Here is a 57671-nt window from a genome sequence, read left to right on the forward strand (position 1 = left end):
GCGCTGCTCCCGGTGCTCCGCACCGGGAGACGGGGCGGGTCGCTTCGCTCCCCACCAGGGAGCCGCTGCGCGGCTCGCAGTGGGTCCATTCCCGTTGCCGTCGATCGAGTCGCTTCGCTCCTCTGGGTTTCCGAGATTAGATTTCTCACCTTCGCTTTTACTCGTCCCGTTCGATCCGGTCCCCCACGCCCCAACGAAGCTAAGGAAGCGGGCAAGTGCGCCCAACCCGCCGCCCACTCGCCTTCCCGCGCCGCTCCATGTCATACCCACAGCGTACCACCCCACCCTCAACGCAACCCAAAACCAGTCGAAAAACCCGAAACACCCAAAACTGTTGATTAATAACAGATTACGAACCTTACAAGCTATTATTTGTGCATACCGCGCCTAAAGACTTATTCACCAAATGATTACCCAAACACATTGCTATTCAACAACTTTCAAAAAGGCTCAAAATCGGGCGAAACAGACACCCGCTCTCCCGCCGTCACCCCGACGCCGGCACTCCCCCGAACAAGTCGCCGGCACCCCCAACATCACAAACCGGGGACATGTCATCACACCAGGTCACAGCACCGTTACGGTCCCACACAGCACACGGCCCGCACCCCGGAAGTCGGGTGCGGGCCGCCGTCAAACCAAACAGATTCAGCGCTTCGCCGGCGGTTCAGTCGGGGGTGAAAAACAACTCCATCGACATGAAGAACCACGCCGCCATCGGCACGAACACACCCACCAACAGCAGAGCGAACTGCCGGGCAGGCCGCCACGGAACCGTCATCAACCCGCACACCACCACCACAACCACTGGTCCCGCCCAACTCACCCAATACGAAGCCGGCGGCGGATCCGACCCGAACGAAGTGAATGAGCCATGCGGATACACCCTCGGCTGCGGAACATCCCCGTAGTGCTGCCACAGCAGCACCGCCGGCAGATAACAGAAGAACCCCAGCAGCAGACCCGCGCACACCCCCAGCGAAATCCGCCAACCCCGCCCCGACCCCGCCGGGGTCGTCGCCTCATCGACGCCACCGGGACCATCAGAGGTCAGGTCAAATCCTCAGTGGGAGCGGATGCGGCATTGTCCTTGATCGACGCAATCCCGTTCTGAGCCACCGCCTTCGAGGAGTAACCCTGACTCGCCGCGATGATCTCCCCGTTAGCCGCCTTCAGATGGAACCGGAACTTGCCCGCCGCGTCCTTGAACAGCTCGAACTTCGCAGTCATCGCCCCTCCTCCACACGGTATCCACGACGGTCGCGAACCCCCATGCGATCACGGTAAGCCGACCACACGCCCACCGGCAGCCGAACAACCCCTTTTCGGCGGCACCTCCGACCCTCAGTCCGGGACGTGTCATCTCCCCAGGTCAAAGAGCTCTCCGAGGCCGCGGTTCTACCCCGTCCATCCACGCGAAGATCGGGTATAGCCGAGGACATTTGCGGGCAATCAACTTCGTCGCTTTCGTATCGCCGATCCCCGGTAGCGCCCAGAGGGCGGTTTCCCAGGTCCCAGGCGGGCCACCCCGGGGCGAGCGGGTCCGGTTTCGTCCCCCAAAGCTCCCGATCCGGTCCTATCACCGTCAGAAGGGCGTTCAGCGCCTCCGCCTCTGTGTCCACGATCGCCCGCGCCGCCGTCGGCGGGACCTGCACCGACAAGAACGTCACCGCATTCGAACCGTGCGGCGACGACGAGCGGTCGTCCGTCCTGCAGGATCTGGTCCCAAGCTACCCGAGCAGGGGCCATCCGTGAGCCGCGCTGCCATCCTGGCTCGCTGGTCCCCGCCGGCGGTCTCCGGACCGGGGACCGGCGGCCGTTGGTCCGCCAAGCGACGCGCTGAGTCAAATACCCCGGTTGCGACAGCACTTTCGTTCGTCAACTTCGCTCGTTTGGGCGGGGATGCTCGGTGTTCGGTGCTGGGACGATTGTCCCAGCACGCGGGCCGAAACCAGCCGCCAGTCACCCCGATGCGGTCGCGGCGATCACCGCCCGCCGACGACGGTCCGCGATCCCCGCGTCATCCCAACACCGAAAGCCCATCCGAGGTGTGACCCTCAAGGAACATGCTCGCAAGCTTCGCTGGATTCGCTCCTCCACGTGAGCACTGGTCGTTCGTGCACGATGTCTGGCCCGGAGGTTGGTTTACGGTCCGACAACTCAAACACATCCACCCCGGGTTTGGCCGGTTGACCACCTCATCAAGTAGCTCTATCAAGTCCGACGGCTTCGCGGCGTTGATGTGTTTGATCGCTGCCTCTTGGACGTGACCGTCAGGGTCGTTCAGCAGCGCTCTGAGCTGGTCACTGACAGCGTCTCCGCTTATCGGCCGGATAGTTAGTGCCGCCACGGCCCGTAGCACCGGGTCATCGCTCTGCACCCAGCAGTCAGGTTCGGGCCCTGATTCAAGCGACGCCAACGTCGCCGCAGCCATATGCAGATGTCTGGGACTGCGTGCAAGCACAGTCAGCGAAGACCTCAACACCGGCGCCGCCTCCTGCGCGATGGGAGCCTCCCACAGGGTTCTCGCCGCGTAACGCGACTGGCCAGGGCCGAGTGCAAACAAGCGTACGAGCAACCATGCGGCCGCCTCGCGATCACTCACTGTTGACCAATCAGGACCTGAACGTTCCTGTGCGTTGTCGAACAATGCGAAGTAGGGGTCATTGCTTGTCCAGTGCTCCATCCGCGCCAGTACGATCTCCGCTTGAGCACTAAGAACTGTTTGATCGAATTTGTACAGGGATGCTGTCAACGCAATGAGATCCCTGAGAAAGTCGTCCGACTTCTCGTGGAGGCGAACCACCCCACCATCATTCATTTCTAAAGTTGCGAGAAAGTCTGCCAGGTCATCGACACGGATTGCCTGGGTGATCGATAGCTCGGTCGTTGGGTGGTCGGCGACGAGTCGGAGAAAGTGAGCGTAGACGGAGTCGTCGTAGTCGGGCCTCCACGACGGAAGCTTGTTCTCAAGCGTCTGTGCGACCGAATCGCGGATCGTCTGTGCCTCATCGTCGAATCCCCGTTCGGCAAGGAGCTGGATCAGAGATTTTTGAAGCCCGCTCGGAGCTTCCAGAGCGCATGCAACAACCAGGGGCGCAGTTTGCGGAACCTCGTCCAGCAGCAGTTCTGCGGCCTTCTTCTGCGTCGTCGTCAACGTACTGTCCGTGATCCAGGATCGTAGATCGAGTATGGCGCTTACACCCCACGACGATTCGTGCGGCAACGACTGCAGAGCAAGCACTTCGGTCAGCACCTCGGGATTCTCAACGCCGTGGCCTCCTGCGTGGAATAGGAGCTCCATCGACGCATGAGCAACGATGCTGCGCTCGCGACCATAATGCGCTGCGGCCGCCTCAGCAGATGCACGAAGCTCGGCCGGAATAGGGAGAGCTAGGAGAGCCTCCCAGCTCTGCCACCCCTCGGACGTGCCCTCGGCTATGTGAGCGATCAAGCATTCGCAGACCTGCCGAATCATTTCATCGTCGAGTTCGGCTCCGTCCCTGAACGCCTGAACCAGTACCGTTGCCAGCCTATCGCTATATGGGTTCTCCTGAAGGCAGTTAAATACGGCCGACACCACCGCTGTGTCGAGTATGCAAGCAAGAACCAGGGGTTCAAACTGCTGGCCTGAAATCCGTGCGTCCACCCATTCCGGGATTTCGTCCGGGCGCGAGGCAATTCGCATCGCATCTCCGATCTCCGCGAACAACGCGATCCGGGGAGCAACGGACTCGTCGGCCCCGGACAGGACAAAAATTCCGGTCTCGTCGAATAGGCGCACGGCTTCCCGCGCCGCGACCGTCGCCTGAGCCGACGTCAAACCCCAGGGATCACGAAGGGCACCAGCAACGGCGTCGACGACCATCGCTGCGACGACGTGCCCCTGACCATTCAGGATCGCCGTAGCCTCCGCAGCGAATGCCTGCATACTCGCCGTGCTCAGTGCATAGCCCGGCAGCGGCCCCAGGGCCCGACCATCTCCGCGCTCTATCTCACGTCCAGCTACGACATCCGTGACGACGGCTTCAAGAATCCGTGCGCGTTGCATCGGAAGCGACTCGGTCGACCGCCGCGCTGCAAGAAGCGCCAACAACACAGGAATGAGCGGGGTTTCGCGTAACAGTTCGTCTTGCTCTAGCGCAGACTGAACCCATGTCTCGCGCTCGGAAACCCAACCGGGTCTCTCAATTGCCTCGATCTCGGTCCGCAGTGCTGCGGCCTCCAGAACAGCGGAGACCGTACTCTCAGCAGTGGACGGTGGGAGAAGACGCAACGTCGACCATCCAAGAGTGGTGGCTTGTCCGTAAGCAACATCTCGTGTGGCCAACAGAATGCACACGCTCTCCGGCAGACCAGCAACCAGCTCAGATATTTCCCTGACCACCCTCGCACGCTGGGCGTAGGTCTCGTCGAGCGAGTCGAGTAGCAGCGCGATGCCCGCTCCACGATCCAGCCGGTCATTGATCTCGACAGTGAGAATCTCTCGATCTGCTGGACTATCGTCGCGGACCGCGACCGCAATTAGCCGATCTCGGAAGCTAGTGCCCCCATCCGCACTATTGACCAGGCGAAGCGAGGCACGCACTGGAAAGGGAAGGTCGCGATTCGAAGCCAGCTGACCTGCTAGCGATTTCAACGCCATAGATTTCCCACCACCTGGAAGCCCGGTCAATATGACGCGGCCACGGCGAAGGAAAGCCCAAATCAACCGACCATCGTGCCGATCGTCCTTGCCCGACCTGACACGAACGTCCGCGTCCGCCTCCTCAAGAGGCAGGCTCGGCAACTCTGCTCCCAGCGTACGTAAGTCGAGCTCAGTCCCCTCTCGGGTTAGGCGTGCACGATATCGCTCTACTGCCAGCCGCCGGCGTTCAAGCACAGCTGCCGGCGTTCCTCCCGCGCCTTTGATCGTGATGCCTTCACCATGTAGTGCACCTAGCCAACCCGCGAGCTCGTGCCCTCCGCGCAACCGTGCAGCACGTCCTGAGAGTCTAAGCAGAGCGTCCCATGCCTGGCGCGCAGAATCGTACGCGCTGTCGGCAACAACGTGACGCAAGTGGCTTACGGCCTGCTGTGAGTCGGGCTCGTCCACCTCTTCCACCCGTAACTCCCAGATCACCGCGCACTGCAGGGCTAAATCCCGCTCGGTCTCGTCCAAATCCCCGAGGAGACCGCGAACGTCGGACAAAACCTTCGCCTCTTTGTTCGTGGGAGAACCTGGATGGTCGGTCCGCCCGCGATTCAGAACGCGCTGCAGGTCTTTCATCGGGCCGCTGAGGGTTCCCGCCACGATCACCAGGCGATCCTTCCCAGGGTCCAACCCCGCCTTTACGGCCTGAGTCCACTGGGCAACCGCCTCGCGGAGCGGTTTCCCAGCGTTCAAGCTTCGCTTGGCCTGCACGAATGCCTGCCAACCTGACTCGAAATCGATCCTGACATCGTCGACCGGATCGTCTGTCTCTAACGACACCGACGCCACTAGCCCGTAAGCGGGTGGAATTTCGACCCCGGGGAGCGGAACTCCGGATAAACCACATGCCACCGCGTAGGCCGCAACCCCCCGCCGATACTCAGTTCCCGCGTCGCCAGAAGCCCCTGCAACGCTCCCACGTCTTGCCCCCGAGCTACCGATCACACACAAAGTTTAGAGGCGGTCCGGACGGCCTTGAATCGTCCCAGCGCCGTTGTGAGCGCCCCCGACGCCCGCAACCTGCCTGGGCCGCAAAAGCCAATGTCTCCGAGGCCGCCAGGCTCGCCGACCTGGGCGCAGACCCCGGCCTCGAACGAAGCTCTGACCGCCGGGTTCACCTTCCACGACGGATTCTTATTGACCGGTACGGCCAGACTCGCAGCGAGCTCGATGACAATCAACGAGCTGCGGGCATTTCCGGAGGTGTTCGGGCATGTCGCCTCCAGTCCGGCGGCCTCCGGTCTGATCCGCATACTCGCCGCGGACTCTGCGATGGCGCTGGGCCATCGATCGACGCATGCGGTCGCCCCCTCAGCGGTGATCACCGCTCATTCCGAGAAGGAGCAGCAACTCCGATCCAGCTGAGCTATCGCTTTCATCTGTGTGCGCCATCGTTGACCACCCCAGCACGGCACCAGAGAGCCGGTGGCAATACTGCTGGACCTGGAAAGGCCGGATCAAACACCGCCGCGGACCAATCGCTGTACTGCAGGACGCCCTCGCGCAGCTGCTGGTCGATCCCGGCCAAAGGAGGGGAAGGTGATTCCTCACAACCGCGATTTCGTGAGATAGGGAGGAACACTGCCGGTCGTTGACCGATGACCCCCGCAAGCTCGCTCCCAAACGAGATGCCGGTTCACCGAACGAACAACCAGCCCGAACGCACGCCGAGCCCGAAACCGGTAGGGGGCTAGAGCTTAGTCGCACCAGCCACTATCGCCTTCTGCGCCAAGAACTGCAGCAAAATTACATCTGGACCAAGCAGTCCAGTTTCGCGAGACCCCGGAAGGAGCAGCTCCGTTGATCCGTCATCGCCGTCTGACTTTGTGTGAACTATTCGGCACCGAATTGAGTAGATTCGGGACGATATTTGCTCGACGATCGAATTATTCTCATTTTTAAGATTGATCGAAGAAGCGCTTTTAATCCGCTTTTTGTCGCCCAAGCACTCCAGCATTCCCGGCACGTCCATAATGAATTCTCTGATCGCAGCATCATCCGTAATGCTAGCGACGGTAACCTTGAGCTGGTCGCTTTCCTTTCCGTACGTACCACCCCGGCTTTCACTTAACTTCAAGATCCGTGTCAAATCAGCTTCATCGGTTGCATCAAAGCGAGGATCCAGTAGCTCTTGCCTAACACGTTTTAGCGCATCCTTCTTTGAATAGTGAGGAAAGAAGAACTCCAATACCTGATAGTAGGCTAAAAACTGCAGCAATGGCAAAGAATTAGCGGTCCGTGCGTAGCTGTACAGACTCAGGGCCTCCCTCGGATACCGAACTCGAGGCAGAGCCACAGATGCTCCATATGATCGCGGCCCACGGAACCCTCTTCCGAGTCGATACGGGTCCGCCTTCGGCATCTCCAGAAGAACGTTGTGGCGCAGATCAATCTCGTACAACAACGCACCGACGTGGTCCTCTAGCATCCGAGTAGCAGCGTCATGAGTGACAGACGATAGCCCTCGGAGCTTCACGGTCACCGGGCTTCTGACGCCAAAGGGGCGTATACGAGCCCCCCGGCCATCAACCAGTGCCAGAAAATGCGCCGAGGCGGGTGATACTTCCGCGCTCCACTGACACCTCCCATCCTCAATAACCAGGCGCCAGTCGTCTGTGGGGCCGATTCGGCGACCGGGGACGATATCCTCCGCAGCATCGTCGGTAAGGATATCTGCGTCGTCATCCGCATCGGCCAAGCTTTCGGTCCCCGAATCGCCGGGTGCCATCACCTCAATCCCTGGAAGGGCGAGGATTTCACGGCTTCCAAATCGCGCCCCTCGAACAAGTACCTCCATGTAGGCATTTTTGTGATCATTGATCGCAATGTAGTCGCCCAGGAATCGATAATTCTCAAACGCGAAACCCAGAAGACCAAGCGCCCTTTCTTCATCCAATCGGACTGGACGCTTCTCCTTTCCATTCGGGATAAATAACGTGGTTGGAGTCTTACGAACACCAACCCCCTCTGCATTTACCACTGAACCGGACTCCACATCCCAGTTTGCGGCACGGGCTCGACTCTCAACTACATCGACGGCGTCGGGGCTAATTTCTGAATTCGGTTCGGTCATTGCGCTCGTGGGGTTCCTCTCTTTATGTGCCGCATTCCATGCTCAACGAATGGGCTGATCCAAGTAGGCGAAGCCAGTTCGACATGTCTCAAACGACTTCTTGAATTGCCTAGTCCCCAGTTATCGAGGGAGTTCGTGATGCTGCTCGGTGCAACGACGGGTTGCCTTGCTCTCTCACCATCGGTAAGAGTTTCGATTCGCGGCGCCGGTGAGGTCGCCGCGGCCCAGACTCGAGGCGCGCCGCGAAATTTCGCCGCCCGCCATCCCAGCCGTGATGGTGGGGCATGTGCTTCTCGGCGATCCGCCATCATCCTTGAGATGCTTCGGGCAACAAGGTTCCGAATAGGGACGAGGTGCCGACACGGACCGCACCCTAGCCATATTGGCCTTGTCCGGGGTGATCGCCCCGGACTACGAAGCTCCGGGCCGGCGCAACGGGACGGTTGACACCGCGGCTGACACTTGTCATTTCGGGCCTCGCCTACTCGGGCGGCTCCGCGATTGCTGAGGACCGGATCGCGGGGTCCCACCCGAAGAAGTCTCGATAGAACTGTTCCTGTGGACTCTGAGGGACCTGCACGTCCGGGGCGGCCGGGGCGGCGCCCAACAAGACGTGCGCCTTCGACGTCGCAGCGGCAGGCGGTGTGCACAGGATGAGGCGGGAGAACGCGTCTATGTACTCCAGGCCGGCCATCAGCAATCCGATAGCGGTGGTCGCCATGTCGCTCACCGGACGAGCTGGTGCGTGCAAAGCGTCTGGCGGTGTCGACATCCACACACCAAGACGGTCCACGTGATCCTGGTCGAGTTCGAGTTTCTCGATTTCGGACAAGTCGATCGCGACGGTGCTCGCGCCGCCGTAGCTGCGTGTGAGGTACGCGCCGGTCGGGAGAACCGATTCATGGATTCGGTTGCGCAGGGTGGCGCAGGTGAAGGCGTAGGGCTGCAGCGCTCGCACCGCGACGAGTGCACGATCGTCGGGGTAGTTCGGTTCGAGGTACTCCTCGATGAATTTACTCGAGTGCAACGATCGGGGGCCATTGCGGACGTTGTCACTCGGGTTGAGAAGTCGTCGGAACAGGCGGCCGTAGGTGTCGAATGCGGCGGTGAGGTAGAGCAACTCCCGGTCGAACGCCTCACTGACGTGCTCGACGGTGTCCACGGTAGGTGCGCCTTGTCCGTTGGTCCGGGACAGAGCGGCCAGCAATTCGTCAACTGCTCGTGCTGCACGGCGCAGGCGTGTGAACATCGAATCGACCTCGGACGCCACGCCAGGGTCACCCTTCAAAGACGCCGTCAACTTAACCAGGCCGAGGCAGGGCAGGTGGCTGTCGATGCCCTGGTGGTAGAGGTCGGCCACCGATGGCGCCTTCTCCGTCTTCGTGTGCCTACCCTTCCGGATTTGCTTCACCACCAGGTTTCCGGTCATGCGTAGGTAGTGTCCAAAGATCGGTGGCAGCTCCTCGGGACGGATCATGGCCACGAGGTCATTATCGGCGACGTCCGAGCGCCCGACCGTACGTGCGGTCGAGACGAGGGTGTCGATGCCGAGCTGCAAGGCGGTCGATGCCAAGGCAGCCGCGCGCCACCGCTCATCTTGAGTGAGCCCGCCGACGGTGGACTCGTTCTCGTCCAGAAGCGCATATGCGTCGAAGAAACCGCACCGGCGGCTGGCGACGTCCTCGCCGGCCTGCGTCGTCGTTACCCAGAACTCGAGAGAATCGGCCATCCGTCCCGCGGTCGCCCGATCGGTGTAACCGATGGTATGCAGTTCGTCGATTTCCAGGGCGGTCATCCATCGCGACGCGAGGCCGGCGTCGTCATCTCGATGGACCAACAGTAGCGGGGTGACTTCAGGTCGCCGGAGAATGTCCACGACCGTGGGGAACCCATCGGGGTCGGCGCCGAGCGTTCGCAGATCCAGGCCCACTTGCATCGGTCTCGTGGCCGGGGTGATCGGGAAGAGCGGGTCGTGGTCCTTCCCGGTGGTCCGGACGTAGCGGATGAACTTCGAGCGCGGAGCACCTGCGGGGATATCCAGGGCTGCGACCTCACGGGAAGCGGTCATTGTCAAATTCTGACACCGGGCAGTGACATCCTTGGATTCGGCCCACTCTGAGACATGTCGTGTATATCACGCGAATGACACTAGACCGCAAACTATTTCGGCAATAGGAACCTGCGATGAGGCGTTCAGCATCACCGCTGTCGCGTAGCCACAACGGGCGCACCCGGCCACCCGATCCGCAGGCGCGATGGCATCCAGGGCGCCCTCGCGGCGGTATAGGCGGCCCACGCGACGTCCCGCTTCGCCGCGGTCAGCCCCGGTAACGTAACGGTGTCGCTGCGGCGTGGCCGGTGTCGTGGGAGTACTGCTCACCGATCTCACCGACCTCCCGGGCCAACCAGATCAGCTTCCCCGACCCGTTCTCCCCGACGGTCATCAGATACGCCCACTCGCACTGCGGGCCCCCGGACACACACCAACGCCAACTCGTTCTCGGACAACGCCTGCCACAGCTGCTCCACCGCGAACGACCCCATACCGCCCATTCAACCGCAGAATATCGACCCCCGGGGACGGGCCACACGGACCATGGGCGCCGCATCCGCCAAGGTCGCAGCACCGCTGCCGACGATCGGCGCGCCCAGGCCATAATCCCCATATGGCCGAATGACTTGCCGTCAGGTGAAAGCGTGGAGGTGGGCGCCGTAGCCTGATCGCTGTGGCGATACCGGCCCCCGGCCTGAACCTCGCGACGTTGCGCGGGCTCCGAACACCGTTGGCGAAGGCCGGACCGGCAGCCGTCGCGGACATCACGGCCCGGATCGAAGCGCACCTCGCGGCGGCAAGGACTCACTCGTCGTCCTCGACCTCACCCGCCGGGTCGAACCCGATGTGCCGGTGGTGTACTTCGACTCCGGACTCGACTACCCGAAACCGACGACTACCTCACCGAACTCGCCCAGGCATGGCGGCTGGACCTGCACCGCGTCCCCACCGACCCGCCACTACTCGACCCGCTCGCCGTCTCCGGACTGTGGGACCACACCACCCCACCGACACCGCGGCCGCGGGGGGTGGGGGTGGATCTGCACCGGGTGCTATTTACCGAACCCGCCCGGCACGCCCATTCGTTGCTCGGGCCTGGTGCGTCACGGGGTGTGCGTGCCGACGAATCCGCGGCCCGCCGGCATTTCTACACCCGCGGTGGCCGGCTCGACGGGATCGTCACCCGCGAGGAGGGACGGCCGCGTACGGGCCGATCTGGAACTGGACCACCGACGACGTCTGGGCACGCATAGCCCGCCACCAGATGCCGGTCAACCCGGTCTACGCCCGGCTCCGGCAGCAGGGCGTGCTCGAGCACAAGCAAGGGATCCCCACCTGATCGACGGCAACCACCTCGACGGGGGCCGCCTGACCTTGCTGCGCCGCGGATCGCCCGCCCTCTTCGACACCTCGCCGACGCTCTGCCCGGATACGGCAACTCACCTTGCCCGACCGATGCACCGGCACAGTCCTTCCAGGTGTGACCTGGGGAGACGACACGTCTCCGACGTGTGTCAGGTGTCAACCAGAGCCTGGGCAGTCCCGGCCGATGGCCTGCGGACTCGGCGCTCCACTCCCACGACGTGTCATCGCGGAGGTGTTCTCCTGCCTGGTGTCGGTGAACTCATGTCGGCCACTGAAGGCTGCGGTGAAGCTCTCCGCCGCGACACGCTGGCGCGGGGGACGATCCTCCAGCCGACCATGGAGACCACGTGAGATCTTTTCTTGGTGAACCCGCACCCACGTGACCGCAACCTTGACAATGACCTGTCCGAGCAACTGCAGTTTCTCACTAGCTCGGGCTCTGCCTTCGACCTAGGGAATCTGTCGGAGGCGAAACGCATCGCGCTTGTCATCAGGGTGTTGGTTCACGACACTTCCAACAGCCATAGCCTTCTCGCGCAGCTCAAAGTGAAAGACAAACTCGATTGGGCCGACAGCGCGCCAGTGATCGACAGGGATCCGAACATCGTCGGCCGGAGCCCCGGCCTCACGAGCATGGGCTTGGGTCGGGATGGAGTCACTTTCCTCGCCAGAAGCGCAGACGGGATCGAGCAGTCTTCCACGACGCGCTATGTGAGTTTCGATGATTGGTGGGAGCGGCCCGTGCTGATTGACAGCAAAGGCGCTGAGTTCAGTCGCCGGGGTCTGGTTCTCGCGCTGGCAAACAAGGACGGCGGTGCGCACATTGACCGCCTAAATGAAGATACCTTCGCTCTCGTTCACTCCAACAGCGCGGGGTGGGTGCGTGCCGGTGGCGGTGACGGTGCGGCGGAACCGATGCCGACGCCAATCTACGCTTCGGTCAAGACCATCGCGGAGGAGTTGCTTCTGACTCTGCGACGCAATGGGTACGACGTACCGAATACGACGACAGCTCCGGCGCTCGGAGGCATCGAGTCATTCGTGGCTTCCGACTACACGGGTAATCCGATTGTATTGGAGGAGTGCCGAGAAGACGTTTCGCGAGCGACCTTCGAGTTCGAAACGCTTCCGCACGTGACTTTCGAGGTGACACGGATCCAGCAGGCTCAATCTGACTCCGCCTTCGACGGAACAATTCCTGCGGGTTGGTTGAACATTGTCGGGCGTATCGATTCCAACGGCAATGTTGTGCATCAGTCCGGTTTCGCCGGCCCGAGCGACGAATCGCTTCCTCTCGACCATCCTGCCGAACAACCAGTGCCACCGAAATCGGTATCGTTCGTTTTCGACAACTTCCCTCAGGCGACATTCGACGCCTATCGGTCAGCCGAGAAGCAGGTGGAACACGACCACTACGGGAACCACCATGTGCGCGAGGCAGGGTGGATCGATCTATTCGTCACCCTGAACGGCCAGACATGGCACATCGGTGGCTTCTCCGGACCCGGTGCCGCCTGACTGCCCAGTCACTAGCGGTTGCGAGTCGTGAGGTTGTCAACGCCCGGTCGTAGCACGGGGTGAGCGAAAGTCGGGTCTTCCGATGGCAGGATGAGATGTACCACCAACGCGTCCGCCGACGGGAAGAACCGACCGTGACCGACGGCACCGCTCCGCTGTCCGTCATGCGGTAGACACCCCGCCCGGGCGTCTACCGCATGACCTGGGCTCCGCGATCTATACGACCTGGCTGGTCCCTGGGCGACAACGCCCCGCACCGCAGCCGCAGTGTCCCCCATCGCCGCCGGTGCCATCCCGGCCGTCGTCCACCACATCGGCGACTTCCTTCCCGACAGCGTCAACTTCCTCGTGCCCGCACGCAAAGTCACCCGCCTGCCCGGCGTGCACCTGAGGATCGGGCCCCTGACCCGCACCAAGGTGATCCCCACCAACGGACTCCCGATACCGACCGTCGAACGGACTATCGCCGACCTGACCGAACCCGAAACCGGCCTGTCCCTGGTCGCCGGCGCCGTCCGCGATGCGATCCGCACCGTCGCCCTCGTCGCACCCGACCGTCTCGTCGCCTGCCTCACGGCGCAACGAACGGAGCACCGGTAGGGGAGGCGATGGCATCACCGGGCAAACGAGTCACCAGAACCCATCACGTACCGGTACGGCTGACCGCAAGCGACCTTGGCGATCACCGGATCGAGGACGTCACCCTTTCGTGAACCGAACTTCTCAGCACCAGACCTCACGCGCCGGCCTCGACCCGGGTCCCATGGGTTGCTGAGTACGCGGAGCGGTGCTCGCCCGACAGAGCCTGAAAAGACTCCGCCTGCGAAGCCACGGTCTAGTGGCCAATCACATTACACGCGAGCGTAGGTCATCCATCGAGGGATCTCGCCACCGGCGACGATCTCCGAGATCTGTTCTTCAACGTCATTCTGTCGCGTTTTCCAGTCATTTTCCCACACGACGACTAGACGAACTCCGAGGGTCTCGCAGATCGCCTGTTTACGGTCGTGCCTGTCTTTGATCCGAGGGTCCCGCGACTCGTCGTGCCAGTACTCACCATTGAACTCGACACCTAACCTCACATCTTCCACATAGATATCCAGCTCAAACTGGCCCAGTTGCTTTGCCCGGTAATTTTCGTGAACTTCCAACTCCGGAAAAGTTGCGACGATATATGCGTAGACCTGTTTTTCCGCCTTGGACCACGGCAGTGAACCGGAACAGATAGGACAACCAGTTTCGTACTGACTTCTATCCGAAACCGAGACCTCCCATTCGTGCTTCTTTTCGCATATCCACCAGACCCGCTTATTTGACTTAACTTTGACGTCATGTGCGGTGAGATCTCCGTTCTTAATGGGATGCCACTGTGCCGCTAGTTCCGGATTCAGTGTCTGAAGATCATTCTCACCGGGAATCACAAAGTACCCGCTGCAATAGGGGCACCCGATACCTTGCGTGCGGGTCGCAGGCGAAGTTTGCCATCGATGTTTCTCTTCGCAAACCCACCAAATGGATTTGTTGGAACCGGCACTTACTTTAGCGGGGTTCAGATCTCCATTTAGTGCAGGATCCCATTGTTCAGAAATTTCAGGAAAGGTCGTGTTCAGATCATTAAATCCCGGCAGAACTCTTTTCCCAATGCAGTAAGGGCAATTAAGACTCGTCCCCGACCGGAAGGCAACCGCAGATTTCCAACTATGCCCACACTCGCTGCCGATCCACCAAACTTTCTTCCCTGAATACGGATTGATATTCTCGGGCTTTAAGTCACAGTTTTTCTCGTAGTCCCACTCCGCAGCTACATCGGGCCTCATGGTTAGTAGGTCAGTTTCTCCGGGTACGGTTAGCTTCCCGTCACACGCTGGGCAACCAGCTCCCCCGCTTCGGCTAGCGATTACAGACTGCCACTCATGGCCGAACTCACAAATCCACCATGCTTTACTGCCAACGGATACGGTCACATCCGCCGGAGCCCGATCCCCGTTTCTCGTCGGATGCCAGGTGGAAGCCACCTCGGGCTTCAATGTAGCGAGATCATTGAACCCCTTCAGCACTCTGTGCCCGGAGCAGTAGGGACACCCATACCGACGGGCCCTGTGGGCCGGGGTAGTTTGCCACCGGTGACCGCAAAGGACACCCTTCCACCAGTAGCTTTGGTTTGAGTGCAAGCGCACCTCGTACGGTTTTAACTCACCGTTTCTCTCATAGTCCCAATCAGCAGCTGTGTCAGGAGCCAGCGTTTCGAGGTCATTGACCCCTTGCAGAACCTTTTTTCCGAAACAGAAGGGACAGCCGCTGCCATGCGATCTGCGATCTACCGAGGCCTCCCAGCTGTGACCGCATTCTCGACCAATCCACCAGACAACCTTTCGGGAGCTTCTAGCGAGCCGAGTGGGATCAAGACCCCCGTTACGCCCGTAATCCCATTCAAAGACAAGTTCGGGCTCTAGGGTCGCAACGTCGTTGTAACCAGCCAAAACCGTTTTTCCAGCGCAATAAGGACACGATGCGCCCTTGTTCCGGTTCGAAATGATCGCCTGCCACTCGTGACCGCACTCCTTCCCCAGCCACCACACTTTCTTTCCCGACATGACTGGAACCCGCTCGGAAGTTAGCTCCCCGTTCTTGGTGGGATGCCATTCAGAAGCTACTTCCGGGTTCTGGCTGGCTAGATCGTTAACTCCAACGGTTAACGGCTTCCGCACTGCCCTGTTGCAGGAGGGGCATCTCGAACCTTTAGTCCGGCTGTGAACGGAGGCTTGCCATTCATGGCCGCAGTCCTCGCTCCTCCACCACACTTTTTCCGAGGACGTCTTTGCTACGTCGTTCGGTGTCAGTGCGCCGTTCTTCGTGGGGTGCCACTCCGCGGCCACCTCCGGCGCGGCTTCAGCTAGTGTTTTTCGGGCCACAACCCAAGGTTTACCAGACCTCATTTCTGGTAGAATACGGTCGTGCTGCTGAGCCGGCTCCGGAACCAATCCACCGGAGAGGTCCGGGAGCCTCGAAAAGTCCAAGACGGCGCCCAGCAAGAACCTTGGCCGTGGTGGCCTCAAGTCACCCCGCCGAGCGCTACGTGACCCCGATCCCATTGTTGCGCAGTTTGATAAAGCCTCCAGTACCCTCACAGGTCAGCCGACCGGGCCTCTCAGCGGTCCCTGGACCGCGACGGCGCCCCTGGGCACCTATCCCTACGTGACCGCGTCCTCTGGAGCATCTAGGAAGGTTTCGTCTAACGGGCCGAACGTTTGGGGTTGCCGGATATAGGCCACTCGCACCAGCGCGTTCAACCGTTCCGTGCACCAGCACCGTCCGTCCGCTGTTCATCCACTGGTGCACTTCGCCCAGCCAAGCACCTGGTCCGCCTGCGGCAGAGCTCATAGGGGTAGCGGTGAACCCGAAAAATGACCCCTTTCCGGCAGGCGGGTTCAAGGGCAGGCTCCGGCTCCTTCCACACCGCCGCTGACCCCGTGGGATGACGCCGCTCCGCGGATCGCGACGGGACCGTCCGTCGCGTGTATATCGGGTGAATGACACTGCCGCACCGAGCATTCGCTCTCAGAGTCATTCGCTGAGACTTTCAGAGACGCAGACCCCCACGCGTAAGGGCGAACCAGAATTTGAAATCAGCTCGATGTACGAAAATCCGCTCTGCAGTCGCTCTACCCGAGCCGTCCTGTCTCCCTGCCCGTGTCCGAGGTGAACTCCTCTACGTGAGGCCGCGGGGAGTGCACTAGCCGGTCGTGCCGGTGACATCGACGATGTTCGCCGTGAACCGGGGGACGGTCATGCTGCCACCGAGCGTCGTGTCATATCGGTATGCACCCGCCACCTCAACGTAGAGCGTGACAAGGTCATCCTTGACGACGTTGGCCACCACCGGTGGGCTCGACCCTGCGATCACCACGTTGATGTCGTAGTCGTACCAAGCGTCCTGCTGAGCACCAGCGACACTCGCCCGAAACTGGGTGACGCCCGTGCCCGAGTCAAACTGCGTCACAACACCATGAATGACCAGCTTGCGCCCCTTCGCGGCATCAGGCGACCTGGCGAGCAGAGCAAGGTCCCGATCCGAGATCACCTCGTAGGTAGACCTGCCGAACTACGCGGCGTTGATCGCGTCGACACGGGCGCGCTCGGCGTCCACGGCCTGTCGGCTGCGCTCGCCTTGCGCGGGCGACAGCACCACCCGGCTCGTGGTGGTCACCAACCCCAGAGACTCGTCATCGTCGTTCACGGTAGCGACAACCACGACGCTGCTTACGACCAGCACGCCTATGACAATGCCGCCCAGCGCCCATGGCCACACGCGGTCGGCCGTCGTGGGCCGCTCCGGTGGCGGCGGAGCACTCCTCCCCGGGCCGTCAGGGCGAGGCTCATCCCTGCGCGGCTGTTTGGGGTAGAACGGGTTCGTCATGGCCCCTCCGCGCAGACTCAGATCTTTGCGTGATTTATACCCCACACCCTCGCACCCGGTCTGCCTTGTCGAACAAGTCGCTGTGACACAGTGGGTCAGTGTCATTCGTTCGAATTACACCGACGCGCGGGCGCAGCCTGCGGCGGGCCGCGAGGGCACATCGGCGCACATTATCGCGCGGGTGACTGCCGGGTACATCGCGGTCGGGCCGTCCACGGACCGCTCAACGTGCCGACCGTCCACGCATAGGTTCACCGACGCGCGCCCACATGATCCGCGTGCCGTGATGCGGAGACGAGGCTTCGTCGACTCGGCGCCCGAAGTGATGCGAATGGTGTTCGGCGGCAATAATCCGAATAGAGTCGAGCCCTCGATCAGCCGCGTCTCCCTACCGATTACCGACAATCCGGGCGACCACCCAGGACGAGGCGCTCAGCGCTGCACCCGCGAGGATGACCACCCACAGTCCCCAGCCGATCCCAGTCGAGACCATCGTGTTCATGAACTCGACCTCGCTACCACTGACTTCTACCGCATCGATGATCCCGATGCCGAGAACCAGGACGCCGGCCACCGGCGCAAGCCAACGATCCCCGAACTTCGTGAAACCACCCCGAGCGTGCATCGCGAACAACGCGGCGGCGGCCACCGCAGCCAGCACCAGCGAGATCACCCCGTCGCCTTCGGTACCCGCCACCCCAAAACTGAGAGATGCCGCCCAAGGACCGAGACTGCCGACGACGATCACCAGACACGCAACCAACCCGGCGAGGATGTTCGGTCTGTAGTTCATTGGAAGCGGCGCCGGTGGCCTTAGCGGCGGCACACCGACGAAGCTTCCCGGTATGGTCAAGTCCACCAAGGGGACGAAGGGCTCCGGCTCGTGTGACTCGATGGGTTTGCTGTTGGCCAACCACCGCTCGACCGGACTGAGGTCAGCGTCGCCGCCACGCTCGCTCGCTTGATCCGCCATTCGCTGGACCAACCCTTCTCTCACGACAACACGAAGAACGACTAACCCCGGCGTGATGAGAGTGTAAAGAACGTCCGAGATAGACAAATACGGAACAGGGAACCAACTACCACCTACCGCCACTTGGCCGAGTTGGCGACGCGCGGCTCTGTCGGTTGTTCGATCGACATCGCGTTGCAGCGCTGGTGGTTTGATATTAATCACGTACGCATTGACGCGTCAGCCGACGCCGCAACGCCACCAAATTTCGATGCGGGGGCTGCAGCGATCGACGCACTGTTCACCCGAAGGGGGCCCAGGTATGGCCAGGCGACGTGGATTCTTCGCGGAGATGCAACACCAGGCGCGACTCGCCGAGCAACGGCAACGCCAGCAACAACGGGCCACCGCCCAGGCACACGCCCGCGCGGTCCGCGAAGCGCAGCGCGCCCAGCGGGAATGGGAGCGCGCGCAGGCCGCCAGCGCCCGGGTGGCCGCGGCCGACGCCGCCCATGCGGCGAAAGAACGCGTCTGGCTGCACGAACAAGCACGACTGGCCGAGGTCGAACGGCTCAACGCCGAGCTGGCGGAGCAGTCCGAGGCCATCGACAGCCTCCTGTCGGCGACGTTGGCGGTCGACGACTATGTCGACCTGGCGACGTTGCGGCAGCAGATCGCGCACCCCCCGTTCGACCGCCCCGATCTGACCACCCCGACCCGGCGCCCCGATCCGTTGCCCTACCCGCCGGAGCCCGTTTACACCGAACCCCCGGCGCCGACCGGGCTTGGGGCGGCGCTCGGCGGCAAGAAGAAGCATGCGGCCGCGATCTCCGACGCCCAGGCGCTGTTCTGGCAGCAGCATCATCATTGGCAGCAGCTGCTCGCCGACCGCAGCCGGGTCGAGGCGGAGAACGAGCACACGTATCAGCGGCTCGAGTCCGAGCGTGCGCAGAAACTGCAGGCTGCGCAGGAGCAATACGAGCGCGACTGCCGCGAGCGCCGGGAATCGGTGCTATCGGCGAATGTGAAACTCGAGCGGCTGATGGTGGCATTGCAAGAGCGTGAGCCGTGGGCGCTCGAGGAATACGTGTCCATCGTCCTCGGTAACTCGGTGTACCCGGAGTGCTTTCCCGTCGAGCATGACTTCGCGTTCGACGCCGCCGACCGGGAACTGCGGTTGACGGTCACCGTCCCGGACCCGGCTGCCCTCCCAGCGGAGAAGGCGTTCAAGTACGTCAAGGCAAGTGACTCGATCACCAGCACCCCGCTGACGGCGAAGGCCCGCAAGGACCGCTACGCGAAAGCGATCTCCGAAGTGGCCATCCGGACCGTCCACGAGATCTTCGAGGCCGACCGAGACGGCATCATCGCGACGATCTCGATGGAACTCGGCACCCGGGCGATCGACCCCGGCACCGGGCACGACGCCACCATCACCCTGGTGCAGTTGGCCACCGACCGCGACACCTTCACCCACCTCGACCTGACTCGGGTCGAAGCCCGCGCCACCCTGGACCACCTGCGTGCCGGGGTTTCCAAGAATCCGCACGACCTGGTTCCGGTCGCCAACACGCGCGGCGTCCGCGGCTAACGGACGGAAAGGGATTTTCCGATGACGACTCCCGACCCTAGTATCACGATCAAGGCGCTCCGCGAGATGCTCGTAGTCAAAGAACGCGAGGCGAATACCCTGCTCGACCGGATCGCCGGCCTCGAACGCGACCTCGCGCAGGCGACCGAGAACGCCCACCGCGCCGGCACACAGTTCAACCACGGCCTCCCACCCGCGGGCGGCGGTACCGATCCGGACATCGTGGAGACCGACGATCGCCTAGTGCTGCAGGAAGTCGGCATCTACACCTACCACCACCCCCTCGAGAACGCCGCCCAGTACCGCGACCAACTCACCGACATACAGACCGCGATCAAGGAAGCGGTCACCAGCGGTAAGGCGATCGACGCGTCGAACATGTTCAGCTTCAACAACTCCCTCGCCAAGGGCCGCAAGATGACCGCGGACCTGTCGAAACTGATGTTGCGTGCCTACAACGCCGAAGCCGACATCTGCGTCCGCACCATCCGCGCCGGCAACCTCGCCACCGCCGTCAAACGCCTCGACAAAGCCGCGGTCACCATCGCCAAGCTCGGCGACATCATGCAGATGCACGTCGCCGACGCCTATCACGCCCTGAGGATCCGTGAGCTCGAACTGACCGCGGACTACATGATGAAAGTGCAGGAAGAGAAAGAAGCCACGCGCGCAGAACGCGAACGCCTCCGGGAAGAACGCAAAGTCGAACAAGAACTCGCCGCTCAACGCGAGAAACTCGACAAAGAACGCGCCCACTACCAGAACGTGCTCACCTCCATCGGCGGCACCGACCCGCAGGAGAAGCAGCGGATCCTTGACAAGCTCGCCGACCTGGACCGGGCGATCGAGGACAACGACTACCGCCAAGCCAACATCCGCGCCGGCTACGTCTACGTCATCAGCAACCAAGGCGCGTTCGGGCCCAACGTCGTCAAGATCGGCATGACCCGTCGCCTCGACCCGATGGACCGGGTCCGCGAGCTCGGCAGCGCCTCAGTGCCGTTCCCCTTCGACACCCACGCCCTGTATTTCTCCGACGACGCCATCACACTCGAAAACGCACTGCACAACGCGTTCACCGGGCAACGCCTCAACCACGCCAACCTGCGCCGCGAATTCTTCTTCGCCACACCAGCCCAAGTCCGCGACGTCCTCGCCGCCCACGTCGGTAACCTCCTCGAATACACCGACCAACCCGAAGCCACCCAGTACTTCCAAAGCAGAAACAACTGGCCGGCAGACGCCGCAACCGGGCCGGCAATCACGCCGATGTGACAGTGCGCGTGCAACTCGTACCGTGATCCCAACCCGCCGTTCCCCGAACCCGGCCGCCAACGACCCGTTCGCGCAGCCGCCGGAACAGGGCGGGCACCGGGACCTTGTCGCGCCTCCGGCCGGATACGGCGGACACCCCGAGTCCTGACGCGATCACGGGAATGGCTTCGCTGTCCCGGCCGCCGCGATCTGGTATTCCTCAGACGCAGGGCTCACCAAAATCCTTTTTCCGCCTGTGTCATTCACGTAAATGAACATCATGTACCCGCGGCCTGCGCACACCGCAGGCCGACCTAAGATCGGCGCCGAGGGGTGCAGTCGCCTCCCACATTGCTACCGGAGGTGACCATGGGCTTCCCCGTCGAGCGTGACCGTGCCGCTCACACACGGATCGGTGGCCGATGACCGTCGACCTGTCCAAGGCGGCCGCGACACCGTCGCCGAACCATGCTCCGATCAACCCGTACGCGGTAATCGCTCTCGTCGCCGCACTGCTCGGGTTGTTCCCCGTGGCGATCGTCTTCGGCATTCTCGCGTTCTGGCGACCGGCCGGGCGGGCCATCGCGGTCGCGGCACTCATCCTGGGGATCCTGGAGGCACTTGCCGCCGGGACGATCCTGTATTCGGCTGGATCCTCGCTCTCGGACGCGGTCACGGACTCGTCGCCGGCCACCAGTTATTCCCTCCCCTCGGCGCAGGCCCAGGCCCTCACGTCGGCTTCCGCGGTTCCGCCCGCCCTCGTTCCGCCCGCTGCGGCGACCACCAAACCCGAGCCCGAAGCCGCCACCGCCGTCGACGAGCCCGAGCCCACCCCATCCCCCACGGTCAACGGGGACTGCGACACATCCGTCGACAACCACGCCACCTCCGCCGACGGCACCTTCCTCAAATGCACCTACGCCGGATCCACCCGCCCGCACTGGGTGAGGTCCGTGCCGATCATCGGCCAAGCCGCCGAAGGCGAGAGCTGCAACCCCGCCGCCACCGGGATCGCGATCTCACCCGAAGGTCAGGATCTGTTCTGCGTCAATAACGGTCGCACCGGCACCGGTACCTGGGCACCCGGACCCTGACAACGCTCGACGTACCCGACGATCGAATCATTCACGGGGCGTACGGGCTCGAAGATGCGATCAAGCGTACGAAAGACGATGCAATCCATCCTGTGCCAGGCTATCGGTGGCCGATATGCATCACGGACCGGGGAGGCGGCGGCCCGTCTGGCGCGTAGCCCCGATTGTGCCCACGACACAGCGCGAGACCGAAACGGGAACTGACTCCACAAATGGAACAAGTGAAGGTCCGATCCGATGTTGTCGCTACAGTCCACATATGACTCTCGACGGCGATCTAATCGATCATTTCAGCTGCGTCAGTGGTGATCGAGAGTGCTGAGCTTGGACAGTTTCCGCAGCATCCGCTCCTGGAATGGATCGCAGCCCGATGCGTTCGAGGAGTTGTGCTATCAGTTGCGCGATCCCACCCCCGACGGGGCCATCCTGTGGAAGGTCGGCAACCCTGACCGTGGGTACGAGTGGTTCGTTCGCCATGAGGATGACACCGAGTGGGGATGGCAGGTCAAGTACACCTTCGGGATCGACGACTTCCTCAAGCTCGCCACCGACACTCTGGAGACGGTTGTCGCTGAGCGACCCAATTGCGTGCGATTGACGTTCTGCATCCCGTTCGATTTGCCCGATGTCGTGCCGAAGACGAGAGGCCGCCGTACCGGATCCTCAGCTGTCGAAAAGTTCGAACGGTGGCGCGACCAGCGCGAGGCGAAGGTGCCCGGATCCGAGCGCATTGAGATTCTGCTGTGGTCTGGTGGCGACTTGCTGACCCGGTTGAACGACCCGAGCAATCGCGGACGTGCCTGGTTCTTCTGGGATCAGGATGTGCTGTCGCTGTCTTGGTGTCGCCAGCGGGTCGACTCGGCGCGAGCTGTCGCCGGACCTCGCTACTCAGAGGAGCTGCACATCGAGATGCCGATCGCGGCGGCGATCGACGGACTCGCGCGCGCACCGCGATTTCGCCGCGATCGGAAGTTGTTGCAGACGTCGTTTAACTCGGCGGCTAACGGGCTGCTGCGCGTTCGTTTCGACGACGCGTTGCGTGAAGCCATCCAGTCGTGCCGCGCGATGCTCGCGAGATATGCCGATGCCGATGCACCGGCGGCTCCCCTCGATCTGCGCGACGCTCTGCAGCGATGTGTTAATGAGGTGGACCGGGTCATCGATGAATGTGGCGATGAATCTGTGTCGCTCAAGGCGAACTCGCTGCTTGAAAAGCTCTTCGATGTCCAGGGTTATCTCCGATCGGGAGCGGCACAGGCGGCGCACGAACGTGCGCTGATCGTTACCGGTGATGCCGGCCAAGGCAAAACCCATCTGTTCGTCGATGCCGCCTACCGGCTACTGCGCGAGGGTCAACCCACGGCCCTGATCATGGGAAGCAGCTTGACCGGGAGCGATGTGCTCAGCGAGTTGTCGAGAAGACTCGGTATGGAGACAGTGGGTTGGGCGACGATGCTCCAGGCAATGGCATCGGCCGCGGAGGCGTACCAACGCCCCTTCGTACTGATCATCGACGGAATCAACGAGTCCGATAAACCGCGTGGCTGGCAGACCGAGCTCCCCACCTTGCTCGCCGAGACCCGCCGCTACGCTCCCTGGATCGTGGTGGCATTGTCGGTTCGCACAACCTATCGCGACATCGTCCTCGGCTCGGATGCTGCCGACTTACCGACAGTCGAGCATCAAGGTTTCGCCGGTGTCGAGCAACAGGCTGCGGAGAGATTCTTCGCGCACTATCAGCTGCCGGCACCACAGCTACCGTTGGTCGGTCAGGATATGTCGAATCCGCTGTTCCTGAAGCTCTACTGCGAGACCGTGCAAAACGGCTGGACCCCGCCAGTCAACCAGCGAGCTGTGACCGTCAGTACCCTATTCGACCAGTACCTGGGCACAGTCAATCGGAAGGTGTCCGGAACTCTAGAGTTGGACGAGTCCGATCAGCTCGTGCAGCAGTGTATGAGCTTCATGGCAAAGGAGTTCACCGCACAAAAGAAGGATTGGATTCCACGGCCGCGCGCGAAGCAGCTCATCACGGCGCTTGCGCCGCATCTGCTCTCGTGGCCACGAACCTTGTTCGGCGAACTCCTGTCGGAAGGATTGCTATCGGCCGATATCGTCGACATCGATGACGGCACAAAGTTCGTCGAGATCGAAGTTATCAAGCTCAGCTATCAACGGTTCTCCGACTACATGATCGCCGAAGAGATTCTCTCCACTACCACTACGATCTCGCAGCTCGCCGCAGCCGCGTCCACTATCAGTGCATCGTCCTCGGGTGTGATTGAGGCACTGTCAGTGCTCGTACCGGAACGATTTGGCGTCGAGTTGCTCAAAACAACGACGTGGAACCTCGATCCGCTCGACCAACAGCAGTGGCATAGGGCATTTCTTCGCAGCCTGCCGACGCGCCATGGTGACGCCATCACCACTGATACCGTCGAACTGTTTGAGCAATTGACTGAACTGCCGCCTTCGATGCGCGAGTTGTCGGCGCAAACGCTGGTTGAGCTGTCCGTCCATCCTGGCCATCGCCTTGATGTTAAATATCTTCACCGTCTTCTCGACCAGACCGCAATGCCCGAGCGCGACGCTTCATGGGGAATTTCCTTGTACCACAGCATGAATACCGGTGCCCTTGGCAGAATTGTCCGATGGGCCGCACGGCCGGACCACGAGAACTATCCGCACGATGTCGTCGAGCGAGTCGCGGTCGTGCTGGTCTGGATGCTCGGAACGCCGCATCGCCCGATGCGCGATCACATCACAAAGACGCTCTCTCGGCTGCTCTCGCACCGTTTGGACATCCTCAAGAATTTGTATGACCAGTTCAGCGCAGTCGATGACCCTTACATCTTCGAACGTCTTTGCGTGATCACCTATGGTGCGCTTATCACGTCGGAAACATCGATCTCACAGGATGCGGTCGAGGTTGTGCGGTGCATGGCCGCAGCAGTCGCCGGGCGCTCAGTACCCGATTTGCTGGCCCGAGACGCACTGAACGGTGCCGTGGAATGGTGCGTGCGAACGGGAATGCTCGACCGTGACGCGGCCGAGCAGCTTCCCCAGTCGGCGCGGTCGTCGCTGACCTTGGACGCGCCTACCGAGAGCGATCTGTATGCCGTATACGCCCCGCGCGCGACGGGATCCACAGCGCAGGCCGGGTACGCGAGTATTCTCTTGTCAATCTGCGGCCTTGGCGACTTCGGTGTGAAGGTCGTCGGCCCCGATGTCCGACATTTCAGCCGGTTCCCCGTAGACGAACCCTATCCTTCGCCTCCCCCTCCGCCTGCCCAGACCACCCTTGACGACATCCGTCAGAGACTTGCCGCGCTGCAGAGTAGGGCTCAACGAGAGGATGCCGGAGATAAAGACCCGGAGGAGAATTCCCTACGCGCGCCAGACCAGATTGAAACTCGGCCACGCGCGGAGTTCCCCGACGACTCCGCGAAGACGTGGATCTTCCGAAGGGTGCTGCAATTGGGATGGACTCCGCAACTGTTCGCCGAGTTCGACGCCACCATCTCCTCACGCGGCAGAGAAGGCCACAAACCTGAACGCTTCGGTAAGAAGTATCAGTGGATCGCATTGCGCGAGTTGCTGGCGCGGATCGCCGACAATTATCACCCGCGACGACGACTGGGCGACAACGCGAGCGCTTATCGAGGCGCCTGGCAGATTCATGGACGCGATATCGATCCGACTCTGCCGCCGGCGCCACTGCTGTCGAGTACCCCTCGGCAGACGCGATTCGAGACAACGTTCCCGACCGACGACAGCACACATTGGTGGCTCCCGGACGGACCTGACTATGGTCGGTCCGATCCTCCAGCAGACTGCGACTGGGCGGCACGCACGGATGGCATTGTCGAAATAAAGCCACACCTCAAGCGATTCGCTCCTGACGGTAGCGAATGGGTGGTACTTCACTCGACGCACAATTGGGAAGAGGAGGATCCCCTCGGCGGCGAGGATCCTGACCGCAACCGTCGCCAACAGTGGAGCCACATCTACAGTTGGCTTGTTGCGAAATCAAATACGGCGTCGGTCTACAAGTTCTTATCAGAGAACTCGCTAATGGGAAGATGGATGCCCGAGGGAAGCAGCCCAACATCGGTGGTCTACCTCGGCGAGATGCCGTGGGGAGCGTCGGCCAACGAGTATCCCCAAGAATGGGACACCGGACATGGTGCCAAGCCTCTTCCGAAACCGGTCTATCCCACGTGGAATGAATACTGCTGGGAATCGGTTGTCCTCGACTGCTCCATCGACGAGGCGGTCAACGCCTGGATGCCATCGCTCGAACTCTTCGAGGCGGGCCAGCTGACCTGGCTGAACCGCACGCGAGAATGGCTCGATGTCGATGGCCAAGTCGCCGCCCAATATCTTGATACCGCCGACCAGAAACACGCCGCACTACTCGTCCGCTACACGTGGCTGGCGAACGTCCTCGAATCAGCCCAATGGTCAATTGTCTTCGGTCATTTGGGCGAGAAGCAGCTATTCAGTTCAAACGACTCGCAACCAGGTTTGGCTGGCGACTGGACCGAAATCGATACGACAGCTGTTCTGTACGGATCGGGCACCTGGAGGTGGGGCGACACCCGCACAGAGCGGCGGCGTCTCGAATGAATACTCGCGCGGGGCATGTGTCACCGAGATGGCCAACGCGAGTCGGGACTCGGTCGTTCAGAAGCGTCGGAGAAGTCAGTCAGGCCGTCCTGCGGGACAGATTACCGCCGTCGGCCGTGAACCCGGCTTCCGCGCCTCCTCAGATTCCAGATCGTCACCGCCCGTCAGCAGTTTGCAGTCTTGCGGGGATCGTCCGCGGTCTGTCACCGGCGCAGCGGATTCGCACGGTGACTGGCATGCCGCCCGGCCGCTGATGGCGCTCGCTGAAAATGCTCAGTTCTGCTTACCGAAAGTGCGCACCCGTGTGGCTCCGCCAATGAGGGCGGGTCTCCTTCGATGCTGGTGGTCTCTGACCACTCACCAGCGCCGGCGAAGGAGACCCGCATCTCATGTTGACATGGGAGGAAGACGTGGAAATACACGCACTGCACAAGCAAGGCTGGACGATCTCGGCGATCGCCCGACACACCGGACGAAACCGTCGCACCATCCGCAACTACATCAACGGCGTCACCACCCCCGGTATCCGCAAACCCGCACGTGAGGACCCGTTCGAACCGTTCGTCGAGTACGTCACCTGCCGGCTGCGGGAGGACCCGCACCTGTGGGCCCGCACCCTGTGCGACGAGCTCGAGGATCTCGGCTACCGGTTGTCGTATCCGACGCTGACCCGGCAGATCCGCGACCGCAAACTCCGCCCGGTATGCGAGGCCTGCGCGAACGCCACCGACCGGGCGAACGCGATAATCGCCCATCCGCCCGGCGAGGAAACTCAGTGGGACTGGGTCGATCTGCCGAATCCACCCGCCTCCTGGGGCTGGGGCGGGATGGCGCACCTGCTGGTCGGCTCCCTGGCGCATTCGGGGCGCTGGCGCGGGATCCTGGCACCGGCGATGACCCAACCGCACCTGGTCGACGGCCTCGACCGGGTCAGCCGCCAGCTCGGCGGCATGACGAGGGTGTGGCGGTTCGATCGGATGGCCACCGTCTGCCATCCCGAGTCGGGCCGGGTGACCGCGAGCTTCGCCGGCGTCGCGAAGCACTACGGCGTCTCGGTGGCGATCTGCCCACCCAAAGCCGGGAACCGCAAAGGTGTGGTCGAGAAGGCCAATCATACTGCCGCCCAACGATGGTGGCGCACCCTGCCGGACGACGTCACCGTCGAACAGGCCCAACAACGCGTGGACGAGTTCTGCCGGCTGCGGGGCGACACCCGGATGCGGGCCACCGCCGACGGCAAGGCATCGGTGGCTACGGTGGCGGCCGCCGAACCGTTGACCGCGCTGCCGGCCACGCCGCGACTCTGGCGACCCTTCGCCCCGTTGTCTCCCAGGCGCTGCGTTCATGACTCCACACCGCCGGCTGCCGGGCAGTGGGTAGCGAGCCGAGGATGCGGTCGTAGCAGCGGCCCGCCGCAGCCAGCGCGCTCTCGAGGTCGTGGAGGTCCGCGGTCAGTGGACTGTTGCGGGCGGCCTTGGCCCACTGAGTCGCCCACGCCGGGCCCGGGCTCACCAGCGTCGCCGGCAGCGCGGGCAGGGCGCGCACGCGTCGTTCCCGTTCGACCGCGTCGACGGCGGAGGTCAGATCGATGGGCAGGAACATGCTGATCAGTAGCAGATCCACCAGATCACGGAACCGTCCCGACGCCGCCCCCGCCGCACCGTGCACCTCGTAGAGTGCGCAGATCTTGTCCGCGATCTGATCCGCCAGCGGATACAGCGGGACGCTGGTCTCGGGTGGGAAGTCGTCGGTGTCGACCAGCCTCGGGATCGGGCGGCGTTCGATCTCGCCGACGAGGGTGCGGCGGCTGCCGACGACATCGAGGGAGAAGCTGTCGTAGGTTTTGCCGCCGAGGGAGGCGGTGACGGTGACCGTGACCCCCTTGTCGTGGCTCAGTTCGGTCGACGGGCCGACCGCGAAGCGGAAGTGGTCGAGGTGGTGGTCGCGGACCGTGCGGCGCAGCTCGTCGACCGAGTCCGGAAGGTCGGTGGCGGCGAGGAGGTCGATGTCCTTGCTGTAGCGGGCCTGCGGCAGGCGCACCATCATTCCGATGCCGCCCTTGAGGATCCACCCGTCCGGGTCGGTGTCGAAGACGCGGGTGAGGAAGCGGGCGATGACGAAGCGGCGGCGCACCAGGGCGATGTTCTGGCCGTGCTCTCGGGCGTATCGGTTGAGGCGGTCGGTGATACTCGCCCGCACCGCCTGCGGGGACCGCGACGCCGGGCTCACCGGTCGGCCGTCTTCGCCGACCGAGCCGTCCGGGCCGTCCGGCCGGTTCCGGTCGTGCTGGTGCCGTCCGCCGGCTGGGCGGCGGGTGCGGTCTCCCCGACGCCGGTATCGGCGTCGGGGCTGGCGGTGGACTGCCCGAGAGCGGCGGCGAGCGACTGCATCAGCGCATCCCGTGCCTGCGGTGACTCGGTCACCGCCTTCATCAGGGCGGCGATGCTCAGCTGCGCGGCGTCCGGCGCGGCCACACTGGTGGCGGTGGCACCAGCGGCTGTGGTGGTGGTGTTCTTGCGGGCGAGGTCCGCGAGGGCCAGGGTGGTGGCCGGCACCCCCGCCTGCGCGATCAGCACCTCGAGGAAGCCCTGCCCGTCCAGCGCCCGGTGCCCGTAGTCGAAGGCATGCGGGGCGAGTGCCGTCAGCACCTCTTCCACGGTCGCCTGGCCGCGGGTGAGGGCGTCGCGGACCACCGACGCCAGATGCCCGGCATCGGTGCCGGCGGCGGCCAGATCACCGATCGTGCGGGCCGGGGTGGTCACCGGCAGCCCGTCGACGAGCTGCCAATCCTCCCGCGACAGCACACCCCGGTGCACGATCACCCCGGGGAGCGACAGCCGGATCCGCCGGATCGCGGTCAGCTCCACCACATCGGCATCCAGATCCCCCAGCCCATGCAGGCCGGCGGCAGTGCGATGCGAGAGCACCCCCGTCGGGACCGGCTGATCCAGCCGCTCCCACACCACCACATCCGGGTCCAGCGCCAGCCACGCCACCCGTTCCTCCAGGTGCACATCCTCCGGCATCCGTGCCAGCCGATACAGCCCGTGATGCAGCCGCTCGAGCACCCCCGAATCGACCATCCGCTTGAGCTGCTGCACCGACACCGACGTCATCGCCCGCGCCTGCCGGCTGGTCACCACACCCCCCTGCTCAGCAGCCAGCGCCACCACCTGAGCAGCACGACTATCCGATCTCATGCCACAATAATACACACTTACCCTCATAACCATGGCATGGTATGTAACTATCATGCCAAGGTAGTTGCGTCGGCGACGATGTCGACCCACGCCGGATGGCGCGGCAGAGCGGGCGCAGTACCGACTGCGGGGCGCCTGTCCGACGGGCCGACAGACAGGCATTCACACACCCGCCGTCAGCGCTGGTGGGAACCGAGGGGTCCACCAGACACGGCGAATGTTAATCCTCAACCCCCACCCGCCCACACCGACAGAGCCAATTCCCCTGACAACAAACGAAAATGAGACACCCGGCGGCCACCGAACCGAACCGACGGAGCACGATCCCCGCCCGCCTGGGATCGAGCGGAAGCCGCCCGGTTGCATCGCGCCACCGAACCCCTCCTACCCTGGCGAGTCCGAACAACCTGAGTATGAGGACGCAACAGCCATGGCCACCGACTACGACGCCCCCAGAGTCACCGAATCCGACGAGCCGGACACCTCCCTTGAACAGCTGACCGTCAGCCGGAAAGACACCCAGTCCCCCGTCGTCGACGTTGAAGACTCCGACACCGCAGAGTCCTTCGAACTGCCCGGCGCCGACCTGTCCGGTGAAGAATTCACCGTCCGCGTCATCCCCAAGCAGGCCGACGAGTTCACCTGCACCAGTTGCTTCCTGGTCCACCACCGCAGCCGCCTCGCCGACGCCGCGCAACAGATCTGCCGGGACTGCACCTGAGAAGGTCGGGGCATCAGAGGACCTGGACACCTCCAGACTGAGCGGCATCCGCCACTGTCACTGCATCGCACACACTTGCCCCGCCGGAGCGGCAGCCAGCCATCGCCCCTCCACGGGCCTCCCGGCGGCCCGGCGACGCGGTGGGGCGGGCGGGGCTCGAACCCGCGACCAACCGATTATGAGTCCACGGCTCTAACCGACTGAGCTACCGCCCCATCCCTACCATCGTGGGGATGGTGATGCTACCGACCACCCTGCTGGCGCCGTGGCCGCCCGTGCCGAGGACAGTCGTCATGCGCGGCCGAAGAGCTGCCGCACACCACCGTCCTCATCGACCGCATACAGCGCCATCCCCAACAGATCCAGAATCCGCTGAGGTGCCCGCACCGCCGCGTCCACCGATCGCGGCTCGTCCCGCACGACCAACGCAAACGACACCGACAGATCCGCCTCGCTCGGCATCCGCCTCACCAGCTGCCCGATGGCGGTATCGACATCCAACCCCGGCGCGGCGGTCGCGCCCTTGACCTCGGCGTAGAGCAGGTGGCCGTCCTTCTCGGCAACGATGTCGACGAAATCCGTATCGGGCACCACCGTCCAGCCCTGAGATGACAACCACCCCGCGAAGTCCCGGGCCACGCGAGCCTCATCACCTCTCATACCGGACACGGTAAGCCTGAATTGTCAGTTCCGAACAACACCACAGCGCAAACACATCAGGCGCCAGCGTTGCCACGGCTCAGCATGCCCCGGAAGATGCCGCGCGGCGGGTCGACGTACCCCCTTCAGGACCTCATTCGCGTGATTCATGTAATCGACTGACTGCTAGCGCAATTCGTGTGCCCGATCTTTGACGCAGCCCAGAACCTGCCACGAAGCGGCTGCCGTCAATCATTCTCCCCGGTGTCGGCCGGGTGTCCGCACAGCCGAATCCTGGTCCGGGTCCGGGTTCGGGTTCGGGGCGGTAGGAGCCCGGATCGATGGTCAGGTCTTCGGTGTCGGCAAAAACCAGCCGCCTGTCGTCGAGCGCGACCGCCCACCGATGCACCGGCGCCCACTCGTGCCCACCACCGCCCGGATCGGTCACCGCCGCATAATCCTCGACCACCTCACCGGTGAGATCGGCCCCGGCGCTCCTGCGGACCAGCACCCGGACACCGACCGTCAACTTCGGGCCATCGACCGGCCGGTTGCCGCTGTTTCGGGCCATGGTGATGCACCTCTTCGCTCGGCGAAACTCCCTAGATCGAGCATAAGCACCGACCGGCCCGGTACGCGAACCGACCTGCACAAACACTCCGCGATTCGAAACGCCGCCGAAGCAATCGGCTGCCATCGTGCGGTCGGAGGCCACCCAGATGCACTCAGCACACAACCGACGTGCTGCGTTCGCGCGACAGCACGGGCGCAACCCCACCAGCCGGTTGCGCGAACGCGATGACATCGGCGGATACCAACTCGTTGGCCGCACCTGTACCCCCTTCTTTCCATTCGAGCGGCGACTGCCGGCAGCGGCGGACGGGCGTTCACCCACACCACTGCACGGCGCGCACCAATTCCGATCCGACCACGATCGTTCGAGAATGTTGAGCTGATCTAGAACCTGATCGACGACTGTGGTCGGGATCCGGAAATCTGCGCTCTCCCAAGCCCGGAGGCGGTCCCGCACGTAGGCAAGCATGGCGAGTTAAGCGCTCGAAGCCTGCTGCAGTTCGGTCGCTCACCGCCTCACCCCGCCCCGAGCGGCCGGCAATCCGAACTGTGCCCGCTCGGCGACGTCGAGACGACGGCTTCCGGCGTGGCATGCGCGACTGTTACTGACGAAGAGGGGTACCACCCGATTGGGCGCGTTGCCCACTCGTCGCCCAGTGGTCGACCTCGGACATCTCGGCCATCCCGGGTGCGTAGGCGGCGATGTCGTCGGGGCGCGCTAGGCCGGCTCCGCCGGATGCGTAAGAACCACCATCGATGGCCAGGTTGAGCCCCGTAACCCAGGAGGCCTCGTCTGAGGCCAGATAGACAGCCGCGCTTGCAATATCTTCGGGCTCCCCCAGGCGCGGAATCAGGTTCGGTGTCAGCGTAACGCGGCGTTGTTCGGTGCCTTCCGTGCCGTAGAACAGGAGGCCGTTCGGGGTTGCCACACAGCCTGGTGAGATCGTGTTCACCCGGATGTTTGCTCTGGCCACTTCGTTCGTCAGGCAGCTTGCCAATCGGATGACACCAGCTTTGGCCACTGAGTAGGCCTGGATGATGGGGAGGTTGCCCGGGTATCCCGTTCCTATATCGGAACCGGCCACCGAGCCCATGAAGATGATGCTGCCGCCGCCGCGTGCGCGTAGGTGGGGAATGGCGTGTTTGGAGACCAGGAAGGGAACGGTCAGTGTGTGGTCGAGGGTGAATTTCCAGTCCGCGAGGCTGGAGTCTTCGACTGTTCCCAATCGTAACTGCATCGCGCTGTTGTGTAGGACGTCGATGCCGCCAAATTTCCCGGCGGCGAACTCGAGTAGCTGGTGCGCTTCCTCCTCGTTCGAGAGATCGATCGGGTGCAGCGATTCCATCCGTCCGCCGGCCGCGCGCACGATTTCGAGCGTTTCCTCGGCGGCTTCGGCGTTGATGTCGCACCCGACGATCGACGCTCCTTCGGCTGCGAACCGCAACGCGACCTGCCGCGCCATTCCGCGGCCGGTGCCGGTGATTACGGCGACTTTGCCCTCCAGACGACCGGTCATAGTGATCTCCTTGTCGAGTCAGTTTGTTCGGACACTCGTGGATGAATAGAACCCGTCCGCGTGCCGCCTCTCGCCCGTGAACTAGAGGGCGCTGTGTTCGCTCGGACGCGGACGGCGACGAACGTACATCTCCATTTGAAGCGTCATGACAGGCTGCGAGTCTCGTGACGATAGTGTTCCGATGGTTGTCACCCGACCCCAGTGCGGGTGGGTATTGCCGATTGCGGTGATGCTGAAAGTACCCCGCAGGTAGGTGTCGGCACGGACCGGAGCGCGGAACTGCACCTCACGCAGTACTCGGCCTGCGACGATGTGCCAGTTTCCGAATACTCGGTTGACAGCGAGGCGTTGGAATACCGCGAGCGTGTGGACGCCGCTCGCAACTATCGTGCCGAAGTGGCTTGCTTCGGCGAGTGCGACGTCGGTGTGTATGTGCAGAGGATCCCAGTGGTCGGCGAACGACATGATCTCCTCCGCTGTGACGAGGTACTCCCCGAGGTCGTACTCATCCCCTACGACGAGGTCCTCGGCATAGCACAGTTGGCCGTCACCAGGTGCGGCATAGTTCATTCCGACTTCCTTCCCTGCTACGGCTGGGCGCTCTGCGCAGCGATTGCGGGCGACTTCGACGCACCTGCCAGTCTTCCCCTGCGGCTACACGAAGTCAGTGTGCCGCGCGGGATGTTGGCCGGTCACGGTCTTTGGTCGAGTTGCTCTGAGTAGCCCGTACGAGCACACCCCAGCGATTGCCAAGGGCACCAGCACTGCGATGTACAGATCTTTCGGTGACATGAAGCCGATTGCGTACCCGCCGAGGATGGGCGACAGGATCGATCCGACTCTGGCGACGCCTAGCATCGTGCCGAACCCTTTGGCTCGTATTCGTATTGGGTACACGGTGGTTGCGATCGCGGTGAAGGCCGTCAGTGAGACGAAGACGAACAGACCCAGCAGCAGGGCCATGGCCAGCGCCAAGGCGCCCTGCAGGGTCAGTGCGAAGGCAACCAGGGCAACCATGCCCAGAGCCATCGACATCCAGGATATTTGGGCAGACGGCCGCTTGAGGCCAAGAAATCCGTACAGGATGGCCCCGATCATCGTGCCAACCGACAGCATGATGCCCACTAGCGCCCCGCTGCCGGTGTCTCCGGTCTCATTCTTGATCAGCTGAGGGGTCCAGGAACCGATGAAATAAAACGCGGCAGTGCAGAATCCATAACCGAGCCAGAGGAGCAGGGTGGTTACCCGCAGTCCTGGTCCGAGGAGTTTCGTATCCGATTGATCGACTATCGCCTCGTCGGCTAGAACACCACCAGTGACGAGTCCTTCCTCCAAGTTGACCCGCGTAGACAACTTCTCGGCCGTCTCCTGCGCCGTGTCGTCCGACGACCGTCGAAGGTAGGCCACTGTTTCTGGAATGAAAGCGGCGACAACGACGGTGACAGTTGCGCTGAGCGCAAACCCTACCCAGAACAGCCCTTTCCATCCGCCTGCGGCTTCGATCACCGAGGCACCTGCCAGGCCTGCGACGAAAGTTCCCAGCGGGTACCCGAAGAGCACCACGCCCACCGAGAGGCTGCGGCGTGATGGTGGAGACATTTCCTGGGCGATGACCATAGAGATTGCACCGAGCACACCGATTGCCATTCCCGTAGCGAATCGCGATGCGATCAACACCGAGTAGCTGGGGGCCAGTGATGAAACAAGGAGGCCGGCCGTGTTGAGTACCAGCGCGCCGAGCAACGTCGGGCGACGCCCATGGACGTCGGCCATCCGCGCCAGGAAGAAGGCCCCGACGCCGATGCCCACCAAGGCTGCGCTGATCAAGTAGCCCTTGCCGGACGCTGTTGCGTACCCCTCGGGGAGGTTGGGGAGGGCGTACCCCATGATGAACAAATCGTAGCCGTCGAGCAGGTTGACGAGCGAGCATACTAGCACGATTGCTATTTGATACGGCGTCATGGACGCCATCGAGCGAGCCCCACTGAGGGTCATGCCGACTCCTTCTCGAGTCACGGGTTGATCCGACTTGGTTGAATCCCCGAGATGCCGTCGACGGGGAGTCTCGGGGAACGGGGCGGATGTGTTGATCGCCCGGAATCGGACGGTCTGGTCTCGGCGGTCGCTGAAGCACTGTCACCGGTTCATTGCCTGGATCCCCACGCGTGGAGCGCTAGCGCGACATTGGTTGAAGTAGTTTGACAGTGGTTGTTGTGGGTGTAAGCCCGCTGGACCCCGAAGTTGTTTCCGCGAATTCGACGGAGGGTCGGGCGGAGGCTGCGGCCCGGAATGGCTGGGCTAGGAGGTTGCGCGGATCGCCTCGGCCTGGGCATCGGTGAATGACTGACGGCTAGACGGCTCGTGTTGTGTGCCGCTCGCTGCCACGGCTAAATATCTTGCATTGGCTCGTGCGAGAGCGATATTTGTAAAGATTCTTTGGATCGATTCGGTGGCGCGGCGGGGTGTGATCAGACTGACACATGCAATGACAGCATGAATGATGACCAACGGCATTTGGGAGGCCTTCTAGGTTTGCGGCGCGATGCCGAGTGGGGGAACGGGATACCCCTCGCACGGAGGGTCCGATGCTACGTTCTGCACCAGCACGACCGTCAGAAGACTCATAGGACAGGGACGTAGGGTCAACCGGGGCAGTCAGTCGAGATTGCTGCCACGGAGCGGATGGGCTGGAGAGGGATGATTTCGAGGTTCGACTGCAGCAATGTCGTGCTATCGGCGAAAAATGCTTTCATGTAAGGTTTTTCGAGGTGCTCACGGATTGCGGCACCGTTAGCGTAGAGTTCATAGAATGCGATGCTGTCGGGCCTGGATGCATCATGATGGATCTCGTACACAAGAATGCCGGGCTCGGCGCGACTCGGGTCTCCCAGGGAGAGCATCCGCTCCATCAGGATGTGGCGTGTTCCTTCCTTGGCTCGCGCGTAACCGTAGAACGCAACCGGTGTCTCGCTGGACAACAACTCGGCGGGGACGATCTCTGACACGGCATACCTTCCTATCAGCCCGCATTGAGCGAACAACGCCCTCGAGCGCGGGTTCGAATCGAACCTGGGGTGGCGAACCATCGCAGCTTGCTGACCACCGAAGACGGTGCACAACAGGTGCCCAAAACTACAGAAGCGGATATCCAGCGGTAACCTCCAACTGGGTTCCGGTGACGAATCGGCCACTCTCCCCTACCAAGTACAGGACGGCGCGGGAGATGTCGGCCGGGTCCACCCACGGTGTATCGAGTGCAGCGAGTGTCTGGAACACGGGTTCGACGCTGTGGCGCGTAGGTTGATCCACGTCCGGCGCGAAGAGATCGTAGATCATCGAGTTCTGGATCATCGGGGTATCGCAATTGGTCGGGTGGATGACGTTCACCCGAATCTGGTGGCGTGCCAGTTCTTTGGCCAATGCCTTTGCTACACCGACAACACCGTGCTTCGAGGCGATGTAGTGCACCATCGACTCGACGGGAGTAATGGTACTGGCCGAACCTATGAATACCATCGATCCACCGCGTCCACCATCGACAATATGCTTCGAGGCAGCCTGCGCCGAAAAGAACGCGCCGGACAAGTTTGTGCCCACCACGGTGTTCCACTGCTCGGGCGTGATCGATTCTGCCGCGGTGATTTCGCATACGCCGGCATTGAGCACCGCGATATCCAGTCGCCCCAGATCACGTACCGCCCTCTCGACACCCTCCGCAACCGCGGACGGATCGCGCACATCGCATTCGAGGCGGTAAGCACGCTGTCCGTACTTCTCCACAAGACCGACCGTTTCGTCGAGGTCCTCTGCCGTCGACGTCGGATATGGCACGGTTGCAACCTGTCTGCAGATGTCGAGCACGATGACGTCCGCGCCCGACTCAGCGAGGAAGGTGGCGTGCGAACGGCCCTGCCCTCGGGCCGCCCCGGTGACCAGAGCGACTTTGCCTGTCAGGTCATGCATTCTCTATCTCCCCGTCCGATCGACTCGCAGGTCGGTCTTCTCGTGATCTGTCGTCGTATAGATACTGTTGCCGCGGAGCCGTTCGGTGTTACCCGTTCGGTTCCTTGCGGTTTGTACTCCCCGGGGTTCACGCAACGTTGTTGGCGATGAGCCCGGCAGAAACGTGCAACACTTCGCCGGTGACCATGCGAGCGTCGTCCGACAGGAGGTACAGGTAGGCGTTGGAGACGTCCTGCCAGTCCACACCTGGGACGCCGAGCGGATGCATGGTTTTCATTCGTTCGATCATCTGCTCGCGCGTCGGGTTCTCGATGTCCGGGCAGAAGAGTTTGTAGGCTTCCTCGTTGTTGTTCATTGAGGGAAGGTCACCGGAGTTGACATTCGTCGGGGCCACACAATTGGCGCGTATACCGTATTCGCCGTATTCCATTGCTAGGGTCTTCATCAGTCCGATCACTGCCCACTTTGAGGCGCCGTAGTCCGAGATGTGGGGGTAGGCGGCGCGGCCTGCGGTGGACGAGGTGATCACGATGTTGCCTTTGCGCTTCGCGACCATGTGAGGCAGGGCGGCGCGACACCCGTTGAAGACGCCGGTCAGGTTGGTATCAATGACCGTACGCCACTGTTCGGGCGAGATGTCTGCGAGCTTGCCGAATTTCAGGATGATACCTGCACTGCTCAACAGGTGATCGATTTGTCCGAGTTCATCGATCGTCTGTCGCGCAGCGTCCACCATAGCTTCGTCATCGCGAACATCCGCGACGATGCTGATGCACTTACGTCCCACGTCGGAAACCATCGCGCGGGTCTGTTCCAACTCCTCCTCGGAGCCGCCTGGGTAGTTCTGCCCCGGGACATCGGCAACGCAGTTGTCCACAAGTGCGATGTCCGCCCCCTCGCGTGCCAGTGTCAGAGCGTGGGATCGACCTGAGCCCTTTGCTCCGCCGGTGATGAGTGCAACCGTTCCATCCAGCTTCCCCATGCTCTATCACTCACCTGTTCTCGAAGTTTGACTGGAGGTATCTATGCGTGTCGTCCGCGTGATGTGTATCGAAGAACCGCTCGGCGCCCGTGCTCTATCGAAATCAATTGCAGTACAGGCACTGTCGAATACGCGAGCTGACTGGTGGCACAGGATATTTTTTGTGTGCGACTCACCGGACATTTGATCCGACTCTTGAGTCGTAATATCGACCCATTGGTTAGTAACCTAGTTCCAGCGCGTGGACGTGTCAATGGTCACAGGCGCCATATCTGCGAGGTGCCCTGACCGTGTCCGGATCTATAGGCTGGTTTGGGCAGAGCAGCTGCAGTATTGAAACGCCGGACGAGTCCCACATGCGAGTTGTAGTCTCGCGTGCGTGGATTCGTCCGGCGTTGACTGTCACGTACCGCGGCTGGAGATCGGTTTCTGGCGACAAGGATTCTGTTGTTCGAACTATAACGACGTTGGCCATCAGCCTACGCAGCAGCTGTTGCAGCTCGACGCCTCCGCGGGGAGCTGTTGCAGTTCAGCATTTTCCTCGCGAGGTGTTTCGGTGGGACGGCGGAGCAGGCTGAACTCTCACGTCGTCGACATCCCGCCGTCGACCAAAATCGTCTGGCCGGTGACGTACCCCGCTGCGGGCGATGCGAGCCAGACCGCGGTTGCGGCGAGTTCCTCGGGCTTGCCCGCTCTTCCCAACAAGAACCGGGGCTCGAGCGAATCGGTCACATACTCTGGGGGGTACGACTCCGTCATTTCGGTCTCGAAGAAGCCCGGCGCAATCGCGTTTACTCTGATTCCCGGTTTACGGCCCCACTGCGACGCGAGATCTCGCGTGAGTCCAACGAGGCCGGCCTTGCTTGCGGTGTACGCCGCCTGGGGCAGTGCGGCAGTAGTGAAGCCGAGAACACTCGAGATGTTGATGATCGAACTCCCCAGCGTCATCACTTCGGCGCAGGCTTGGGCCATCCAATAGCTACCTCCGAGATTGACATCTACTACCGCACGGAAGGCATCAGGGCTCTCCCGAGTCGCCGGGACTGCACTCGCCATGCCGGCATTGTTGACGAGGATGTCCACACGACCGAACCGTGCCATCGCCGCCTCGACCAGCTCTACGCACTGGCGAGGATCGGCCACGTCGGCGTTCTGCACCAGGGCCTCGCGCCCGTACCCGCGTACCGCCTGTGCGGTTGCCTCCAAGCGGTCGACCCTGCGCGATGCCACGATTACGTGGGCTCCGGCGCGGGCCATGGCCGTGGACAGCGATACGCCTAGACCTGCTGACGCCCCGGTGACGATCGCGACTCGATCGTCGAGGCGGAACATTTCCGCGAAGGCGCCTAGGTTGTCGGCCGCCTCTTGTTCGTGCATTTCACTTCCCTCTTCGAAGTCAGCCCCGACCCGGATATCGACGGCTTACGCCATACCGCCCGACTCTGCTGAAAGTTTCGTCGACTCTTGAGGCTTGGCTACCGCTGTCGACACCTGGAGCCGGGACCGGTCTATTGACCAACTATTGGGAGTGCTCAGACGGGTGAGGGGGCCTGACCACGGCGGTCGAGAAGCCGCTTGACCTTCCCCTCTCCTCCCAGCCCCGTCTGAGGAGCGAGGGATCCAGCAGGGACGATCGTCACCTCGACCGAGACACCGAAGGTCGACTTGAGACGATGCTTCATGTCTTCCTGGAGGGGTGCTGTGTCTTCGTCGTTCGCCTGCTCGATCAACACGGTCATTCGTTCACGGGAACCGAGACCCTCGCCGACGTTCTCCACCACGCACAGGAACTCGCCCGTCGATCGCGCGTCGCCCTGGACGACGTCCTGCGCTGACCGCGGATACACGCTTGTCGCTCTCAGTTTCACCATTTCGTCGAGGCGGCCCAAGAAACCGGACAGTTTGGTCGTCCGGGCGCCGCACGCGCACGCTGCGCGCTCGGAACTACGCATGCGGTCTTTGAGGTCGTATCTGATGATGGGTGGAACCGAGCGATGCAGGCTGGTGACCACGATGTCGCCGTCGTGCCCTGGGCCGAGGATGCGTCCGGTCTCGCTGTCGGCGATCTCGACGATGGCGGTGTCGTCGTTGACGTGCAACCCATCTTTTGCAGCGCATTCGTATCCGATGAGGCCGACTTCATGGGTTCCGTAGTTGTCGTAGACCGGAACACCCCATGCATCTTCGAGCAAGTCGCGCAGGTGTCCCTCGGTATCCACCCCGAGATAGGTATGAATGAATCGCGTGGACAGATCCTTCTTGAGGTCGATGCCAGATCGATCAGCCTCTTGCGCCAGAATTTTGAGGTACTCGCCGAAGGCGACCCAACCACTTGTTCCCCAGGAGCGCGCCAGCTCCAGTTGCCTTGCCGAACTGGTGACGGCACCCGAACCGGTGGTCAAGGGGACCATGCCACACCAGTGCATGGCGGCGGTCGACGAACACCACGCGGTGTTGGCCAAACTGTTGGTGAGGGTGATCTGTAGGATGTCCCCGACTTCGGCCCCCTGCGCAACGAAAGCTCGGGCGAATTGAATTGCCTGCACTTCCCACGCTACGGGATCGAACAGTGTCGGCCGCGGCAGCCCTGAGGTGCCACCACTGGATTGAATCTTCAGCGGTGTTCGCATCGCGTCCAGTGCGAAGTTCTGATGGTTTCCGAACGGCGGGTGCTCCTCGATCGAGTGCTTGATGTCCTCACTGGTGAACGTAGGGATCTTCTCGAGGTCGTCCAGGCCTCGAATGTCTCCTGGCTGCAAACCGGCGTCCGACCACCGCTCGCGATAAAACGGGACCGCCCAAGCGTCGGCCACCCGTGCGAGAAAGCGTGATTCCTGAATCTGTCGCATCTCGTCGTCGGACCGTGCCGACATGACGGAGTTGAACAGGGGCGGCGGCGGGTAGTCCTCGGTGAGCTGACGCCAGTCGATGCTCGACCAGTAGTAGGGAATTTCGTTCTTCGACATCAATGCTCCTGAAGCTGTCGTTATGCCGGCAGTGTGTTCGCCGGTGGTGTTGTAGAAGTGCTCGGCTCAAGCAGTAACGAATTGGTAGGCGTTGCCGTCGCTCACGATACGACCGACGCTGTTCCCGGCGAAGTGCGTGCCGAACACAAGAACATCACGGTCTGCAACCGACGCGAGGAACTCCTGACGCCGAGCGGAGGACAGCTCACGGTCCCAGTCACCTCGCGAACTCCACGTGGGATGGGCGGCCTGAATCGGGTGATGCACGAAATCACCAGTGATGAACCCGGTCTCACCCTTCGATTCGATGGTGAGACTGTGATGGGATTTGGTATGGCCAGGCGTGGATGTATACCGCACGCCCTCGCAGATGGTGTGGTTGACCGGAACGAGATCGACGAGGCCCGCCTCGACACACGGTTGAATCGACTGCGCGAACACGAGACGCGTCTGCCGGTGGATGTCCGGATCCGCTCCGTTGTACGTGACGGCATGCCCGAGGTCGTCGGAGACGGCGCCGCCCTCGGTGAGTCCCTTGTGGTACTCGAACTCGTCCTGAACGAAGGTGTACCGGGCGTTCGGGAATGTCGGCACCCATCGGTCACCGTCGAGCACGGTGTTCCATCCCACGTGATCGAGGTGCAGATGTGTGATGGCGACGTAGTCGATCTGTTCGGGCTTGTAGCCGGCATCCGCCAGTCGATCCAGATAGGGGGTGTCCAGGCCACCCCAGGCCGGGATCAGCGGTAGATCCTTGTGATTGCCGCACGCGGTGTCGACGAGAACGACAGACGACCCGGTGTCGACGACGAACGAGTGAACGCTCCAGAGTGTCTGCCCGTGTTCGTTGGCGTAGTCGGGGTACAGCCACGGAACGGCCTTGACCGCATCCGGCGTTGCCTCTGCGATCAGTCCGTCGAGCTCACCGACCTCGACCGCGATTTCGTTTATCTGGGTGATTTTCACATCACCGATCTGCCAGCTATGAGTCATGGGGTTTGCTTCTTTCGTTGAGTGTGTGTGGTGCTTGTTCAGACACCGCGTCCGGCCATTTCGCCTTCGTAGATCGCCTCGTCCACCCGGCGGGGTGCCAAGCAGTCTCCGACGGCCGTCACGTCGAACTGCGCTTCCAGTTGGGGTAGAAGGGCCGTATCGGAATCGCGAAGCATGATGGTCACGAGAGACTGCGCCGGCACCACTCTGGCAGCACCATCCCAGATGCGATTCAGTACGACGCCGTCCGAATTCACTTCGGCGACAATGTGTTGCGGTGTCAGTGTCACCCCCTGCGCATACAGCCTCGGATAGAGATGCCCGACATCGAGGTTGAAGAGTGTGTTGTCGCCCAAGAACAGCTTCGAGGAAACCACTTCGACCTTCTTGCCCGCGTTCGCGAGGAGCTCCGCCAGTCCCAGCGCGAGGTACTCGCCCGTGTCGTCGATGATGACGACGTTCTCCCCACATGCCGAGGGATCCTCGATGGCCTGGATCGGATTGAGCACGCGGATACGCTCCAACCCCGGGATTTCCGGGCGGGCGGCCAGGGTGGCGGAGAACCCGTCGGTGCGCCAGGTCGATCCGGATGCAAGTATGACGTGGTCTGCACCGACTTCATGCACGCTCTCGATGTCGGCGGTCGTATTGAGACGGACATCGACCTTGTATTTTTCGAGCATTCGCTCCATGTCTTTGACCATGACGGACCATCGGCCACGCGTGGGCAACTTGGCGGCATATCGAATTTGCCCGCCGAGCGTGTCGCCGCGCTCCATCAGTACGACGTCATGCCCTCGCGATGCGGCAACTTCCGCTGCCCGCATTCCAGCGGGTCCTCCGCCGATGACGAGCACCTTCTGGGGTGTGGCGGCCAAATCCAATGTTCCGCTGCCGAGGTCTTTCTCGCGCCCAGCGGCGGGATTCTGCGTGCAGGTCAGCTCCCAGCCCTTGGACATCCGGCCGATACAGCCTTGATTTGCCCTGACGCAATGCCGAATTTCGTCCTCGCGTCCGGTCTGCGCCTTCTGCACCAGGAAGGGATCTGCGATGTGCGCTCTGGTCATAGCGACGAGATCGGCGTCACCCGAAGTCACAATCTGTTCGGCGACCGACAGCTCGGTAATTCCGTTTGCGGTCACGACCGGATAGTTTCCGACGACCTTCTTCGCGCGGGCAGCCAGATCGACCAACTGGGGGCCGGGCAGGCTCATCGGAGAGACGACGCGATCGAACGTGGAAGCGTTCCCGGCGCTGATGCTGAAGTAGTCGAACAATCCAGAGTCCGCCAGGTTCTTGGCGATCTTCTCGCCCTCGGCCTCGTCGATACCGCCCGGAACGTATTCGGTGAGCGATAGTCTCACGCCGACCGCGAAGTCGGGGCCACCCTCTCGGCGCACCGCTTCGGCGCACTCACGAACGACGCGGCATCGATTCTCGGTGCTGCCGCCGTACTCGTCCGTTCGACGATTCGTCAGTGGGGAGAGGAAACTGCACAGAAGATACCCGTGAGCGGCGTGTACCTCGGCTCCGTCGATACCGGCAACCCGTGCGTTGCGTGCACTTCGGCCGAATCCCGCTACGAGCTGCTCGATGTCGGCGTGCGACATCGCTCGGCCGATCTCCCCATAGGTAGTCGAGGGCAGACCCGAGGGACTCCAGAGCGCCCTCCAGTTCTCGAGAAACATTCCGTTGTAGTCTTCCACGCCGAAGTGTGAAAGGTCGACGAAAATTTTGGCTCCATGGCGGTGCACGGCTTTCGCCAGTCGCTCGTACACCGGTATCACCTCGGTGGGCCATCCCTGGTGGGTGCGGTACCCCAGTCCGCGACTCGTTGCATGCACGGCTTGAGCCTCGGTGAGAATGAGCCCCGCGCCTCCCCTCGCCCGCTCCTCGTAGTAGTCGATGCTCTGTTGAGTCATCAGGTTGTCTTTGTCGCCGTACATCAGCGCGTGTGCGGTGACCACGATGCGGTTCTTGACACTGACCGGGCCCAGTTCGATGGGCTGCCAGAGCGCCGGATGCTTGGTCATGATGTTTCCTCGTCTCGTCGCGGCTCGACTGTTCCATCCGGGGGCTGACCGGAGAGTCGAAAACCCAACCGATTGTTCAAAGCCGATAATGGCGTAGGTCACACAGGCTTGTCAATAAGGGGTGGCTCACCTGAACGGAATCCGCCGCGCAACGATGTTCCGGTAGCCCATTCGCCGTGCTGTCGCTCCACTGAAGCGTCCTGTCGTCGCTGGTGTGTTCGGTGCACCGATAAACCCCGCGGCCGCCGGGGCCGGTCGTGCCCCGGCGGCAGCGGGCGATCGATCACCGCGGTCGCTCAGAGGCAGGCGGGGGGGCAGTTCAGAAGATGATGCGGCCGACGGTTTCTGCAACTAAGGCCGGTTTTTCTTCGCCTGCGATCTCGAGGGTGTTTGTCGTGACGATCTGAAGGGCCCCTCCGGGTGCGTCCCCGACGGAGTTCAACGTCGTCCGCAAACGAACGTGGGCCTCGACCTTCACCGGGTTGACGAATCGAACTCTGTTCAATCCGTAGTTGATCGCCAGCGTTGTGTTCTCGATCGTGTATATCTGCCAGTTGAGCAACGACACGAGAGACAGGCTCAAGAACCCATGAGCGATGGGGGCTCCGAACGGGCTCTCGCGTGTCGCACGTTCGACGTCCACATGGATCCATTGATGGTCCCCCGTGGCGTCGGCGAAGGTGTCGATGCGTTCTTGCGTGATGTGCAGCCAGTCGCTGGTGCCCAAGTCCTCTCCGATAGCGGCTTTCAGTTGATCCGGTGATGTGAAGACGCGCATTGGTGCTGAAGCTCCTACAGAGATGAACCGGCCCGGTCGCGACACGCACCCGTCATGGGGTGACCAGTTTCAAAGCTGTGCCCACTGCGGACAGCCGGTCGGCGGCGTGCAGGCCATCCCACATGGCATTGTCGAGACGTCGGGGTGCCAGGCAGTCGCCGATGCGAACCACACGACGGTCATCGCCCAACTGCTGGTACAGGGTGTCGTCGACGGCGCTACCGGTTGCCAGAACCACGGTGTCGAAGCTGCCCAGTTCGACGGGCACGCCGGAGAATACATCGTAAGCTTCGACTGTCTTGTCTCGAATGGTGCCGATCCAGGTGTGGGGCCGTAGCTCTACCCGTGCATTGCGCAACCGCTTGTACAGGAATTCCTGGCCGGCCCCGCTCCAGAGTCCCACCGAGGTCGACCTCGTCACGATGGTCACATCTAGACCGTTCTCTGCGAGGTATTCGGCAGCCGTCGTCGCGTGCCCTTGAAAATCGTCCTCGACGACGAGAACTCTGTTCCCGACCGACGCGGTCGCGTCGAACACTTCCCATGACGTGACGACATGCGGCAAGTCGTGTCCTGGTACGGCCCTGACATCCGGTCGGTGAGTAGTGAAGCCGGTCGTCCACGGCCTCGAGCCTGTTGCGAGAAAGACGTGATCGAAGGCAGAGAGGTTGTCGACGGTCGCTGTGGTACCCAGGTGCATCTCGACACCCAAGGTGTTGAGTCGGCGACGTAGATGTTCGATCAGCAGTCGAAACTCCGATCGACTTGCCGTGCGTGACGCCAGTTCGATTTGGCCACCCAACGTCTCGCGGGTTTCGAACAACACGACGTCGGCGCCGCGTTCGGCGCAGGTTGCCGCTGCCTGCATGCCTGCCGGGCCACCACCGACGACCACGACCGATTGTCGGGTGACCTGCCCCCGGGTACTCGACCACTCGAACCCGACCCGAGGGTTGACGGTGCATTCCATCTGTCCGCCTTGAGCGGTCTTGCCGACGCAACCCTGGTTGCAGCTGATGCATGGTCGAACCTGGCTGAGACGGCCTGATGCGACTTTGGCCGGCATGGATGGGTCTGCGATCAACGCCCGATTCATCCCCACCATGTCGGTATAGCCCTGCGCCAGAATCGACTCGGCGACAAGAGGGTCCTTGATTCTCGTGGCGACAATGACCGGGATGGACACCGCATCTTTGATCGCTCGGGCGGCGTCGACGAAAAGTCCGGTGTCGTGCCCCATATCGGCAATCCACAGTGGATAGTTTTCGTTGCTTGCGCCGCTGACATTCAGATAGCTGACCCCACCGGTCTGCTCCAACAGTGTCGCCGTGATGATGGCGTCGCTGGGGGTGTTACCGCCGGCAATCATGTCGTCGCCGTTGATGCGCACACCCACCATGAAGTCCGCGGAGACCACTGACCGGATACGTCGGACTATCTCACTCACGACGCGTGCGCGGTTTTCGTGTGAGCCACCCCATTCGTCGTGGCGATGGTTCATCTGGGGAGAAACGAATTGGGCGAGTCCGTAACCCTGCGCTGCGAGGAGTTCGACTCCATCCCAACCGGCTTGCTCCATGAGCGCCGCGGACCGAGCGAAGCTCGAGATCATGTCTTCGATCTCCGATGCTTCAATCTTCTTGGGTATCTCCCGAACAACAGGGTCGGGTAGAGGCGACGCTGACAGAAGCGGCAGATGGCTCAGACGTGAGGAACCTTGGCGGCCGCCGTCCCAGAGCTGCGCCAATAGCAGCGAACCATGCGATTGGACAGCCTGTGCGAGCTTGCGATGGCCCTCGACCGCCTCCGAGGAGAAGGCGTAGTTTTGTCCTCCTCCGGTCTTCGACCGATCCCATGCTGCCATGTTTCCGACGACAATCATGCCCACGCCGCCCGCCGCTCTTTCGGCGTAGTAAGCGATTTGCTGTTCTGTGACCATTCCGTTGGACGCGTAGTACGTGCCATGCGGGGGTGAGACGATGCGGTTCTTCACTACTCGAGAACCGATACGCACCGAACTTGTCAGGTGCGGGAATGCCATCCCGTCTTTCCACTCTTCGATCATGACCGTGTCCTTTCTGGATCGGCAGCCTCGAGTAACATCCGGGCAGCGCTGACGGTGGAGGTGAGTTCATTCATGGACGCGCGATCGAACGGCGACGACGGCAACTCACCGCCGAGTAACCGCGCGTCTTTGAGCAGGAGGTCGACTTGATTGTCCGAAAGGGTGGCCAGGGCGTCACCGGCCGCACTCGATCCTGAGCACGCCCGGATGACTTCGCTTGCGATCGACGGATCGACTCCCTGCTCGTGTGCGGTAGCAAGCCCCACTGCCGCACTCAGCACATTGCGGGCGGCCAGGGTGTTGTTGATCAACTTGAGCAACGAGGGTTGACCGACGGTGTCGAACGGGAACAGTCTCGCAAAGACGTCGTGCAACAGGGCTTCTTCGAAGGCATCGGGTTGCGGACCTGCAATCAGACCGGTGAGTTCGCCTTCTCGCGCCCTCACCTCGCCGCCTGAAACGGGTAGCTCGAACAGACGCCACGCTCGATGCGCGTCGACGACGCGGCGGGCGTCCGACGGAGTCATCGTGGTGACGATGAAGGCACTGGCGCCGTCGTCCATCGCCGACCGCACGCTGTCGTCGGACAACACCGCTTCGATTTGCTGCACCGTTCGCACCGCGATGAACATGCACCGGACACCGCCCCAGTCCATACCATCGAACGAGGACACCGCCCGACTTCCCGTTTGCTCCTGCCACTCACTCGCACGGACCCCGTCGACGTCCATGCCGATGACGTATCGGCCTTGTTCGGCCATGCGACGGGCAATTCCACCGCCAATGCCGCCGAGTCCGACCACCACTACCTGTGTGCCTCGATGCGCATAATTATCGGCCTGTTCCATCGTTCATCCACCTCACCTCGACATGGGACGTTTCGCTGGTCTGTTCCGGCTCGACGGCCGTGGGAATGGCGAACGAGGACGGCGTATCGGAGCTCGTCACCGGCCGCGTCCGCGCCGTTGTCCACTCCGCGGTAAGCCGCGCCGGTGTCGACGCTGCTGCGTCCATCATACGACTGAACCTACCCATAGGTTGAAAACCCGACCGTGAAGTCGACTCAAGTTGTATCATTCTTCTGACGCGGATTCCAGGGTTCCCAACGATTCGTGCGTCGAGTGGTGCCCGGTTCGACCCTGGACGACAGCCGCGTCGACCCTCGGTCAGATGGCGTGATGTCGCGACCTGCGCGCGTGCCACTACGGTTCCGCTGCCGCGGGCTCGCCGAACGAATCCGACCGACTCCTTGAATTATCGACCCTCGGGTCGGTACTGTCTCGGTGCAGACCCTTGAAGGTCAGCGTTCTGTACGCGCCCACCTACCAGCGCACGCCCACTGCGGCGAGGCCCCCGTGCAGATGTCCAGCGCGACAGCGAATTACACGACAACGCAACAACAGGAGACGAAGATGAGCCTCGCAGTCAATGGAATCAACATCGCCGTTCGCGACCTAGCGTCCGCGACCGAGCGTTACGAACGCCTGTTCGATGTCCGGGGCGAGCACGTCGGCCCCGACGGATTTGCGTTCCCCGGCCTCGAGGGTACGAAGCTCGACGTGGGGGGCTTCATCATCAGTTTGATCGCCTCGACCCAGGAGAGCACGTCGGTGGCGCGCTTTCTCGAGCGCCACGGTGAAGGCGTCTTTCTCTTCTCTGCGAAAGTAGACGACCTCGATATCGCTACGGACGAGCTGAAGCAGCAGGGATTGTCGCCTCTGCTCGACGAGGCCGTCCGCGGAGACTTCGGGGCGGTCAACTTTTACCACCCCCGAGCACTCAACGGCGTGCAGCTCGAACTGATCGAGCATGCATGAACAACGCGGCGCGTAGCTGCACTAACGCCGTCGTCGCGCTGATTGCAGTGCCCACCGGTACCGGCTTGGCTGCGGCGGTGTCTATCCTCGGAAGCTATGACAACGGCTTCTGATCGTGCGGACGCGGCGGCTGCAAAGAGCGCCGGTGGTTCGGTACGCAATTCCGTGATGCGTGACCGCATCACAGAGGGTGCGGCCCGACTCTTCCAGGCCCGGGGGATCAACGGAGTCACCATGCAGGAGGTCGCTGCGGAGGTGGGGTTGTCGAAGGCGTCCATCTACCACTACTACGAAAACCGAGACGACCTGCTCCGGCACGTCTTCGGTGACTGGGCAAGGGGTGAGGTCGAGAAAGCCCGGGTGATCGCTGCATCGGATGCCGACGCAGCTACCAAGCTCACAGCTTTCATTCGTTTCCACCTGAACTCCCTGGTCGATCACCTGGATCTCTACTCACTGACTTTTCGCGAAGAAAGCGAGCTTCCCGACGACGTCCGCGACGAGTTCCGGGCAGCCAAGCGCGAGCATGATGTGCTGATCCGGCAGATTATTCGAGAGGGCGTAGAGGCTCGCATCTTCGAACCAATCGATGAAACCCTGGCAGCATTTGCGATCGACGGCATGTGCAACTGGATCTGGAAGTGGTATCGCCCGGGAGAAGACGGTAAACCCGCTGACGACATCGCCGAGACCTTCGCCCACTTGATTCTGCGCGGAGTCATGACGACCACGTCGACGGCGTCCGCCGGCTGGCCCGAAGACGTCCAGGGCGTGGATGGGGCGCTTGCCTACCACGCCCGCGAGATACGGCATCACACAAGCCAGCTCGAACTCTTGTTGAGGAATCGGTAAATTTCAGCGCGTCGCCTTGATTGGTTTCTTCGAGGTACACCTCTGACCCTCTCTGAGCGTCGGTACTGCACGGCCTTTAGACGGATCCCCGAGATGACCGGGGTGCTCGTCGGCGAATGAGGCGACGTCCGGCACGCGAATGGTCCACTGTCGGACTTGGGCAGCACAGGGGTGCGCCCACACTGCACGGCCCCGACCAGGACCATCTCTCCAGACTTGCCTGGCGCCGCGGTGGGAGCGGTTGCGGCAGCAGACTATGAGCCGATGCGGCCGACTCGCACGGCTCTGCCGCGCGCTGTACTCCTCCGGAGGGCACCTGTTCGAGAGACGCATCTGTTCTCGTCGTCCGCAGGGCAGGACGCAGACCTGCCGCAAGCCGACCAGCCGAACCGGCGCAGACTGCAAGTTCGGCGCTCGCGGTCGAGTCATACGCGTCGAACCCCGCCGAACAAGCCGCCCTACCACACACCCAGGACCGCGTATTCGCCTGCGGCCGTTACGTAAGCACGCCGCAGTCGGCTTACGACAGTCCACTTGACCGCCACTCCCGGCGCAGCCATACTGCGATAAGTAGACCGCAAGATCGAATATTCGACCCGCTGGTCGACAACATGAACGGACGAGATTTATGCCTGAAGCAGTTATCGTCGCGACCGCCCGGTCCCCAATCGGTCGCGCAGTCAAGGGTTCACTCCGAGAGATGCGCCCCGATGACCTGGCAGCACAGATGGTGCTCGCCGCATTGGGAAAGGTGCCCGAGGTCGATCCCCGAACGGTGAACGACCTCATGCTCGGCACGGCCCAGCCCGCCGGCGAGAGCGGATACAACCTCGGACGGGCAGTGAGCGTTCTCGCCGGAATGGACCACCTACCAGGCGTCACCGTGAACCGCTACTGTTCCTCGAGCCTTCAGACCACCCGGATGGCGCTGCACGCGATCAAGGCAGGCGAAGGAAATATCTTCATCTCCGCCGGAGTCGAAACTGTCAGCCGTTTCAACAAAGGCATGGCCGACGAGAACCCCGAGACGCACAACGCCGTGTTCTCCGACGCGGAGTCCCTCACCGAACGGCGCGCTGATGGCAACCAGGACCCGTGGGTGGATCCGCGAACAACCGGGGCACTTCCCGATCTGTACATCACCATGGGACACACTGCCGAGAACGTCGCGGAATACAGTGGGGTCTCACGCCGAGAACAAGACGAATTCGGCGTCCGCAGCCACAATCTCGCCGAGGCCGCAATCGAGCAAGGCTTCTTCGCCCGCGAAATCACACCCGTCACCCTCCCCGACGGCACCATTGTCAGCACTGACGACTGCCCCAGGCCCGGAACGACATACGACGTCGTCAGCAAGCTGAAGCCGGCATTCCGTCCGAACGGAACCGTCACCGCAGCCAACGCATGCCCGCTCAACGACGGCGCGGCAGCACTGGTCATCATGTCGGACGCGAAGGCGAAGGAGCTCGGGCTCACCCCCCTGGCCCGCATCGTATCGACCGGCGTATCGGGACTCTCACCCGAGATCATGGGTCTGGGACCCGTCGAAGCGACACGGCGCGCACTCGACATCGCCGGCATGAGCATCGGTGATATCGACCTGGCGGAAATCAACGAAGCATTTGCGGCTCAGGTCATTCCGTCGGCTCGTGAACTCGGCATCGACGAAGACCGACTGAATATCAACGGAGGCGCGATCGCACTCGGTCACCCCTTCGGCATGACCGGCGCCCGCATCGCCACCACGCTGATGAACTCGCTGGAATTTCACGACAAACAGTTCGGCCTGGAGACGATGTGCGTCGGCGGCGGCCAAGGAATGGCCATGATTCTCGAACGCCTGTCGTGACAACCCCCTGACAACACTAAACCGAAAGCAAAAAACGCAATGGGCAACATCACGTACGACTTCACAGGCAAATCCGTCATCGTCACCGGCGCGGCCCGCGGCATCGGGCAGGCGATCGCGAGACATTTCGTAGAGGCACAAGCGACCGTGTTCATGGTCGACTTCGACAAGGACGAACTTGCCAGCTCGGCCGCAGACGTCGGTGCAATCGGAATCCCAGCGGACGTCGGCGATACCGACAATGTCGAACACGTCATTTCGACCGTTGTCGCCGAGACCGGCCGCGTCGACATCGTCGTCAACAACGCAGGAATCCTGCGCGACAAAGTCCTGTGGAAGCTCACCGACGACGACTGGAACCAGGTCCTGCAGGTGCACGCGGGAGGTACTTTTCGGTTTACCCGCGCAGCGGTCCCCCACTTCCGCAAGCAGGAATTCGGGCGCATCATCAATATCACGTCGTACACCGGGCTCCGAGGCAACCGCGGACAAGCGAACTACGCAACAGCGAAGGCAGGGATCATCGGATTCACCAAGACTGCTGCAAAAGAGTTGGCTGCCTTCGGAGTCACGGTCAATGCGATCTCGCCCAATGCAGCCACACGCATGACCGCCACGATCCCGGACGAGAAGCTCTCCGAGCTCACCGGTCCGATCGCCCGGCTCGCGGACCCATCCGAGATGGCCGATGCCATCTGCTTCCTCGCATCCGAGGAAGCCGCGTACATCACGGGCGTCGTGCTTCCCGTCGACGGCGGGGTGTCGATGTGACGTTGCACAGGATTCGGAGATCTCGATGACCGACGTACTGTCACGCCGCGACTTGGACTTCTTGCTGTACGAGTGGCTTGATGTGGTTTCGCTGACATCGCGCGAACGGTTCTCCGAGCACTCGAAGGACACGTTCGCCGCGGTGCTCGAACTCAGCGCGGACATCGCCCACAAACATTTCGCACCGCACAACAAGAAGTCCGACGCGAACGAGCCGACCATGTCGCCAGGCGGTTCGATAGAGATGATCGCGGAGATAAAGCAGGCTCTCGACATCTACTCCGCGGCTGGACTACTGGCCGGACAGTTCGACAAGCGCGTCGGGGGCATGCAGTTGCCGACGACGGTGTCCCGCGCTGCGATGGCGTGGTTTCAGGCCGCCAACGCCTCGACCTCGTCGTACCCGTTCCTCACCATCGCAAATGCGAATCTGATTTCCACCCACGGCACCGACCAGCAGGTAGACGACTACGTCCGACCGATGATCGAGGGCAGATACTTCGGAACCATGTGTCTGTCGGAGCCGCAGGCCGGCTCGTCGCTGGCCGACATCACCACTCGTGCCGTGAAACAGGACGACGGCCGGTACAGACTCACCGGTACCAAGATGTGGATCTCCGCCGGCGACCACGAGCTGACCGAGAACATCATCCATCTCGTCTTGGCAAAGGTTCCCGGCGGCGGGTCTGGGGTGAAGGGAATTTCGCTGTTCATTGTCCCGAAATTCTTACCCGGCCCGGCCGGAGAACCCGGCATCCGCAACGATGTGACGCTGACCGGCCTGAATCACAAGATGGGCTTTCGCGGAACCACCAACACGCTCCTTGCCTTCGGTGACGGCACGCATCAGCCGGAAGGCGACGCCGGGGCGATCGGTTTTCTCGTCGGCGAAGAAAATCGTGGGCTGAGCTATATGTTCCACATGATGAACGAGGCGCGGATCGGCGTCGGGTTCGTGGCCATCGCCCTAGGCTATGTCGGCTACCTGAAGTCGGTCGAGTACGCAAAGACACGGACACAGGGCCGGGCACTGGGCGCGAAAGATCCGTCCTCGCCTCCAGTCGCCCTGGTCGAACACGCCGATGTGCGCCGCATGCTACTAGCGCAGAAGTCCTACGTGGAAGGAGCGCTGGCACTCGGCTTGTACTGCTCCTACCTGGTGGACGAACACGACAGCGCCGACAACGAGGAAGATGCGTCCAACGCGACGTTACTGCTCGATGTATTAACCCCGATCGCAAAAAGCTGGCCGTCACAATGGTGCCTGGAGGCGAACAACCTCGCCATACAAGTTCACGGAGGGTACGGCTACACACGCGACTACGACGTCGAACAGTACTACCGCGACAACAGGCTGAATCCGATTCATGAGGGTACTCACGGAATACAGGGCCTCGACCTGCTCGGCCGCAAGGTCACAATGCAAGACGGCGCTGGACTGAAACTACTGAACTCGAAGATCGCGGCGACCGTACAACGAGCACAGGCGATAGGCAACGACGCCGAGCGTTACGCGACCGAACTGGCCTCTACCTGGAGCCGAATAGTGGACCTGACATCCACGCTCTGGGAATCAGGTGACCCCTCTCTTGCACTCGCCAATTCGACACTCTACTTGGAAGCCTTCGGGCACACCGTCATCGCATGGATGTGGCTGGAGCAAGTCATCGCCGCGAATGGTCAGGCCGGCAATTTCTACGAGGGCAAACGGCAAGCGGCCCGGTACTTCTACGCCTACGAACTACCGAAGGTCGGACCGCAGGTGGAGTTGTTGGCGAGCTTGGACAGAACGACACTCGACATGAACCCCGCGTGGTTCTGATCCGCGGGAGCGCAGACGGATGACTATCCTCGACAGATTTCGCCTCGACGACCGCGTCGCGATCGTCACCGATGCTTCATCGGTGCTAGGCGCGGCCCTGGCCAAAGGACTGGCCGAAGCGGGCGCAGACTTAGTCCTCGCCGCTCCTCGCACGGACGGACTCCACGAAACGGCCGACACCATACGCCGTTCAGGCCGCCGTGTACTGACGGTTCCCACCGACATCACGGATCCAAGCCACTGCACCGCTCTGGTCGAAGCAACACTGGACAAGTTCAGAAGAGTCGATGTCCTGGTCAACAACGCCGAACTCGTGACCGTGGGACCTGCGATCGGCGAGAGCGTTCACGAATTCCGATCCGTGATCGATGTGAACCTACACGGTTCCTACTGGGCAGCACAGGCATGCGGGCGAGTGATGCAACCGGGGAGCTCAATAGTGAACATCTCAAGCATTATGGGAATCACGAACACGGGCATGCCGCAAGCTGCTTACAGCGCGAGCAAAGCCGCCATCGCCGGGATCACCCGCGACCTCGCGCAACAATGGGGCAGCCGAAAAGGCATTCGCGTCAATGCAATTGCACCAGGCTTCTTCACAAATGCCATCAGCAGGAAATACCCAGAGAGCAACATCGAACAACTGGAAAGACGCATGCTCCTCGGACGAACCGGCGAACCAGAAGAGTTGGCGAGTACGGTGGTGTGGCTCGCATCCGAGGCGGGCGGCTACGTCACCGGACAGACGATAGTTGTCGACGGCGGCATGACCATCACTTGAGCCAGCGGTGCACCTCTTCTACAGGGAGGTTTCGACGTCGGCGACACCGATCGTGTACTGCTCCCGATCGAGGCGGGTCACCAACTCTGTCACCCACGGCGTCCAGGCCATCGATGATCGCATCTTTCTCCCACCGACAATGCTTGTGCCACAGCAGTTTCGAGTACCAGATTCGATTCGATGTGCACCAGCGCGGACAGCTCGTTCGGATAGAGCCGGCTCGGCAGCCCCGGCTGCGCCTGAAGTACCTCGGGCAGGAACTGCTGCAGCGAGCCATCCTCTACTGCGGCCGCGCGGAGGCGGAGTTTGAACTCGTCCACATCCAGATGCCGCCACCCCTGGGGGTGCTCCCCCACCAGGTGGGCTTGGGCGGTGGATTTGCCGGCACCGGGTGGGCCGGCCATCAGAATCCCCACCCGGTCGCGACGCACCTGTGTGCGCGATGCTCGCCAGTCCGCAAGGATCCGCAACCACGGCCGGGTGGGGACAGGTTCACCCTTGATTCTGCGGAAGTACCGGCGGTCATTGATCGTGGCGTGCGGGGCGTCGATCGTCAGCGGGCCGCCCGGGGTGGACAGTGAGGTGAGGAAGGCACGGCGATCCTCGAATTCGTGGGTCGGCACAGGTCAGTCGGCCAGTGCTTCGAGGATCAGGTCGTAGTCCTCATCGGTGAGGAACCCGTGGGTCAGCGCGCGGCCCACCTGGTGGTTGAAGCCACCCTCCGTCTGGGGGCGGACATCGTCGACGTCGGGGTAGCCGGTCGGTGCCGTCGGCTTGTCGTACTCCCAGCCGATCAGCTCGGCGCGCATCGTCTCCGGATCGATCTCGCCGGCCGCGCACCGGGCGGCGATCTCGTAGGCGGTGCCGCCGTGGGTGCCCGGGCGCACATCCGGGGCCTCGATGCGGGCGCGCTGGAGCATCTGGCTGATCGCGGGCTGGCTGACGCCGTTGACCTGCGCCAGCCGTGTCTGGGTGACCCCGCCCTCGTACAGTTGCCGCAGGTTACGGAGGAATCCGATATGCGCGACCACCTCACGTGCCCGGTTCTCGGCCATGCTGGAGAACAACCGGTCCCGGTCCATCATGATCGTCATAACCCGAACCTCCTCTATAAGCAATCTTATACCCGCAGTTCCAGGCCGTAAAGGCCGCCACGACCGCCACGACCGCCGAGCAGACACCCTGCGACTCATGGGCTCGCCAATCCGCACGGCAGGAATCAGGTCGGATCCCACGGCAATCGTTCGAGACCGCTGAGCTCATCGAGCACCTGATCGACAGCGGTGGTGGGGATCCGGAAGTCTGCGCCTTCCGACGCCAGGAGGCGGTCGCGCACGGAGGCGAGCGCGGCGAGTTCGCGCTCGAGGTCGGCTGCGGTCCGGTCGCTCACGGACCCATCCTGCCCGAGCCGGGAGCGATAAAATCGTCCCGCCCCGGATTGCACTGAGAAGAACTCCGGCAGCACGGCCTTCGTCGGCGAACACTCTGCTCCAGGGGACATGCGGTCACCGCAGGTCAGATACCCCACCCTGCGAACCAGTCCTCGACCGGACGAACCACCGGTCGTCCTGCCGGCCGGGTGTGTGCGGCCCCGTACTGTGTGCCCCATGTCCGCACGCCCCGGCAGCAACCTCACCACCGACGCCACGCTGCCGTCCCTGGCCACCGACGATGCCTCCCCGGCTCCCCACATCCTCGCGGTACCGGCCCACACCGGAACGGACATCGAACTGCGGATTCACACATCCATCACCCGGTTCGATGTCGCCGCCGAACAGTGGTTCCCCGCTGCGGTCGGCTTCGTAGTCACGGTCATCGTGCACATCGTCGACGCGGCGAACGGCGGGCCACGATATCTGCCGCCCGCCGAACCCGCTGAATGGGCGCGGGCGATCTTCTCCACCGCCGGCGCCGCGCACGGCTACTTCCTCGGCGCCGTCGACCCAAACACCGGCACCCACCGGCGCGGGCAGCTCACCTACCGGCTCTACCTCGACACCGACCGGCAGGTGATACCCGTGCCGCGGCAGCTGGTCACCTGCCCGCACTACCTACTACCTGGCCTCGACGGCAGAGCCGAGATCACCATTCCCACCACGGCCTGACCCCACGGCAGAAACCAGATACCGCGGCGCCGACCCAACCCGACCGCACAAGGTCGCTCGAGGCCATCGGGAAAGCCTGCGAGCGAAGACGTTCCGGATCGCCGACTGCAAACATGGTTTTCGTGCGGCCGCCTTCACCCCGGGCGACGACGTCCCAAGCTGCGTACCCTCCCCACCCCCGCCGGACCACGCCTCGGGTCAGGTCAAATCCTCGGTGGGAGCGGAGGCGGCATTGTCCTTGATCGACGCAATCCCGTTCTGGGCCGCCGCCTTCGAGGTGTACCCCTGGCTGGCCGCGATGATCTCCCCGTTGGCTGCCTTCAGGTGAAACCGGAACTTGCCGCCGGTGTCCTTGAAAAGCTCGAACTTCGCAGTCATCGCCCCTCCTCCGCGTGAGCCCACGCCGGTCGCAGACCCCGTCCCCTGACGGTAGGCCTCATCGGCGGCGGAACCACCATTACGGCGACGCGCGTGACCCCCCAGCCGGGGCATGTCATCTTCGCAGGTCAGTCGATGTGTTCGGCCTCGGTCTCCCACCGCACCGGGGCGGAAAGCACTGCAATCGAAATCGGGCCAACGCATCACACCGAGCCGACGAGTTCGAA

The 57671-nt window shown here is 62.4% G+C and carries 47 protein-coding genes, 1 tRNA gene and 2 pseudogenes; 16 read left to right on the forward strand and 34 right to left on the reverse strand.

Annotation, left to right across the window (positions count from 1 at the left end; translation table 11 throughout):
* Window positions 1-667: 667 nt before the first annotated feature.
* The 4 genes from ACLIVD_RS36935 to ACLIVD_RS36950 form a co-directional block, all read right to left on the reverse strand.
* Entirely contained in the window at window positions 668-973 is a 306-nt protein-coding gene (locus ACLIVD_RS36935; RefSeq protein WP_491932985.1) for a hypothetical protein, read from the reverse strand.
* Between the two features lie 77 nt (window positions 974-1050).
* Window positions 1051-1230, reverse strand: a complete 180-nt coding sequence (locus ACLIVD_RS36940; RefSeq protein WP_491932986.1) for a YegP family protein — start codon at window positions 1228-1230, stop codon at window positions 1051-1053.
* A complete protein-coding gene (locus tag ACLIVD_RS36945; RefSeq protein WP_491932987.1) occupies window positions 1227-1670 on the reverse strand; it encodes a DUF6308 family protein in 444 nt (147 codons plus the stop codon). Before ACLIVD_RS36945 ends, ACLIVD_RS36940 begins: the two co-directional genes overlap by 4 nt.
* Before the next feature lie 350 nt (window positions 1671-2020).
* Window positions 2021-5299, reverse strand: coding sequence for an NACHT domain-containing protein (locus ACLIVD_RS36950; RefSeq protein ID WP_491932988.1), 3279 nt, complete (start codon window positions 5297-5299; stop codon window positions 2021-2023).
* 564 nt (window positions 5300-5863) lie between these two features.
* Here ACLIVD_RS36950 and ACLIVD_RS36955 point away from each other — a divergent pair.
* Window positions 5864-6058 (forward strand): hypothetical protein, encoded by a 195-nt coding sequence (locus ACLIVD_RS36955; RefSeq protein WP_491932989.1) that lies wholly within the window; start codon window positions 5864-5866, stop codon window positions 6056-6058.
* Window positions 6059-6383: 325 nt separating this feature from the next.
* Here ACLIVD_RS36955 and ACLIVD_RS36960 read toward each other — a convergent pair whose 3' ends face one another.
* From ACLIVD_RS36960 to ACLIVD_RS36970, 3 genes are all read right to left on the reverse strand, one after another.
* Entirely contained in the window at window positions 6384-7766 is a 1383-nt protein-coding gene (locus tag ACLIVD_RS36960; protein WP_491932990.1) for a hypothetical protein, read from the reverse strand.
* 481 nt (window positions 7767-8247) lie between these two features.
* Complete coding sequence (locus ACLIVD_RS36965; RefSeq protein WP_491932991.1) at window positions 8248-9834, reverse strand: hypothetical protein; 1587 nt, start codon at window positions 9832-9834, stop codon at window positions 8248-8250.
* A 250-nt stretch (window positions 9835-10084) separates the two neighbouring features.
* Complete coding sequence (locus ACLIVD_RS36970) at window positions 10085-10210, reverse strand: hypothetical protein (protein ID WP_491932992.1); 126 nt, start codon at window positions 10208-10210, stop codon at window positions 10085-10087.
* Window positions 10211-11544: 1334 nt separating this feature from the next.
* On the opposite strand from ACLIVD_RS36970, the gene ACLIVD_RS36975 reads away from it, so the two are divergent.
* Window positions 11545-12702 (forward strand): hypothetical protein, encoded by a 1158-nt coding sequence (locus ACLIVD_RS36975; protein ID WP_491932993.1) that lies wholly within the window; start codon window positions 11545-11547, stop codon window positions 12700-12702.
* A gap of 267 nt (window positions 12703-12969) precedes the next feature.
* Window positions 12970-13302 (forward strand): hypothetical protein, encoded by a 333-nt coding sequence (locus ACLIVD_RS36980; protein WP_491932994.1) that lies wholly within the window; start codon window positions 12970-12972, stop codon window positions 13300-13302.
* Window positions 13303-13553: 251 nt separating this feature from the next.
* Here ACLIVD_RS36980 and ACLIVD_RS36985 read toward each other — a convergent pair whose 3' ends face one another.
* From ACLIVD_RS36985 to ACLIVD_RS37005, 5 genes and pseudogenes are all read right to left on the reverse strand, one after another.
* On the reverse strand, window positions 13554-14519 hold the full coding sequence (locus tag ACLIVD_RS36985) for a zinc-ribbon domain-containing protein (RefSeq protein ID WP_491933504.1): 966 nt from the start codon (window positions 14517-14519) through the stop codon (window positions 13554-13556).
* Window positions 14520-14564: 45 nt separating this feature from the next.
* Window positions 14565-15794 (reverse strand): annotated as a pseudogene (locus tag ACLIVD_RS36990) (zinc-ribbon domain-containing protein); the annotation flags it as partial.
* A gap of 641 nt (window positions 15795-16435) precedes the next feature.
* Entirely contained in the window at window positions 16436-16783 is a 348-nt protein-coding gene (locus ACLIVD_RS36995) for a hypothetical protein (RefSeq protein ID WP_491932995.1), read from the reverse strand.
* Window positions 16784-16804: 21 nt separating this feature from the next.
* Window positions 16805-17119, reverse strand: a complete 315-nt coding sequence (locus tag ACLIVD_RS37000) for a hypothetical protein (protein ID WP_491932996.1) — start codon at window positions 17117-17119, stop codon at window positions 16805-16807.
* Window positions 17120-17507: 388 nt separating this feature from the next.
* Window positions 17508-18092, reverse strand: coding sequence for a hypothetical protein (locus ACLIVD_RS37005; protein WP_491932997.1), 585 nt, complete (start codon window positions 18090-18092; stop codon window positions 17508-17510).
* Between the two features lie 301 nt (window positions 18093-18393).
* Between ACLIVD_RS37005 and ACLIVD_RS37010 the strand changes: the two genes are divergently transcribed.
* From ACLIVD_RS37010 to ACLIVD_RS37030, 5 genes and pseudogenes are all read left to right on the forward strand, one after another.
* Entirely contained in the window at window positions 18394-19662 is a 1269-nt protein-coding gene (locus ACLIVD_RS37010) for a hypothetical protein (RefSeq protein ID WP_491932998.1), read from the forward strand.
* A gap of 21 nt (window positions 19663-19683) precedes the next feature.
* Complete coding sequence (locus ACLIVD_RS37015) at window positions 19684-20937, forward strand: SNIPE associated domain-containing protein (protein ID WP_491932999.1); 1254 nt, start codon at window positions 19684-19686, stop codon at window positions 20935-20937.
* Window positions 20938-21338: 401 nt separating this feature from the next.
* Complete coding sequence (locus ACLIVD_RS37020; protein WP_491933000.1) at window positions 21339-22010, forward strand: DUF4190 domain-containing protein; 672 nt, start codon at window positions 21339-21341, stop codon at window positions 22008-22010.
* A gap of 315 nt (window positions 22011-22325) precedes the next feature.
* Window positions 22326-26639, forward strand: a complete 4314-nt coding sequence (locus tag ACLIVD_RS37025) for an NACHT domain-containing protein (RefSeq protein WP_491933001.1) — start codon at window positions 22326-22328, stop codon at window positions 26637-26639.
* Window positions 26640-27028: 389 nt separating this feature from the next.
* Window positions 27029-27937: pseudogene (locus ACLIVD_RS37030) on the forward strand (transposase); the annotation flags it as partial.
* On the opposite strand, the gene ACLIVD_RS37035 reads toward ACLIVD_RS37030, so the two are convergent.
* Together ACLIVD_RS37035 and ACLIVD_RS37040 are read right to left on the reverse strand one after the other, a co-directional pair.
* Window positions 27891-28868 carry a nucleotidyl transferase AbiEii/AbiGii toxin family protein gene (locus ACLIVD_RS37035; RefSeq protein WP_491933002.1) on the reverse strand — a complete coding sequence of 326 codons (978 nt, stop codon included), beginning with the start codon at window positions 28866-28868 and terminating at the stop codon, window positions 27891-27893. The pseudogene ACLIVD_RS37030 and the gene ACLIVD_RS37035 overlap by 47 nt on opposite strands.
* Window positions 28865-29893: a type IV toxin-antitoxin system AbiEi family antitoxin domain-containing protein gene (locus ACLIVD_RS37040; protein ID WP_491933003.1), complete on the reverse strand. Its 1029-nt coding sequence runs from the start codon at window positions 29891-29893 to the stop codon at window positions 28865-28867. Before ACLIVD_RS37040 ends, ACLIVD_RS37035 begins: the two co-directional genes overlap by 4 nt.
* A 376-nt stretch (window positions 29894-30269) precedes the next feature.
* Between ACLIVD_RS37040 and ACLIVD_RS37045 the strand changes: the two genes are divergently transcribed.
* The gene (locus ACLIVD_RS37045; protein WP_491933004.1) at window positions 30270-30560 is read left to right on the forward strand and encodes a DUF4193 domain-containing protein; all 291 of its coding nucleotides are present in this window, start codon (window positions 30270-30272) and stop codon (window positions 30558-30560) included.
* Window positions 30561-30701: 141 nt separating this feature from the next.
* On the opposite strand, the gene ACLIVD_RS37050 is transcribed toward ACLIVD_RS37045, so the two are convergent.
* The 16 genes from ACLIVD_RS37050 to ACLIVD_RS37125 all read right to left on the reverse strand — a co-directional run bounded on the left by ACLIVD_RS37050 (window position 30702) and on the right by ACLIVD_RS37125 (window position 47917).
* Window positions 30702-30775: transfer RNA gene (locus ACLIVD_RS37050), tRNA-Ile, on the reverse strand.
* A 76-nt stretch (window positions 30776-30851) separates the two neighbouring features.
* The gene (locus ACLIVD_RS37055) at window positions 30852-31199 is read right to left on the reverse strand and encodes a hypothetical protein (protein ID WP_491933005.1); all 348 of its coding nucleotides are present in this window, start codon (window positions 31197-31199) and stop codon (window positions 30852-30854) included.
* Between the two features lie 154 nt (window positions 31200-31353).
* Entirely contained in the window at window positions 31354-31914 is a 561-nt protein-coding gene (locus ACLIVD_RS37060) for a hypothetical protein (RefSeq protein WP_491933529.1), read from the reverse strand.
* A gap of 460 nt (window positions 31915-32374) precedes the next feature.
* Window positions 32375-33289, reverse strand: a complete 915-nt coding sequence (locus ACLIVD_RS37065) for an SDR family NAD(P)-dependent oxidoreductase (RefSeq protein WP_491933006.1) — start codon at window positions 33287-33289, stop codon at window positions 32375-32377.
* A gap of 81 nt (window positions 33290-33370) precedes the next feature.
* Window positions 33371-33859, reverse strand: a complete 489-nt coding sequence (locus ACLIVD_RS37070) for a MaoC/PaaZ C-terminal domain-containing protein (protein WP_491933007.1) — start codon at window positions 33857-33859, stop codon at window positions 33371-33373.
* A gap of 84 nt (window positions 33860-33943) precedes the next feature.
* Window positions 33944-35284: an MFS transporter gene (locus ACLIVD_RS37075; RefSeq protein ID WP_491933008.1), complete on the reverse strand. Its 1341-nt coding sequence runs from the start codon at window positions 35282-35284 to the stop codon at window positions 33944-33946.
* A gap of 647 nt (window positions 35285-35931) precedes the next feature.
* The gene (locus ACLIVD_RS37080) at window positions 35932-36294 is read right to left on the reverse strand and encodes a putative quinol monooxygenase (RefSeq protein WP_164063567.1); all 363 of its coding nucleotides are present in this window, start codon (window positions 36292-36294) and stop codon (window positions 35932-35934) included.
* Between the two features lie 127 nt (window positions 36295-36421).
* Window positions 36422-37252 carry a mycofactocin-coupled SDR family oxidoreductase gene (locus tag ACLIVD_RS37085; protein ID WP_133987971.1) on the reverse strand — a complete coding sequence of 277 codons (831 nt, stop codon included), beginning with the start codon at window positions 37250-37252 and terminating at the stop codon, window positions 36422-36424.
* A gap of 127 nt (window positions 37253-37379) precedes the next feature.
* On the reverse strand, window positions 37380-38234 hold the full coding sequence (locus ACLIVD_RS37090; RefSeq protein WP_491933009.1) for a mycofactocin-coupled SDR family oxidoreductase: 855 nt from the start codon (window positions 38232-38234) through the stop codon (window positions 37380-37382).
* Between the two features lie 582 nt (window positions 38235-38816).
* Window positions 38817-39566 (reverse strand): SDR family NAD(P)-dependent oxidoreductase, encoded by a 750-nt coding sequence (locus ACLIVD_RS37095; protein ID WP_491933010.1) that lies wholly within the window; start codon window positions 39564-39566, stop codon window positions 38817-38819.
* Between the two features lie 200 nt (window positions 39567-39766).
* Window positions 39767-41083: a phenylacetate--CoA ligase family protein gene (locus tag ACLIVD_RS37100; RefSeq protein WP_491933011.1), complete on the reverse strand. Its 1317-nt coding sequence runs from the start codon at window positions 41081-41083 to the stop codon at window positions 39767-39769.
* A gap of 183 nt (window positions 41084-41266) precedes the next feature.
* Window positions 41267-42193 (reverse strand): MBL fold metallo-hydrolase, encoded by a 927-nt coding sequence (locus tag ACLIVD_RS37105; RefSeq protein WP_491933012.1) that lies wholly within the window; start codon window positions 42191-42193, stop codon window positions 41267-41269.
* Window positions 42194-42231: 38 nt separating this feature from the next.
* Window positions 42232-44226: an oxidoreductase gene (locus ACLIVD_RS37110; RefSeq protein ID WP_491933013.1), complete on the reverse strand. Its 1995-nt coding sequence runs from the start codon at window positions 44224-44226 to the stop codon at window positions 42232-42234.
* A gap of 319 nt (window positions 44227-44545) precedes the next feature.
* Window positions 44546-45004, reverse strand: a complete 459-nt coding sequence (locus tag ACLIVD_RS37115; protein WP_061696911.1) for a MaoC family dehydratase — start codon at window positions 45002-45004, stop codon at window positions 44546-44548.
* Window positions 45005-45056: 52 nt separating this feature from the next.
* On the reverse strand, window positions 45057-47069 hold the full coding sequence (locus tag ACLIVD_RS37120; RefSeq protein ID WP_491933014.1) for an oxidoreductase: 2013 nt from the start codon (window positions 47067-47069) through the stop codon (window positions 45057-45059).
* The gene (locus ACLIVD_RS37125) at window positions 47066-47917 is read right to left on the reverse strand and encodes an NAD(P)-binding domain-containing protein (protein WP_491933015.1); all 852 of its coding nucleotides are present in this window, start codon (window positions 47915-47917) and stop codon (window positions 47066-47068) included. The genes ACLIVD_RS37120 and ACLIVD_RS37125 overlap by 4 nt, the downstream gene beginning before the upstream one ends.
* Window positions 47918-48481: 564 nt before the next feature.
* Here ACLIVD_RS37125 and ACLIVD_RS37130 point away from each other — a divergent pair.
* The 6 genes from ACLIVD_RS37130 to ACLIVD_RS37155 all read left to right on the forward strand — a co-directional run bounded on the left by ACLIVD_RS37130 (window position 48482) and on the right by ACLIVD_RS37155 (window position 54961).
* A complete protein-coding gene (locus ACLIVD_RS37130) occupies window positions 48482-48886 on the forward strand; it encodes a VOC family protein (RefSeq protein ID WP_491933016.1) in 405 nt (134 codons plus the stop codon).
* A gap of 96 nt (window positions 48887-48982) precedes the next feature.
* A complete protein-coding gene (locus ACLIVD_RS37135) occupies window positions 48983-49738 on the forward strand; it encodes a TetR/AcrR family transcriptional regulator (RefSeq protein WP_095870064.1) in 756 nt (251 codons plus the stop codon).
* Window positions 49739-50366: 628 nt separating this feature from the next.
* Window positions 50367-51587, forward strand: coding sequence for an acetyl-CoA C-acetyltransferase (locus tag ACLIVD_RS37140; RefSeq protein WP_491933017.1), 1221 nt, complete (start codon window positions 50367-50369; stop codon window positions 51585-51587).
* A 39-nt stretch (window positions 51588-51626) separates the two neighbouring features.
* Window positions 51627-52358: an SDR family NAD(P)-dependent oxidoreductase gene (locus ACLIVD_RS37145; protein ID WP_133987960.1), complete on the forward strand. Its 732-nt coding sequence runs from the start codon at window positions 51627-51629 to the stop codon at window positions 52356-52358.
* A 25-nt stretch (window positions 52359-52383) separates the two neighbouring features.
* Window positions 52384-54180, forward strand: coding sequence for an acyl-CoA dehydrogenase (locus ACLIVD_RS37150; RefSeq protein WP_491933018.1), 1797 nt, complete (start codon window positions 52384-52386; stop codon window positions 54178-54180).
* Between the two features lie 19 nt (window positions 54181-54199).
* Window positions 54200-54961, forward strand: a complete 762-nt coding sequence (locus ACLIVD_RS37155; RefSeq protein WP_491933019.1) for an SDR family NAD(P)-dependent oxidoreductase — start codon at window positions 54200-54202, stop codon at window positions 54959-54961.
* An 89-nt stretch (window positions 54962-55050) separates the two neighbouring features.
* Here ACLIVD_RS37155 and ACLIVD_RS37160 read toward each other — a convergent pair whose 3' ends face one another.
* From ACLIVD_RS37160 to ACLIVD_RS37170, 3 genes are all read right to left on the reverse strand, one after another.
* Window positions 55051-55584 (reverse strand): hypothetical protein, encoded by a 534-nt coding sequence (locus ACLIVD_RS37160; protein ID WP_491933020.1) that lies wholly within the window; start codon window positions 55582-55584, stop codon window positions 55051-55053.
* Between the two features lie 3 nt (window positions 55585-55587).
* A complete protein-coding gene (locus ACLIVD_RS37165) occupies window positions 55588-56055 on the reverse strand; it encodes a hypothetical protein (RefSeq protein ID WP_133987956.1) in 468 nt (155 codons plus the stop codon).
* Window positions 56056-56180: 125 nt separating this feature from the next.
* Window positions 56181-56351 carry a hypothetical protein gene (locus ACLIVD_RS37170; RefSeq protein ID WP_491933021.1) on the reverse strand — a complete coding sequence of 57 codons (171 nt, stop codon included), beginning with the start codon at window positions 56349-56351 and terminating at the stop codon, window positions 56181-56183.
* Between the two features lie 217 nt (window positions 56352-56568).
* Between ACLIVD_RS37170 and ACLIVD_RS37175 the strand changes: the two genes are divergently transcribed.
* Window positions 56569-57066: an N-formylglutamate amidohydrolase gene (locus tag ACLIVD_RS37175; RefSeq protein WP_491933022.1), complete on the forward strand. Its 498-nt coding sequence runs from the start codon at window positions 56569-56571 to the stop codon at window positions 57064-57066.
* Between the two features lie 198 nt (window positions 57067-57264).
* Here ACLIVD_RS37175 and ACLIVD_RS37180 read toward each other — a convergent pair whose 3' ends face one another.
* Entirely contained in the window at window positions 57265-57444 is a 180-nt protein-coding gene (locus tag ACLIVD_RS37180; protein ID WP_005257571.1) for a YegP family protein, read from the reverse strand.
* Window positions 57445-57671 lie beyond the last annotated feature (227 nt).

This window comes from Rhodococcus sp. G6(2025), assembly GCF_058628105.1.

Coding starts and splice junctions, on each gene's coding strand:
- ACLIVD_RS36940 (WP_491932986.1), bottom strand. CDS start 1,230: ATGACTGCGAAGTTCGAGCTGTTCAAGGACGCGGCGGGCAAGTTCCGG.
- ACLIVD_RS36955 (WP_491932989.1), top strand. CDS start 5,864: ATGACAATCAACGAGCTGCGGGCATTTCCGGAGGTGTTCGGGCATGTC.
- ACLIVD_RS36960 (WP_491932990.1), bottom strand. CDS start 7,766: ATGACCGAACCGAATTCAGAAATTAGCCCCGACGCCGTCGATGTAGTT.
- ACLIVD_RS36965 (WP_491932991.1), bottom strand. CDS start 9,834: ATGACCGCTTCCCGTGAGGTCGCAGCCCTGGATATCCCCGCAGGTGCT.
- ACLIVD_RS36970 (WP_491932992.1), bottom strand. CDS start 10,210: ATGACCGTCGGGGAGAACGGGTCGGGGAAGCTGATCTGGTTGGCCCGG.
- ACLIVD_RS36985 (WP_491933504.1), bottom strand. CDS start 14,519: ATGAGGCCCGATGTAGCTGCGGAGTGGGACTACGAGAAAAACTGTGAC.
- ACLIVD_RS37000 (WP_491932996.1), bottom strand. CDS start 17,119: ATGACGAACCCGTTCTACCCCAAACAGCCGCGCAGGGATGAGCCTCGC.
- ACLIVD_RS37005 (WP_491932997.1), bottom strand. CDS start 18,092: ATGGCGGATCAAGCGAGCGAGCGTGGCGGCGACGCTGACCTCAGTCCG.
- ACLIVD_RS37010 (WP_491932998.1), top strand. CDS start 18,394: ATGGCCAGGCGACGTGGATTCTTCGCGGAGATGCAACACCAGGCGCGA.
- ACLIVD_RS37015 (WP_491932999.1), top strand. CDS start 19,684: ATGACGACTCCCGACCCTAGTATCACGATCAAGGCGCTCCGCGAGATG.
- ACLIVD_RS37020 (WP_491933000.1), top strand. CDS start 21,339: ATGACCGTCGACCTGTCCAAGGCGGCCGCGACACCGTCGCCGAACCAT.
- ACLIVD_RS37040 (WP_491933003.1), bottom strand. CDS start 29,893: ATGATAGTTACATACCATGCCATGGTTATGAGGGTAAGTGTGTATTAT.
- ACLIVD_RS37045 (WP_491933004.1), top strand. CDS start 30,270: ATGGCCACCGACTACGACGCCCCCAGAGTCACCGAATCCGACGAGCCG.
- ACLIVD_RS37065 (WP_491933006.1), bottom strand. CDS start 33,289: ATGACCGGTCGTCTGGAGGGCAAAGTCGCCGTAATCACCGGCACCGGC.
- ACLIVD_RS37070 (WP_491933007.1), bottom strand. CDS start 33,859: ATGAACTATGCCGCACCTGGTGACGGCCAACTGTGCTATGCCGAGGAC.
- ACLIVD_RS37075 (WP_491933008.1), bottom strand. CDS start 35,284: ATGACCCTCAGTGGGGCTCGCTCGATGGCGTCCATGACGCCGTATCAA.
- ACLIVD_RS37085 (WP_133987971.1), bottom strand. CDS start 37,252: ATGCATGACCTGACAGGCAAAGTCGCTCTGGTCACCGGGGCGGCCCGA.
- ACLIVD_RS37090 (WP_491933009.1), bottom strand. CDS start 38,234: ATGGGGAAGCTGGATGGAACGGTTGCACTCATCACCGGCGGAGCAAAG.
- ACLIVD_RS37095 (WP_491933010.1), bottom strand. CDS start 39,566: ATGTTCCGCCTCGACGATCGAGTCGCGATCGTCACCGGGGCGTCAGCA.
- ACLIVD_RS37100 (WP_491933011.1), bottom strand. CDS start 41,083: ATGCGACAGATTCAGGAATCACGCTTTCTCGCACGGGTGGCCGACGCT.
- ACLIVD_RS37105 (WP_491933012.1), bottom strand. CDS start 42,193: ATGACTCATAGCTGGCAGATCGGTGATGTGAAAATCACCCAGATAAAC.
- ACLIVD_RS37110 (WP_491933013.1), bottom strand. CDS start 44,226: ATGACCAAGCATCCGGCGCTCTGGCAGCCCATCGAACTGGGCCCGGTC.
- ACLIVD_RS37115 (WP_061696911.1), bottom strand. CDS start 45,004: ATGCGCGTCTTCACATCACCGGATCAACTGAAAGCCGCTATCGGAGAG.
- ACLIVD_RS37120 (WP_491933014.1), bottom strand. CDS start 47,069: ATGATCGAAGAGTGGAAAGACGGGATGGCATTCCCGCACCTGACAAGT.
- ACLIVD_RS37125 (WP_491933015.1), bottom strand. CDS start 47,917: ATGGAACAGGCCGATAATTATGCGCATCGAGGCACACAGGTAGTGGTG.
- ACLIVD_RS37130 (WP_491933016.1), top strand. CDS start 48,482: ATGAGCCTCGCAGTCAATGGAATCAACATCGCCGTTCGCGACCTAGCG.
- ACLIVD_RS37135 (WP_095870064.1), top strand. CDS start 48,983: ATGACAACGGCTTCTGATCGTGCGGACGCGGCGGCTGCAAAGAGCGCC.
- ACLIVD_RS37140 (WP_491933017.1), top strand. CDS start 50,367: ATGCCTGAAGCAGTTATCGTCGCGACCGCCCGGTCCCCAATCGGTCGC.
- ACLIVD_RS37145 (WP_133987960.1), top strand. CDS start 51,627: ATGGGCAACATCACGTACGACTTCACAGGCAAATCCGTCATCGTCACC.
- ACLIVD_RS37150 (WP_491933018.1), top strand. CDS start 52,384: ATGACCGACGTACTGTCACGCCGCGACTTGGACTTCTTGCTGTACGAG.
- ACLIVD_RS37155 (WP_491933019.1), top strand. CDS start 54,200: ATGACTATCCTCGACAGATTTCGCCTCGACGACCGCGTCGCGATCGTC.
- ACLIVD_RS37165 (WP_133987956.1), bottom strand. CDS start 56,055: ATGACGATCATGATGGACCGGGACCGGTTGTTCTCCAGCATGGCCGAG.
- ACLIVD_RS37175 (WP_491933022.1), top strand. CDS start 56,569: ATGTCCGCACGCCCCGGCAGCAACCTCACCACCGACGCCACGCTGCCG.
- ACLIVD_RS37180 (WP_005257571.1), bottom strand. CDS start 57,444: ATGACTGCGAAGTTCGAGCTTTTCAAGGACACCGGCGGCAAGTTCCGG.